The sequence below is a fragment of the Corynebacterium mucifaciens genome, assembly GCF_012396315.1.
Lineage (GTDB): Bacteria > Actinomycetota > Actinomycetes > Mycobacteriales > Mycobacteriaceae > Corynebacterium > Corynebacterium mucifaciens.
In genome coordinates this window covers 228,918-273,250 of the sequence record NZ_JAAXPF010000002.1, presented here as the reverse complement: position 1 = coordinate 273,250, position 44,333 = coordinate 228,918, and the positions used below count along the sequence as shown (strand labels likewise).

Here is a 44,333-nt window from a genome sequence, read left to right as displayed (position 1 = left end):
GCGGGGAAACGCCCGGTCCCTTTCCGAACCCGGAAGCTAAGCCCGCCCGCGCTGATGGTACTGCTCCCGGGAGGGAGTGGGAGAGTAGGTTACCGCCGACGCGTAAAACTTGATATGTTGTGGCACCCGCCACCACACCAGATGCCCCGTGGGGTTGGTGTGGTGGCGGGTGCTTTCGCGTGTGTGCGGGGTGCGGGTCGTAAGTGTTGACACCGCGCGATGCTGACCTGGGGTGATGCAGGCGGGATTGCCCGTTCACGTCAACTTTTACGCTGGAGACAAAGGATCGAACGCGACCCGGGAGAGAAGCGTGCCCGACTACTGGGCCGTGGCTGTGCTGTTCACGCGTGTTTCCTATAATGGTCGGGATTGGAAACGGAGGTCCCTGATGGCAGATGTGGACGAGGGAAGAGGGCGAGATCGCTCCTCTCGCGGGAACGCCCGTGGCGGGCGAGGTAACGGCGGCGGCCGGCAGGGTGGCGCCGGTGGCGGCCGCGGAGCTCGCGATGACCGCCGCGGCCGTGGTCATAGCGGACGCGGGAAGGGCGATGATCGTCGGCAGGGGCGCGGAGGCGTGCGGCACGACCGCTCCAATCCTCGTCGCGAAGGATTCCGCGAGGATCGCATGGCGCAGAAAGAACTCGAGCCGGATCTCCCTCAGGACGTAGAGATCTCCGATTTGGATCCCTCGGTGCTGCAGGATTTGAAGGTGCTGTCGAAGGATAATGCGGAGCGCGTCGCAAAGCATATGCTCATGGCAACTGATCTGCTGTATGACGATCCGCAGCTTGCGCTGAGGCATGCCCGCGCCGCGAAGAATCGCGCCGGCCGTGTCGGCGTCGTGCGCGAGACCAACGGTGTCGTCGCCTACCACGCTGGCGAGTGGAAGGAAGCGTTGTCTGAGCTGCGGGCGGCGCGTCGTATCTCCGGCGGGCCCGGTTTGCTCGCGGTGATGGCGGACGCTGAGCGTGGTCTCGGACGCCCTGAGAAGGCGTTGGAGCTGGGTCGAAGCCCTGAAGCCCGCGAGTTGGACAGGGACGGTCAGATCGAGCTTGCGATTGTGCTTGCGGGTGCCCGGCATGATCTGGGGCAGCACGATTCCGCGGTTGCGCAGCTGCAGCGATTGAACCCGTCGCTGAACTCGCAAGGGTTTGCTCAAGCTCGCCTGAGCTACGCGTACGCTGATGCCCTTCTTGCTACCGGGAAGAAGGATGAAGCCAAGCGCTGGTTCGAGCACGCGGCGAAGATTGATGTAGAAGGCGTGACCGATGCCGCTGACCGAGTGGCGGAGCTGGGCTAAATCTATGAAGCTCGCCGAAACCGTTGACGGCCTGCTCCTGGATTTGGATGGGACGGTCTGGTCAGGAGGAAAGGCCATCGCTTCCGCTGTGGAGGCAATCCAAGCGGCCGGGGTGCCCGCGGCGTATGTGACTAACAATGCCTCACGAAGCGCCGCCGACGTAGCGGAGATGCTGCGGGCTATCGGGCTGCCGGCTTCTGAAGACGACGTGCTGACCTCCGCTATGGTGGCGGTGCGGCTAGCCGAGCGCTACCTGTCACCCGGGGACTCGGTGTACGTGGTCGGCGCGGAATCGCTACGCGCATTAGTCGTCGCCGCGGGTTTCACTCTTGCAGGCAGCGCCGACGACAACCCGAAAGTCGTCCTTCACGGCCACAACCCTGAGACGGGGTGGCGCGAGCTTTCAGAGGCCGCGCTCAGCTTGCAACGTGGGGCGAAATACCTAGCGACCAACCTTGATTCGTCGCTGCCAATGGAACGCGGCATGATGGTTGGCAATGGCGCGATGGTTGCGGCGGTGACAGCAGCAACTGGCGTGACCCCTGAGGCGGCCGGCAAGCCGGAACCAGCGATGTTTAAGCAGGCAGCTCACGACCGCGGATGGGTACGCCCTCTCGCGGTTGGGGACCGGCTGGATACTGATATCGCTGGCGGGGTCGCCGCAGGAATACCTACCCTGCACGTGCTCACTGGCGTCTCTGGGCCGTACGCGCTCATTCAGGCGCCGCCGGCGCACCGGCCCACGTACGTCGGAGAGGACATGCGGGCGTTGCTCCAGACTGCGGAGGATCTGCGGCCAGGTGCCCAGGACGGCTTCCGCGCACGTATTGACGACTCCGCCCTGGTCATCGACGGAGGAAGACCAGGTGCGACGGGCTTAGGGGCGCTGCGCACAGCGCTCGACTTGGCGTGGCAGGCGGACGAGGCACCCGCCGACGTACGCGCCGAGTCGCCGGCGGCGGAAGCGGCAATCGCGGAGTGGTGGTGAGCCCCTTGGCACCCACACCGATTCCCCGCGATCCCCGCGCGGTGCGTATTACCGCCGAGGAAGTGTCGGGCCGAATTGCCGCCATCCTCGCTGAGCCGGCCGCTGATCTCGCCGCTGAAGCGGACGCGTTGGCACGCGCCCACGCCGTCCTGCGTGAGGCCCTGAACGACAATTAGTCGCGCCAAGAACACGAAAGGGGGCGCACCACCGTGGCACCAAAACGCACCCGGCTTGACGCCGAGCTAGTTCGCAGGAAGATCGCGCGGTCGCGCGACCAAGCGCAAACATGGATCAAGGAAGGGCGCGTCCAAGTCAGTGGCTTCACCGCCACCAAGCCTGCAACCGTGGTGGAGCCGGAGGCCTCCATCAAGGTCAATACCGAGGACGTGGACGATTGGGCCTCGCGCGGAGCCCACAAGCTGCTCGGCGCGTTGGACGTGTTCGAACGTGGCGGCCTAGTCGTGAAGGGGCGCAAAGCCCTAGACGCCGGCGCATCGACGGGAGGCTTCACCGACGTCTTGCTCCGCGCGGGCGCCAACGAGGTGGTGGCCGTCGACGTGGGCTACGGGCAGTTGGTGTGGAGGCTGCAAAACGACGATCGGGTCCGTGTTTTAGATCGCACCAACATCCGGAACCTCACGCCCGAGATGATGGGCGGCCCCGCCGAGCTCATGGTCGGTGACCTGTCGTTCATTTCCCTGGAGCTGGTTCTGCCCGCCCTGGTCGAGTGCATGGTGGATGGCGCGGACATGTTGCCCATGGTCAAACCACAGTTTGAAGTGGGCAAGGACCGTCTCGGCAGCGGCGGGGTGGTGCGCTCGTCTGCGCTGCGTGCCGAGGTGACCTTGGACGTCGCGAAGTACGCGCAATCGCTGAACTTGTCCGTGCGGGGGGTCACAGCGTCGCCTCTGCCGGGACCGAGCGGTAACGTTGAGTACTTCTTGTGGCTGGTCAAAGACGGCGGCGAGCAGCAGCTCGACGACGCGGCGCTGGCCGACCTCGTGGACCGCGCGATCAAGGAAGGACCAAAATAGATGGCCGAGGCGACGCACCGGGAGATCCTGCTGGTCCCGCACCTGTTTAGGGCGTCTAACATCCATTCCGCGGCGCGCGCGGCCGAGATGCTGCAGGACGCGGGCATCACGGTTCGGTTGCTCGAGCAGGAGCAGATGGAGGTAATCGAGACCAATCCGGTGCTGAGCGGGTTAACTCGCGCCGCAGCAGATGACGATGCTGCCGCGGGCTGCGAGTTGGTGCTGGTGCTCGGTGGCGACGGCACGTTCTTGCGCGCTGCAAGTTACGCGCACGCCCAAGACATTCCGGTGCTGGGCATCAACTTGGGGCATGTCGGATTCTTGGCGGAGGGCGAAGCCTCGAGCCTGGAGAAAGTAGTGGGCCAGGTCATCGACCGGTCCTACCGCGTGGTTGACCGCATGACGCTCGACGTAGCAGTCATCGGCGACGGCGGCGAGGTGCTCGGGCGCAGCTGGGCGCTGAATGAGTGCAGCATTGAAAATTCGGACCGCTCGCGGGTGCTGGATGCCACGCTCGAGGTGGATTTCCGCCCAGTATCCTCGTTCGGCTGCGACGGCGTGCTTATTTCCACGCCGACCGGCTCGACGGCGTACGCGTTTTCCGCTGGTGGTCCCATCATGTGGCCGCAGCTTGATGCGATCTTGGTGGTGCCTAACAACGCTCACGCGCTGTTTGCTAAGCCGCTTGTGGTGGCGCCGACGTCCACCGTGGCGGTGGAGTCCGAGCGGCAGACAACGCAGGCGACAGCGGTAATGGACGGGCAACGCCGTATGACCGTTCCCGCCGGCTCCCGCGTTGAAGTCGCGCGCGGCACTCGTCCGGTGCGCTGGGTACGCTTGGACGACAGGCCGTTCACCGACAGACTGGTGGACAAGTTCCAACTCCCGGTTTCCGGGTGGCGCGGCCCGCGTGGCGCGTAAGCGCGTGTAACTACAGGAAGGCACTTTTTGCTCGCTGAAATCGCTATTTCCAACCTGGGCGTGATTAGCCACGCATCGGCTGAATTGTCTCCGGGGTTAACGGTGCTTACCGGCGAAACCGGCGCCGGTAAGACAATGGTGGTGACGGGCCTGCGTCTGCTCACCGGTGGGCGAGCGGATGCCTCGAGGGTGCGCACCGGCTCCGACGGCGCAGTAGTGGAAGGAGCGTTTAGCACTGGGGGCCTGCCTGAGGACGCGGTGGGCGCCGTCCGCGACATCGCGACGGCCGCGGGGGCTGATGCCGACGAAAACCGCGAATACTTGGTCTCCCGCTCGGTGAAAGCGTCGGGACGATCGAGCGCGCACCTGGGCGGGCGGAAAGTCCCGGCGGCGACGCTTGGCGAGCTTGCCAGCCACCTGCTCACCATCCACGGCCAAAACGATCAGCTGCGGCTCATGGCACCGGAACAGCAGCTGGCCGCCCTCGACCGCTTCGACGCGGCCATCGCAGCCAAGCTCCGCCGCTACCGCGAGGCCTACACCGACTGGCGCGCCGCGGCGAAAGACCTGAAGGAGCGCACGGAAAAGCGCCTCGAGCTCGCGCAGGAGGTAGACCGTTTGCAGTTTGCCTTGGAAGAGATCGACGCGGTCTCGCCGCAGGCAGGCGAGGACGACGAGCTTGTGGCCACGATCAACCGCCTGCAGGACGTCGATGCGTTGCGCGAGGCGGCGGAGACGGCGCTTGTGGCCATCGACGGCGCGGACGCAGTCGGCGGCGTCGGCGGGGAGGAGGAGCCGGCCTCGGATCTGATCGGCCGGGCCCAGCAAGCGCTCGAAGCCGCGAGCGACCAGGACCTCCGGGATCTTGGCGCCCGGCTGGGCGAAGTCGCCGGGGTGCTCTCCGATGTCTCGGCGGAGCTGGGCAGCTACACGGGCAGCCTGCCCTCTGATCCTGAGGAGTTGGAGCGGCTGCTGCAGCGCCAGCAGGAAATCAAGGCGTTGACACGCAAGTATGCCCCGGATGCGGCCGGCGTGGTGGCGTGGCGCGACAAGGCGCAGGCGCGGCTGGCCAAGATTGACACGTCCGAAGGTGCCGTCGAGAAGCTCAAGGCAAAGGTGGCCGAGCTTGAGGGGGAGTTGCAGCGCCGCGCCGCGGAGTTGACAAAGGCCCGGCAGAAGGCAGCGGAAAAGTTGGGCGCGGCGGTGACCGAGGAGCTGCACGGCTTAGCAATGCCGAAGGCGCAGCTTCGGGTCCAGGTTTCGCAGGCGCCCTATGGGCGCGACGGCGCGGATGCAGTGGAGATCCTGCTCGCTCCGAACACTGCGCTGGAACCAAAGCCGTTGGCCACCAGCGCGTCCGGGGGCGAGCTTTCCCGCGTAATGCTGGCGCTCGAGGTCATTTTGTCCGAGTCCTCCAGCGGTGCGACGCTGGTGTTCGACGAGGTGGATGCGGGCGTGGGCGGGCGCGCCGCGGTTGAAATCGGGCGCCGTCTTGCGCGACTGGCTGGCGGCAACCAAGTCATTGTGGTGACGCACCTGCCACAGGTAGCGGCCTATGCCGATACGCACCTGCATGTGTCCAAAGACGTCGGAGATGAAGCGGTGACATCCGGCGTCGCGGCGCTGCAGCCGGAGGAGCGCATTGAAGAGCTCGCGCGCATGATGGCAGGCATGGACGATTCGGACACCGGCCGCGCCCACGCCGCGGAACTGTTCGAGCGAGCGCAGAGCGAGGTTGCGCAGTTGCGAGGCTGAGGCCCCGCGCGCCTCCACGGTGCGGGCCGGGCACCGTTGCACAATGGTGCGCATGAGTGTTGCACCCTCCCCTGTAGACCCGACGAAGGAACCGCCCGCGGCCGAGCTACGCGGCACTTTGCGCGACTGCACGCCGCAGGGCAGGGGGCTGGGCAAGCTCGGCGAGGGCGACATCGTGTTCGTCGATGCACCTGATATGCAGCGCCGCCTCGCTGAGCAGATCATCGCGCACCGACCGGCGGCTGTGGTTAACCTCGCGCCCTACTCGACCGGCACGTTGCCAACGTTTGGGCCGCATCTGCTTCTCGACGCCGACGTTCCGCTGTTCGAGGCCGCCGGCACCGAGATGCGCGAGAAGATTCGCGACGGCAAAAAAGTCACCGTGTCGCCGTCGGGCGAGATCACGGTCGGCCGCAAGCCTGCGGGACAAGCGCAGCCGGTGACCCGCGCAGAGGTAGATGCGACGTTCGCCCAAGCCCAGCGCGGGCTGGTGGAGAACATGGAGGCGTTTCTCGGCAACACCATCGAGTTCATCCACTCCGAGTCCGCACTGTTGATTGACGGCGTGGGTGCGCCTGAGCTGGGCGAGGTGATGACGGGCCGGAAGGTTGTGGTGGTCTCGCCGACGCCGGACCTCCGCCAGCGGCTGGATGCGCTCAAGCACTTCATGCGGGAGTACACCCCTGTCGTCATCGGTGTGGGGTCTGCCGCCGACACGCTGGCAGATATGGGGTTTGCGCCGGACATCATCGTCGGCGACCCGAAAGACGTGGCCGCGGAGAACCTGCGCTCCGATGCCCGCGTGATCTTGCCGGCGGAGCCGGACGGCTACGCGCCCGGGCTGGAGCGCATCCAGGATTTGGGTGTTGGGGCGATGACCTTCCCGGCCGCCACAGATTCCCCGACCGATCTGGCCATTTTGCTCGCCACATTCCACGACGCCGAAACGATCGTCACGGTCGGGCAACCGGTTGACCTTGACCGTATATTCGCCAATTCGGCCACTTCCGCCGGAACGGTAGGTACCCCGGCGACGGAGCCCGCTGCGCTCCTTGCGCGCTTGAAGGCAGGGCGCAAAATTGTGGATTCGACGGTAATTGCCAACCTGTACACGGCGGAGTCTGGCTCGGGGGTGGCGTGGGCCTGGGCGATCCTCGGCGTGTTGGTCGCAGTCGCAACTGCGATTCTGATCGCGGGTCTGGGCGGCAACGGCACCTTCGCTGCCAACCTCGCAGACACCTGGGATGCCATTGCGAAGACGGTGCGCGGCTGGTTCGACGGACTGGGTAGCTAGGAGGAACGGCAAATGGCAAGGACACGGGGCAGGGTCGGTCTTATCGTCGCGGGCTTGTGCTGGGGTTCGGCACTCGGCCTTGCGCTCGGTGCACTGGTGCTCGCACCAGCCATACCTGGGTCTGTGGATCTGGGCATTTCGGATTCCAAAGCTGGCACCAGCGACGATGCGCAACGCGACGGCTCCGACCGTGCAGCAGCTCAGATTGAGGCGGATGCGGCCAACACATTGCTCGCCCAGGAATCCGCCACCATCGTTTCGGGGGCGCTGCAGGATGTGCCTGTGACCATCGTGCGCACCGCAGCGGCAGACGATGAGGACGTAGGAGCCGTGCGGTGGCTACTCAACGCGGCGGGCGCAGCGGATTCCGGCACCATTACCCTGACGGAGCGCTTTACCGACCAAGCCAGCGCGGACGAGCTCTCAAGCATTGTGGCGAACACGTTGCCCGCCGGGGCGCAGCTCTCGGTGCAGGAACGGTCCCCGGGCACCCACGCGGGAGAGTCGCTCGCGGCAGTGCTGTTCAGCGGCGGTGCGGCCGAGGGGCCTCAGGCACAAGACGAAGAGCGCGCGCTGGTCTTGGAAACGCTGCGGAGCGCGCAGTTTATCGATTACGACGGCGCAATCGCCCCGGCGGGCGCGCTTGTGATCGTGGACGGGCCTTCCCGCGGCGGCGATTTTGGTGCGAACGTCTTGGGCGACTTCGCTCGAGCTCTCGCCTCCGGGGGTTCGACCGTGCTGGCTAACCAGGACGTCGATCCAGAGCCCCTCGTCGGCGTCAGTGTCGTCGGTGGGGTGGACCGCGAGGCAGGGCGCATTCAATCCGTGCTCGCGGCAGCGCGTGCCAAGTCCGCCGGCTGACACCCGTAGGGTGGGGGCCATGAGCCACGAATTCACCGTCACGGAATCTGAAGTGCTGCTCGAAGCGCCGATCATCGCGGTGCGCCGAGACCAGGTGGTTATGCCTGGGGGCGCCACCGCAGCGCGCGAGATTGTGGAGCACTTCGGTGCCGTCGCCGTCGTAGCTATCGACGACAAGGGCCGGGTCGCGTTGGTGGAGCAGTACCGCCACAGCGTCGGCCAGCGCCTGCTCGAGCTGCCCGCCGGCCTGCTGGACATCCACGCCGAAGATGAGCTGGAGTGCGCAAAGCGGGAGCTCCAAGAGGAAGCCGGTCTCGCCGCGGAGGAGTGGGGAGTGCTGGTGGATCTGGTGACATCCCCGGGCTTTGCGGAGGAAGCTGTGCGCGTGTTTATCGCCCGAGGTCTGCGCGAGGTGGATAGGCCCGAGGCTGAGGACGAAGAGGCGGACATGCGGCTTTCGTGGGTGGGTATCGACGACGCCGCTGGAAAGGCGCTCGCCGGCGAGATCACCAACTCGATCGCCGTCTCCGGCATTCTCGCCGCTGCGCGTCTCCTTGCCAGCGGGGCCTCACCGCGAAGTGTCGACGAGCCGTTCCGTTTCCGCCCTGCATCACTCGCGAACCGGAGGTCGGCCCAAGGCATCGTGCCGGATATGAAGCGGATTTAGCCCGTGGACGCACAGTCGCTTGCGCAGCGGTGGCTCACCCACCTTGCCGTGGAGCGGGGTGTCTCTCCCCACACGCTGAGCAATTACACCCGAGACGTCCGCAGGTACACCGACTGGCTCGCCGGCGCGGGCAAGACGGCTCTTACGGACGTCACAGCGACAGACATTGAGGCGTATGTGGCCGACCTGCGCCGGGGTGTCGACGGGGCGCGGCCGCTGGCGCCGTCGTCGACAGGCCGGGCGCTTACCGTCGCCCGCGGTCTGCACAAGTTCGGGGTCGAGGAAGGCGTGCTCCCGGCGGATGTGGCCGCTGACGTCTCGCCGCCGTCGACAGGCGAGCGGCTCCCCGACACGCTCAGCATCGACGAGGTGGCCGCGCTGCTCGACGCGTGCCCTACCGAAACCCCCTCCGGCCTGCGCGACAAGGCCCTCCTCGAGGCCCTGTACGCCACCGGCGCCCGTGTGTCCGAGGTGCTGGGCCTGAGCGTTGACGATGCGTCTGCGGCGCTAGATCCGGAATCCGGCGGCGTGTTGACCGTGACCGGCAAGGGCAACAAGCAGCGGCTCGTGCCGCTGGGATCCAAGGCGCGGGACGCGTTGGAAGCGTATTTGGTGCGGGGGCGCCCGGCGTTTGCCAACGGGACCTCGCACGCGCTGCTTCTGAATAAGCGCGGGGGAGCACTGTCGCGCCAGAGCGCGTGGAACGCGATCAAGCAGGCGGCTGCCCGTGCAGGCATTGACAAGGAGGTGTCTCCTCACACCTTGAGGCACTCCTTTGCCACCCACCTCTTAGAAGGCGGTGCGGACGTGAGAAGCGTACAAGAGTTGCTCGGCCACGCGTCGGTGACCACTACGCAGATCTATACCCACATCACCGCCGAAAACCTGAGGGAAGTGTGGCGTAGCACCCACCCGCGCGCTTAAGTTTGGCGGGCTGTGCAAGTGGGATAAATCAAGGGTGCTTACTTGACAAATCGGGCACCGCGCGGCGCTGGAGCGGGCTCGAAACCGCTTCGACACCGGTACCCCGCGCATACGGCGCGTACGGAATCACAACGTTGTAAGATGGCCTAAGTCAAGGGTTTGGACGTGATTGAGGGAAGGACCAGCCATGGCGGACGAGGCGCTCTTTGACGCTGCGGACCAGAAGACGTTTCTGACCGGTCGGCCGTGGCGCGAATTCGCCCAGCCGGAAGAGCTGGAAAAGCACGGGCCGGCCACGGTGATCTCAATGGTCAACCAAAAAGGCGGGGTGGGAAAGACAACCTCCACGATCAATTTAGGGGCGTGTTTGGCGGAGCAGGGTCGAAAGGTGCTCTTGGTGGACCTTGACCCGCAGGGCGCGCTCTCCGCAGGGTTGGGTGTGTCCTACGAGGATGATCAAGTCACGGTCTACGACCTACTGTTCGACAACACCGCAAGCATCCACGCGGCAATCCACACGACCAACGTTTCCGGTCTCGACGTGGTGCCAGCCAACATTGATCTTTCCGCGGCTGAGATCCAGCTGGTCAACGAGGTCGGCCGCGAACACACGCTTGCCCGCGCATTGCGCCCGGTGCGTAATGAGTACGACTTCATCTTCCTTGACTGCGGCCCTTCCCTCGGTCTTCTCACGGTCAACGCGCTGGCCTGCTCGCAGGGGGTTATCATCCCCATGGAATGCGAGTACTTCTCGCTGCGTGGTCTGGCGCTGTTGACCGACACGGTGGAGAAAGTGCGGGACCGCATCAACTTTGACCTGGACATCGTGGGCATTCTGGTCACGATGTTTGACCGGCGCACCACCCACGCACGCGAAGTGATGGATCGCGTTGTTGAAGTGTTTGGTGAGCGCGTGTTTGACACCGTGATTACCCGTACGGTCCGGTTCCCAGAGACCTCCGTGGCCGGCGAGCCGATCATTACGTGGGCGCCGAGTTCCCAGGGTGCGAAGCAGTACCGCGACTTGGCGCTCGAGGTGCTGGAGCGCACCAGCTAGTGGCTGCACCTGCGCCCGAGCAGCCCGCACAGCAGGAGACCCCAGGGTTCACCATCGCCCTGCAAAACTTCGAGGGCCCGTTCGACCTACTGCTCAGCCTGATCCAGTCGAAGCAGCTGGACGTGACCGAGGTAGCGCTCGCTGAAGTCACCGACGAATTCATCGCGTACACGCGCAAGTTGGGCGAGAGCCAGGCGCTCGACGAAGTAACGGAGTTCCTCGTCGTGGCTTCCACGCTGCTCGACCTGAAAGCCGCGCGCCTGCTCCCAGGCAACGAAGGCGACAACATCGAGGACCTAGAGCTGCTGGAAGCCCGTGACCTGCTGTTCGCTCGCCTCCTGCAGTACCGCGCCTACCAGCGCGTGGCCGACCAGTTCACGCAGTGGCAGCAGCACGCCGCGCGGCGCTATCCCCGCGCCGTTTCCATGGAGCCGAGGTTTGCGCAGCTGCTGCCTCCGGTGCAGCTGGGGCACACCCCGGCGAGCTTCGCGGAGCTGGCGGCCAGCGTCTTCCGCCCGCGGCCGCCCGAGGAGGTCCGGACCGACCACCTGCACGCGGTTGCAGTCTCCGTTCCCGAACAGGCGGGCAAGATGCTTGACACATTGAAGCTCGCAGGCGCGGGGGCTTGGCTGACGTTCCACGCGCTCACTCGCGATTGCACTCGGTCGATGGAGGTGGTGGGCCGCTTCCTCGCGCTGCTCGAGCTCTACAAAGCTCGTGCTGTGGACACGCAGCAGGAGGAAGCATTGGGGCGCCTCGACGTAGCGTGGACCGGCCTTGACGTAGACCCGGCCGTTGTCGCGGCCTCGAATTGGACGTAACCGAGGGCGAGGCCGCGGCCGATACACTGCTAGACCATGGATAGCTTGCCGATGGTCTCCCAGTTGCGCTCGCGCATTGAGTCAGTGTTGTTGGTGCTCGACGCGCCGGTGGCAACCGACCGGCTGGCCAGCGCGCTCGGTGCCACGCCGGCAGAGGTGTCCGATCAACTGCGGGACATCTCCCGCGAGCTAGATGAGCGCGGGTCCGGCATGGACCTTCGCGAAAACGCCGAGGGCTGGCGTCTGTACACCCGAACGAGCAACGCCGAAGCAGTCGAGGCGTTTCTTCTCGACGGCACCCAGAAGAAGCTGTCGCGTGCGGCGATGGAAACCCTGGCGGTGGTGGCGTATCGCCAGCCCGTGACCCGTGCGCAGGTGGCGGGTGTGCGCGGAGTCAACGTGGACGGCGTCATGCGGACGCTGATGCTTCGCGGGCTCATCGCGGAAGTCGACTCGGGCGGGGATGGCCAGGAGGTCGGCGCCGCCGGTGAGCATGGGAGCGGCGAGCACGGGGCGCACCGCTACGTCACCACCGAGCTCTTCCTCGAGCTGCTGGGCATCGACTCGCTTGAGCGCTTGCCCGAGCTCGCACCCTTGCTTCCGGACATCGATTCCATCGAGGATGCCTGGTAGGCTCCCTAACCATGACACCACCCGCTCGCCGAGATGGCACACCGGAAAAGCGTGGGAAGAACGACACGTTCTACCTTTCCTACGCCAAGCCGGCAAAGAAACAGAATGTCCGCTTGTACAAACGGCGCGAAAACGCCAAAGAAAACGAGCCCAGCCCGTTAGACGACAACTGGTGGGACGACGATCCAGCAGCAGCCAAGGCGGCCGCCGAAGGTGTGCGTTTGCAGAAGGTGCTGGCGCAGGCAGGCGTTGCATCCCGCCGCCACGCAGAGGCCATGATCGAGCAAGGCCGTGTGGAGGTCAACGGGGAAATTGTCACCCGCCAGGGCATGCGCGTGAACCCAAACGTCGACATCATCCGCGTTGACGGTGCCCGCATCAACGTCAACGAGGAGCACGAGTACTTCGCGTTCAACAAACCGCGCGGAGTGCACTCCACGATGAAAGACGAGATGGATCGTGTCTCGGTCGGCTCCTACTTGTCGGAGCGCACCGCCTCCGGGCAGCGCCTGTTCCACGTCGGCCGCCTCGACGCCGATACCGAGGGCCTGCTCTTGCTCACCAACGACGGTGAAATGGCGAACCGCTTGACGCACCCGAAGTACGAGGTTGCGAAGACCTACCTCGCCACCGTCCTGGGGGAGGCCAACAATGCGCTGGTGAAGCAGCTCAAAGATGGCATTGAGCTTGACGACGGTCCCGCCAAGGTCGACTACGCCCAGGTCGTGGACGTGCACAACGGCCAATCCATCGTCCGCGTTGAGCTGCATGAGGGGCGCAAGCACATCGTGCGCCGGATGCTGAAGCAGGCGGGCTACCCAGTGCAGCGACTGGTCCGCACGAAGTTCCATACGGTGCAGCTCGGGGATATGAAGCCTGGTTCCATGCGCGCGTTGAACTCGTCGGAGCTCGCCTCGCTGTACAAGGCGGTGGGGATGTAATGGCCGATCCGGTTGCGAACATGCCCGGCGGCGGGCTCATCGTCGCAGTTGACGGGCCGTCGGGCACTGGTAAGTCGACTATGTGCCGCGCGTTGGCGAAGCACATGGGTGCGAAGTATGTGGACACCGGCGCGATGTACCGCGTCGCTACCTTGGCGGTGCTGCGCGCTGGTGTTGACCCGGCGGACACCGCCAGTGCGATCGAGGCTACGGCTGACTTGCCCTTGGCAGTCTCGGATGATCCCGACTCCACCCAGGTGCTCCTTGGCGGCGAGGATGTTAAAGACGAGATCCGGGGGCCGGAAGTGACCCGCCACGTCTCGGCCGTCTCCGCTATCCCGGAGGTCCGGGTGAACCTGGTTGAACTGCAGCGCAAGCTCGCACGTGAAGCCGGGAGGGCAATTGTGGAGGGCCGCGACATCGGCACAGTTGTCCTTCCTGATGCGCCGTCGAAGATTTTCATGACGGCAAGCGCCGAGGTGCGCGCCCAGCGCCGCTACAACCAAGACATCGCGGCCGGGCGCGAGGCAGACTTTGACGCAGTATTGGCGGATGTTCAGCGCCGCGACGACGCCGACTCTTCCCGCGCGGCAAGCCCCCTGCGGCCGGCGGAGGACGCGGTGTTGGTGGACACCTCGGAGCTGACCCCCGATGAGGTGCTTAAGGCACTCACCGAGGTCGTGGAAAGGAGCGCGCGATGAGCGAGCAGACGAATAACGGCGGCAACCTGGAGCCGGAGACCGAGTTCATGCAACCCGGCATCGACGACTCTGGCTACACCGATTCCGACGCATACGTCGTGGGCGCGGACAGCGCGGAATACTACGAGAACTCCGACTTCGACGCCGAAGAAGACCTCCAAGACTTCGAGGACGCTGATTTTGATGCGTCAGAGTTCGGTGAGGCGGATTACGGCGAGGACTTCAGCAGCGATGACGAGCTGACCGAAGAGGAATGGGCGGCGCTTGAGGCCGAGTACGGCGTCGCGCAGCCCGACGTGGTGACTGAAGCGCTGCCCACCGTCTCTATCGTGGGTCGCCCCAACGTGGGTAAGTCGTCGTTGGTCAACCGGTTTATTGGCCGCCGCGAAGCTGTTGTGGAGGACCACCCGGGCGTTACCCGCGACCGTGTCAGCTACATCACCGACTGGGGCGGCCGCCGCTTCTGGGTGCAGGACACCGGCGGTTGGGATCCGGATGCGAAGGGTATCCACGCGGCCATCGCCCGCCAGGCCGAGGCCGCGATGGCAACGTCCGACGTCATTGTGATGGTGGTCGACGCGAAAACGAGTGTCACCGAGACAGACGCCGTCATGGCCCGCAATCTGCAGCGGTCCGAAGTCCCGGTGATCTTGGTGGCGAACAAGTTCGAATCCGAAAGCCAGTGGGGCGACGTGGCCGAGTTCTACTCGCTCGGCCTGGGCGATCCCTGGCCGGTTTCCGCCCTGCACGGCCGCGGCGGTGCAGACGTGCTGGATGAGATTCTGCGCCTGTTCCCGGACGAGCCGCGTGTGAAGGAATCCGTTACCGGCGGTCCGCGCCGCGTCGCACTTGTGGGCCGGCCGAACGTGGGGAAGTCCAGTTTGCTGAACAAGCTGACCAGGTCCGACCGCTCCGTCGTGGACAACGTTGCGGGCACGACCGTGGACCCGGTGGACGAGCTGGTCCAGCTGGATGAGAACCTCTGGACCTTTATCGACACCGCCGGCCTGCGCAAGAAGGTGAAAAACGCCCAGGGCCACGAGTACTACGCGTCACTGCGTACCCGTGGAACGATCGAGGCCGCCGAGGTGTGCGTGGTGCTCATCGACGCCTCCGAGGAGATCTCCGAGCAGGATCAGCGGGTGATCTCCATGGTGCTGGAGGCGGGTAAAGCCATGGTCATCTGCTTTAACAAGTGGGACCTCATGGACGAGGACCGCCGCTACGACTTCGACCGCGAATTCGACGAAACCATGGGCCAGTTGAAGTGGGTGACCAAGCTCAACATCTCCGCCGACACCGGCCGCGGTCTGCACCGCTTGGAGCCGGCGATGAAGGAAGCCCTGGAGAACTGGGACAAGCGCATCTCTACCGGCCAGCTGAACAACTGGCTGCGCGAGGCCATCGCCGCGAACCCGCCGCCGATGAAGAACAACCGCCTGCCCAAGCTACTGTTCGCCACCATGGCCAGCACGCGCCCGCCCACAATTGTGCTGTTCACCACCGGGTTCTTGGACGCGGGTTACCGCCGGTACTTGGAGCGCAAGTTCCGGGAGCAATTCGGCTACCACGGCACGCCCGTCCGCATCGCCGTGCGTGTGCGTGAGCGGCGAGGCAAGCGGGGCTGAGGCCACGCGGCAGCGCCGTGCCGACTTAGCGCGAGTAAACAAACGCGTCAGTGCGGTACGGCAGCGGGACGGTGTCGCCGTGGTCGAAGCCGAGGCGGTCGTAGAGGTACCAGGATAAATTTGCTTCCATTTTCGCTCGGGTTCGGGCGTTAGCTTTGAGCCAGTACGAGCGCGTGGCCATGAGGCCGAAGCAATCTTCCACGGCGGTGGGGTGGAGCCACTCGTGGCGTAGCTCCTTCTCAAGGCGCCAAGGACTGTCCACTGTGGGGTAGAAACCTTCGCGCTGCACGTCGCCAGAGTGCATGATGCGGCTGAGACGAAGCACCCAGGGGTGGTGCACAGCGAGGGTATTCCAGCACAGTACGAGGCGGCCGTCTGAGCGGATTACCCGATGTGCTTCGGCGCTGGCGGCGGCGCTGTCTACCCAGTGCCAAGATTGTGCGCACGTGACCGCGTCGACAGCATCGTCGGCGAGACCCGTGGCCTCGGCGGTTGCCCGCCACACAGGCACGGAGGGCAACACGGAACGGAAGACCCGGACCATGTCGGCGCTGGGGTCGCAGGCGTAGACGTCGCGTGAGCCGTCGATAAGCAACTGCGTGAATTTGCCCGTTCCAGCACCGACGTCGCAGACGGTGCCGTCGCCGACTAACTCGGCGAGGGCTGCGGGGTACGTCGGACGCGCTGCGTCGTAGCGGGCGGCGTCGCGGGTGAACGCTTGCGCTGCACCGCTTCGATGCGAGGGGTCTTTGAACGTTGGTTCAGCTTTCCGGCTCGGACCCGGCTGTGTTCCGCTCGCGTGCACGATAGATTAATCTACCTTCCGTGTTTTCGCGTCCCCTCATTCGCACAGCTACAGCTGCTGGGCTTGCTGCGATTGGCCTCGTCGCAGGCGGGTGCGCTGAAGGGGGCTCCGCACTGCGTCCATCGATCACTACGATGCCGGAACGAGCGGTGGACAGCGTCCGCGAGGTTGAGCCATGGGCGGATCCTGTGGTGGAACAACGCCAGATCACCTCTGCCGGCATGAAGCGCGAGTTCCTCGTGTCCGTTCCCAAGGGGGCTCACCAACGTGAGCGGCTGCCGCTCATCCTGGCGTTCCACGGCTACAAGGAGGATGCGCGGCAGTTACGGCAGCACTCGCAGCTGGAGAAGGCCGATGCCGTGGTCGCCTTCCTGGACGGGGTGGACAACGCCTGGGTGCCCGCGCCGTATGCAACCTCGACAGGGGAACAAGACCTAGCCTTTGTGGACGATGTGGTCGCGCAGCTGGAGGGCGAGTTCTCCATCGACACGGCGCGCGTATTCGCTGCCGGATTCTCCAACGGCGGCGGGTTCGCGGCGTTTGTGGGGTGCCAGCGCCCGCAGGAGTTCACCGGGGTGGCCACCGTGTCCGGGGCGTTTTACCAGCGTGTTTCTGAGGGCTGCTCGCAGATCCCCATGAAACACATTGACTTCCACGGCACGGCTGACCCGGTGATCTCCTACGACGGGGGAGAGCGGCACGAGACGGTGTACGACTCAACCCACGCCATGTTGGAGGAGGCGGCTACGCGCAACCATTGCGCGCGGGAGGAAGAAGTCAGGCTCTCGGACTCGGTCGTTGAAGCTAGGTGGGACGACTGCGACGCAGCACTGGCGCACTACCGCATCGAAGGCGGCCCGCACGTCTGGCCCGGAGGCACCGCCGATACGTCAGGGCTCGTCTCTGACGGGTTTGCCACCCGAACGCTGTTGGACTTCTTCGGCGTAGGAATCTCGTAACGCCCCACGCCTTGCCTGCAGTTACCATGAGCTGGTGAGAGTCGCCCGTTCCAAGCAGATCACGGTGGTGTATAACCCGGTAAAGGTCGACCTCGGCCGCCTGCGTCGTGCCGTCGACCGCTACGTGCGGCCCGGCGCGAAAGTCACCTGGTCTGCGACCTCTGCGGAGGACCCCGGTTACGCGCAAGCCTCGCGCGCGCTGGAAGACGGCGCCGATCTGATCGTCGCAGCCGGCGGCGACGGCACGGTACGCATGGTGGCGCTCGCGGTGTCCGGGTCGCATGTGCCAATGGCGATTGTGCCTGCGGGCACCGGCAACATGCTGGTGCGTAACCTCGGCATTCCGCTGGCGCTTGAACCTGCCGTGCGTCGCGCGTTTAGCGGGCAAGGACGCGTGATCGATCTCTGCCGCGCGGAGCTTACCTACCCGGACGGTCGCACGGAGCAGTCCGGTTTCGCGGTCATGGCCGGCGTGGGTGTGGACGCCGGCATGATCCACCGCACCCGAGAAAGCCTCAAGGCGGCGGTGGGCCCGCTTGCGTACGTTCCCGCCGTATTCCAGTCGCTGGGCGGCGGCAACAGCGTGCGCGTGAGCATCACGCTAGACGACGCCCCTCCGGTCACCACCGACCTGCACACCTGCATCGCCGGGAATTTCAGCGAGTTGGTCGGCCACATCCCGCTCCTGCCGGATGCGCTTCCCGACGACGGCCTACTCAACGCCGTAATCCTCCGCGCGCAAGATGCAGCAGACTGGGCCGGCATTGGTGGGAAACTCGCGCTGGACACCGTCAGAGGTGGTGTGCGCGCACTCGCTTCAGGCGACGTCGCGGACGGAGCGGCGCCGTCGCCACGGACCATGCAGTACATCGACGGTAGGTCCCTGGCTCTCGAGTTCGCAGAGCCGGAAGAGCTGGAACTCGACGGCGACGCCGCTGGCGCGGTCACCGCCGTGCGCTTCGAAGTCGATCCGGGTGCTCTCCGAGTGGTGTGTTAGGCCCGCGCGTCCGCGGCGGGGGACGGGGAGAACGCGCACAATGGCTGCATGATCTACAGCTTTGAAGGGCGCACACCGAAGATCCACCCCTCCGCGTTCATCTCGGACGACGCCACCATCATCGGGGATGTGACGATCGGCGAGGACGCGAATATCTGGCCCGGAGCAGTGATCCGCGGTGATATCGGCGCCATCCGCATCGGCGACCGCGCCAACGTTCAAGACGGCACCGTCATCCACGTCGACACTGACGGCCGCACTGTGCTTGAAGACGACGTCACCGTCGGCCACTTGGCCATGGTGCACGGCTGCCACATTGAACCGGGATGTTTGATCGGGATGAACGCGACGGTGCTGTCGAAATCTCGCATCGGCACCGGCAGCATTGTCGGCGGCGGGGCAGTAGTGCTGGAAGGCCAGGAGATACCCGCGTTTTCGCTGGCAGCAGGAGTGCCCGCACACGTGAAACGCACGCTGGAGCCCGAGACGTACGAGGCGCGCCTGCAGCACGCGGCCTACTACGTGGAGCTTGGCAGGCGCGCCGCCAGCGGGTTGGTGCCGGTGGATCGGGCTGAGGCGCGGTAGGCACCGGGGACGGCCCGACGCATTGCCGCTGTTTTATGTAACGTCGGCTACACGGCACACCACAACATGGCGCGCCCTACCCAGTCGGGATTACTCTCGGCCACACCCTACCTTTGAAAGGTTTTCCAATGAAAGCCCTGACCTGGCAAGCGAAACGCACCGTGACAGTCGAGGAAGTCCCCGACCCGAAGATCATCGAACCGACCGACGCCATTATCCGCGTCACTTCCTCCGCTATCTGCGGTTCCGACCTCCACCTTTACGAGGTCCTCGTGCCATTCATGGACAAGGGCGACGTTATCGGGCACGAGCCGATGGGCATCGTCGAGGAGGTGGGCTCCGCTGTCACCAACCTCAAGCCCGGCGACCGCGTCGTCATCCCCTTCACCGTCGCCTGCGGGCACTGCTACATGTGCGAACAGGGCCTGCAGTCTCAGTGTGAGACCACGCAGGTTCGTGAGTACAACAGCGGAGCCACCCTGTTCGGCTACTCGCGCCTTTACGGCTCGCTGCCCGGAGGCCAGGCCGAGTACCTGCGCGTCCCTCACGCCGATTACGGCCCCGTGAAGGTTCCCAGCGTCGGCGAGGACGAGCGCTTCCTGTTCCTCTCCGATGTCCTGCCCACCGCCTGGCAGGCCGTTAAGTACGCCAACGTCCCTGAGGGTGGCACCCTCGCGGTGCTCGGGCTCGGCCCGATTGGGCAAATGTCCGCCCGTATCGGAGCCCACCTGGGCTACCGCGTCGTCGGCGTTGACCCCGTCGCGGAGCGGCGCGCCATGGCAGCCCGCCACGGCATCGAGGTCCTCGAGGGCGGCGAAGGGGTTGTTGAGGAGCTGCGTGAGCGTACCGACGGCCGCGGTCCCGATTCCGTCGTCGACGCGGTCGGCATGGAAGCCCACGGCTCTCCTGTCGCCGGCACCGCGCAGGCTGCCGTTGGCATGCTGCCGCCTTCGATCGCCCGCACTGCCATGGAAACGGCCGGTGTGGACCGTCTCAGCGCGCTTTACACCGCGATTGATGCCGTTCGACGCGGCGGGACGATCTCCCTCAGCGGCGTCTACGGCGGCATGAAGGACCCCATGCCGATGCTGACGCTCTTTGACAAGCAGGTGCAGATGCGGATGGGCCAGTGCAACGTGCAGCACTGGACTGATGACCTCCTTCCGCTGGTCGACGATCCGTCGGATCCGCTCGGCGTGCTGGATCTGAAGACCCACACCGCGCCGCTCGCTGACGGCCCGGAAATGTACGAGAAGTTCCAGAAGAAGCAGGACGGCTGCATCAAGGTTGTCCTCAAGCCGTAACGGCAGAGCGCGGAGCGCCGCGGCGTTTCCCCAACCCCGCAAGAGCGGGATTTCTTGGCCCCAGGCGACACCACCCGCCTGGGGCCATTTTCGTATTTGGACACGTGGCCCAATGCACCCCAAGCAAAAGAAATCGGCCCTCCGACCGGCACATGCCAGCCAGAAAGCCGAAACCCTCTTAAAACGTGGTCGGACTGACAGGATTTGAACCTGCGACCCCCACACCCCCAGTGTGGTGCGCTACCAAACTGCGCCACAGCCCGATCCGCTACCGCTAGGCACAGGGCCTCATCGGTAACTCCGGAGATATTACAGCACTGTCATATGCTGCCAAAACCGGCAGGTCACCGGACGCTACCGTCGACGTAGACCCAGGAACCGGCGCGGCGCTCGAACCGGGAGCGCTCGCGCATGACGCCGCCGGGGTAGTGGGCCGCGAACTCCACTGTGCCCTCAGCGTCGAATGGCCCGCCGCCCGAGACAGACACCACTTGCAACCGTGTGAATGGCTCGCCAGCAGGGTTGACCTGTAGGTCGGTGGGGCGAGTCTCGTCGGCCCAGGTGCGCGCGACGTAGGCACCGTCGCCGAGCACGTAGGCGCTGTAGCGCGACCGCATCAGCGCCTCAGCGGTAGGGGCGGAGGAGGCGCCGCTGATGAAGCGGCCGCAGCAGGTGTCGTACGGCATGCCCAGACCGCAGGGGCAGAGACCCCGAGCAAATCTCTGTGGGATATGCGGCGCATCCGTCATTTGGCCAAACGCTCCCCGCGGCGCAGCGCGTTCTGCCGGCGGCGGCGCTCCAGCGAGGCGGTCTCCACCGTCGTGGCAATGTCGCCCTTGTCCACGTAGCCGTCCACGGTGGACGCGGCGCCGGCGGCGCGCAGAGTCCCCACCTGCGCATCTGTCAGGTCGCCGTAGAGCGTGATCAGACGGGTGAAGGTCCCGTTGCCGTTGTGGGTGACTTCCACGCGGACGTCGTCAAGCGGCATGCGCTTCGCGGCCTCGCGCACCGCTTGCGAGCAGCTGACCGCGAGGGCGGACATGTACAGGCCAGTGGACGTGACACCCTGGCCTTTGCCACCGGTGTTCTTGGAGCGGTCGGTGGTAATCGCGACGTCGGAGGTGCGCACGACGTCGCCGTACTTGGTGCCGCGCGCGGAGTAGGACACCGCGTTGGTGTCAGAGGTCTTTTCGGGAACAAATAGCGGCTGGATGTACTGCACCGCCCAGGAACCGATGATGTCCGCGGCGCGCTGCGCGGTGCCCTGACGGGTGAGCAGGTGGTCTGCCTTGTCTAGAGCCATCAGCGACTTCGGGTAACGGGTGAGGGAGAAGATGTTCTGGGCGTTGTCGATGCCGACGGTGACGTCGATAGGCGAGTGCACGAGCAGCAGCGGCTTGCGCAGCTTGGGCAGGTACTCCTCCGGGTTGGTGTCCGCGAGGTCCTCCAGAAATTCGCGGGAGATGATCAGCTCGCGCCCGCCGAGCACCACGGGAACGGAGCCGTTGGCGTCCGCCTCTCCGATAGCGTTGGCGTAGTGCAACACGGAGTGCGCCGGGTCGAACGGCGCGCCCACGGTGGCCACGGCCTTGACCATCTTCTTCAGCTCAGGCCGAGTGGCGGCCTTAAGCGCCGCGGCACCGCCGAGGGAGTGTCCCATGAGCAGCTGCGGGGCCTTGTAATTGGCCTCCAACCACTGGGCGGCCGCGACAATATCGTCCACGTTCTCGGAGAACGACGTGTCCTTGAATTCACCCTCGGACTGGCCCAGGCCCGGGAAGTCGAATCGCAGGGTGGCGATGCCGTGCTGCGTCAGCTGCTTCGAAATGCGCGATGCGCCGGGGGTGTGGCGGGATCCGGCAAAGCAATGGGCAAAGATTGCGTAGGCCTGGGCGGGGCCGTCCGGGCGGTCGATGGTGCCGGCCATCATGTAGCCCTTCGACGACGGGACTTTCACATTCGTAGACAGCATGGGTAGCCGTATCCTCCTGCGGCTGGGCGACGGGTGCGCCACGGGTACTTTCGCAGCCAGATTAATCGCCACAGCAACCGTTTGACACCTTGGCGTTATCCTTTCCCCCTATGGGCAGGTTTGACTGGTTCTGGAAGGCCATGGGCTCCACCACGGAACGCAACAACAAGAAGTCAAAGGCGGTTGTGGCGAACGCCCACGGGCTCATCGACGAGCTTTCGCTTCTCGACGACGCTTCGCTCGCCGAGACCGTCCGAGCCACCGTGCGCGACGGCGCCGTGTCGGACGCGCCCCGGTTCCTCGCCGGGTTGTCGGTGGCGTCGCAGCGAACGCTTGGCATGACCCCGTTCGAGGTGCAGAACCAGGCGGTGCTGCGTTTGCTGGAGGGCGATGTAATCCAGATGGCCACGGGCGAGGGCAAGACGCTCGTTGGCGCGATGGCAGCCACGGGGTTCGCGTTGCAGGGAAAGCGCGTGCACCTGATCACGGTGAACGATTACCTCGCCGCCCGCGATGCCGAATGGATGCGCCCGTTGGTGGAGTTTTTCGGCCTGCGTGTCGCGGCGGTGACTCAGACCTCCACCCGCGATGAGCGCGTAGCGGCCTACCGCGCCGACGTGGTGTACGCCCCCGTGACAGAGTTCGGCTTCGACCACCTCAGGGACAACCAGATCACTTCCCGCGAAGACACCGTGCAGGTGCCCGCCGACGTCGCGCTGGTGGACGAGGCCGACAGCGTGCTCGTCGACGAGGCGCTCGTGCCCCTCGTGCTCGCAGGGTCCGAGGGCTCTACGCAAGCAACCGGCCAGATCACCGAGGCGGTCTCGCATCTGGACGAAGGCCGGGACTACACCATCGACGCCGAGGGAAGGAATGCGTTTCTCACCGAGGACGGGGCGCGCCGGGTCGAGCGTTTGCTAGGCATCGATTCGTTGTACTCCGACGAGCACATCGGCTCTACCCTGGTGCGGGTGAACTTGGCGCTGCACGCCAAGGCGCTGCTGATTCGGGACGTGCACTACATCGTGAACGACGGCAAGGTCGCACTCGTCGACGCCTCCCGGGGCCGGGTGGCGGATCTACAGCGCTGGCCCGACGGGTTGCAGGCGGCCGTGGAGTCAAAGGAGGGGCTGGATGTTTCCGAGGGTGGCCGCATCCTGGATTCGATCACGCTACAGGCGCTAATGCGCCGTTACCCGCTGGTGTGCGGCATGACAGGTACCGCGGTGGAGGCGACCGACCAGCTGCGTTCCTTTTACGGGCTGCACGTCGCGGTGATCGACCGCGCTAAAGAGCTCAAGCGTTTCGACGAAGCGGACCGCATTTACGCCACGCTGGGGGAGAAGAACGAGGCGATCGTCGACGAGATTGCGCGTATTCACTCCACCGGGCAGCCCGTGCTGGTGGGAACCCACGACGTGGCGGAGTCCGAGGCGCTGGCCGATTCGTTGCGGGCGCGGGGGATCGCCGTGAACGTGCTGAACGCGAAAAACGACGCCGAGGAGGCGCGGATCATCGCCGAGGCCGGCGATATCGGGCGCGTGACCGTGTCCACCCAAATGGCGGGCCGCGGTACCGACATTCGGCTCGGGGGCGCCGATGAGCGCGACCACGATGAGGTGGCTGCCCTCGGCGGCCTCGCCGTGCTGGGCACCGCACGCCACCGCACCGCGCGCCTGGATAACCAGCTGCGCGGGCGTGCAGGCCGCCAGGGCGACCCGGGTTCGAGTGTGTTTTTCGTGTCGTTGGAAGACGACATCGTCACCACCGGCGGTGACGGCGAGCAGTTCACCGCCCGTCCAGAAGCAGACGGCCGCATCACCGGCAACCGCGCGCAAAGCTTCATCGAGCACTGCCAGCGCGTGACTGAAGGGCAGTTGCTGGAAATTCACTCCCAGACCTGGAAGTACAACAAGCTGCTCGCCGACCACCGCGATATCGTGGACGAGCGCCGCGCTACCTTGCTGGACACCGACACTGCGTGGCGCGAGTTGGCCGAACGCTGCCCGCAGCGGGCTGTTGAACTGTCCCACCTGCCGGCGGCGACGCTGGAGCAGGCGGCCCGGGACATCATGCTTTACCACCTAGACGCCGAGTGGTCCGAGTACCTAGCGCTCATGGATGACGTGCGCGAATCCATTCATCTGCGCGCCATTGCCCGGGAAACGCCGATCGACGAATACCACCGAATCGCGGTGCGCGAGTTCAAGGAGCTGGCCAACCGCGCCGTGGCGGCAGCGGCGGAGACGTTCGACGAGGTGCGCATTGACGCAGATGGAGCGCACCTTGCGGCAGCGGGGTGGAAGCGTCCCAGCGCGACGTGGACGTACATGGTTTCCGATAACCCGCTTGCAGGTTCCGGGAACTCCATCATCTCCGGCATCGGCAACATTTTCCGCTAACCACCCTCCAGTCGCCGCACCCGCTCCAAGGCCGGGCGCTATTATGGCGAGAGATCTCAACTACGACTCGAAAGTCAGGAGTTACCCATGAGCGAAAGCACGCCGCAGAACCAGGTCGAAACCACCTCGGTGTTCCGCGCTGACCTGCTCAAGGAAATGGAGTCCGGTGCCGCGTCCTCCGTGGATTCCGTCGCAGGGGCCGACCAGCTCGCGGAGGGGGAAGCACTGCTCGTGGTCAAGCGAGGGCCCAATGCCGGTGCTCGTTTCCTGCTGGACCAGGATTCCACCACCGCCGGCCGCCACCCGGAGGCAGATATCTTCCTCGACGATGTGACTGTGTCGCGCCGCCACGCAGAGTTCCGCCGCAGCGAGGGCGGCTACGAGGTTGTGGACGTCGGATCGCTTAACGGCACCTACGTCAACCGCGAGCCGCGCAACTCCCAGGAGCTGACCGACGGGGACGAAATCCAGATCGGTAAATTCCGTCTCGTCTTCATCACCGCAGGCAACTAGTTAGAGGAAAGTTCGACCCAGTGAGCGCAATCCGTCAGACGGCTACCGCTGCCAACGCCGCGAAGCCAGCGAAATCCGCCAAACCCGCCAAGACAATGTCCATCGGCGTGGTGCTTGAGCGTCTTCGCGCTGAGTTCCCGGACGTGACCGTCTCTAAGATCCGCTTCCTCGAGTCGGAGGGGCTGATCACCCCGCAGCGCACCGCCTCGGGTTATCGTCGCTTCACCGATGAGGACGTCGAGCGCCTGCGCTACATTTTGGTCACGCAGCGCGACAACTACCTGCCGCTGAAGGTCATTCGTGAGCAGCTCGAGGCGATGGACTCCGGGCATGTCACCGCGATCCTGACCGCGGGTGAGTCCGAGCCCATGATCTCCCCGGAAAACTTCCGAGCACCGGCCGCGACGCAGCTGACCGACACGGATGTGGCAGAGCAGGCGCAGACGGATGCGCAGACTGTGGCGGAATACATCAAGGTTGGCTTGATCACCCCCGATGCCGCCGGGCTGTTCACGGCGGACGACGTGCGTACCGTCACCACCGCGCTCTCGCTGGCGGAATTCGGCTTTGACGCCCGCCACCTGAAAACGCTGCGTACAGCCGCGTCCCGACAGGCCGACATGATCAACCAAGTGGCAGGTCCGGTGGCGAAGTCGGGCAAGGAAACAGCGAAGCAAAAGGCGGAGGAAATCGCCCAGCAGATGTCCGCGCTAGTGGTGTCCCTGCACGCGTCGTTAGTGAAGAACGAGCTGCGCGCGCAATTGGGGAGCTCATGGAGGGCGTAACCCTCGTCGGGGTGTTTCCCGTCGGGCCGGAGGATTTCCTCTGTGCACTGCTTCAACGCCCCTCAAACGGACGGTGCATTCCCGTCTGGCTCCCGCCTATGGAGGGTGCCGAGCTGGCCGCCCGCCTGAGCGGCTGGGCGCCCCGCCGACCCCGGCCGGTGGACGCGATGGCCGAGCTGATCCGCACTTCGGTCGACGGGGCCGCGAGCCTCGAACTCTCCAGCTACGTTGACGGCACGTTCATGTCCACGCTCACGCTTGACAGCGGAGTGGAAATTGACCTTCGCGCCTCCGACGCCCTCCTGCTTGCCCACGAGCTTGATATGGAGTTAGCGGTGGATGACACTGTCGCTGCCGAGGCGGCTGTGTTCATCTCCGAGGACGATGCCGAGCGGTACCTGCAGGCGGACATCGAGGTGGAGGGATTCAACGGCCAGTCGGTTTCCGCTAGTGGGGACGCCCAGGCCGACGCAGATTTCGAAGCGCTCATGCGAAGCCTCGGCGTGGAGGATGCCGATCTGGGGGACGATAACCCCAAGGACGGGTAAAACCCTCAAGTATTACTTGAGAGTTTCGGCGTGTTGCGCCTGTGACTATTGACCGGCTGCGTATGCTTCGCATTTAATAGCCCTTAGGCACACAGCAAACTTTCATGGGAGTAATTACATGAGCAACATCGAGGGAACCCGCGGCGGCCAGGTGGAAGCGGTCCAAGAATCGCTTTTCGACGTCGGCCCGTCCGACGAGGTGGGCTACCGTGTGCCCATCGCCTGCCAGGTCGCCGGCATTACCTACCGCCAGCTCGACTACTGGGCGCGCACCGGCCTGGTGCGCCCGTCCATCCGCGGCGCGAAGGGATCCGGTTCCCAGCGCCTGTACTCCTTCAAAGACATCTTGGTGCTTAAGATCGTGAAGGGGCTGTTGGACACCGGGATCTCGCTGCAGAACATCCGCCTCGCTGTGGACAAGCTGCGTGACCGCGGCGTCTCCGACATCGCAGAGATCACGCTCGTCTCCGACGGAGTGACCGTGTACGAGTGCCGCTCCAATGAGGAGATCATCGACCTCCTCGGCGGCGGCCAGGGCGTCTTCGGCATCGCAGTGCCGCAGATTATGAAGGAACTGACTGGCACGATCTCGGCCTTCCCCTCCGAGCGGATCATGTCGGAGGATGCCGGCAACGTCATCGGATTCGACGAGCTGGCGGATCGCCGCCGCCGCAAGACCTCGTAAGCTGCCATTGCAAAAGCCCGGGCTGGGAATTCTCCCACCAGCCCGGGCTTTAGTCTTGCCCGCTGTCCGCTACAGCCCGGCGGCCTTGTTCACGGCGCCGGCGATGTCATCCGCTTGTGCTGCGTCCACTGTTGCAGCTGCGACAGACGCGAGGGCCGCATCGGGCTCGCTGTCTCCTACGTGGACGACCGAGATTTGCACGTTGTCCCCGCTCGCTTTGCGTACGTCGTCGGCGAACGCGTCATCGTCGTCTGCATCGGCGGTACCGGTGGTTACCACCACAACGCGGACCGGAGTGTCCCAGCTGCCGTAAGTGTCTGCGGCGGCTGCTACTGCCTCACGGGTCTGAGGCGAGCCTCCTGTGAGGAAGCGACGAACCGCTACCGCGACCGAATCCGCGTCGGGGGAGACCGTGATGTTTTGGCGGTAGCCCACCGCAACCCCCGGATTCAGCGGCGATGAATAGTTCCAGAGACCAACCTGCTTGTCTTGCTCTCCGAGCTCGAGCGCCGCGCTCGCGATTGCGTCTTTCGTGGGCTGGATGTACGGGGCCATGGCGTCAGATGTGTCCAACAGGAACAGCGTGTTCTCCGGGCTGAGAGCGCGGCTTTCTGCCGCGGCATCTTCTCGCCTCGTGTCGGCGGTGAGCGCCTCCCCGCCGGAAGGCAGCGCTGCGGCCCAGACGAGGTCGGGGATGACGGGCTGGTCCTTCGCGGAGCCGTCGAATGCGTCGGCCGCGAAGCGCGCGAAGTCTTGACCCGCGCGGGCCTGATCCTCATCCACGCTGTCGTCCTGGTTCAGCGGAAAGGCGACGTAGACGGCGTCTGCACCCACCGGCGTGAACGTGAGGCCATTCGGAACCCCGTGCTCGCCGGTGGCGACGAACTGGCCGCTGCCAGTATCAACATCCGCGGCGCTTTCAACCCGCTGGGCGGTAAGCGCCTGCACGGCGTCGTTGTCATTGCCCGCCACCTGGGCTGCCACTAGGGCAGAGGCTACCGGGTCATCGCCGACTGGAAACCGCACCTTATCCACAGTGAGATCCTCGAGCGCCACCTCGACGCTACCAGCCACACCAACCGCTTGGCCGTACACAGGCTGCGGGTCGGACACAGCCTGGGTACGGCCGGCGTTGTCGAGCACCTGTCGGGTGACGCCGGTGTCCGGGGCGACGTAGACGGCAGCGCCTGCAACCTCATCCACGAGTTGCGGCTGGACGCAGAAGTCTCGGACGACGGGGTGGGTGTCACCGTAGGCGTCGATAAGCGACTGTCCCACTACCTTGTCAACGGCTGCAACGGGAAGCGCGAGATCGCCCGCGACACAGTCGCGCTGCTCAGCCTCGACGTCCCCATCGCTGCGGCTGGTCAACCACCACACGACACCGGCGATGATGAGCGCGAGCGCAACGAGCACCGCGATGGCACCTCCCGACAGCGCGTAAGTGTTCTTACCGTTTGCGTGCTTTGCCATCGGGTCTGCCGCCTTTTCAATCGATTGAGTGAAAGCCTGGTGCAGAGTCTAGCCGTGCCACGCAGCGTCAATGACCGCGACAAGCCGTCGGCGAAGCGGCTGCGCGCGACGCGTCAGTTCGCGCTGGCGGGCCACGTACTGGGCCTTGCCTTCGGGGGTTTCCACCGCCACCACGCCGAAGCCGAGTTCGCGGCAGTCGTACGGGGACGCCTCCATATCAAGCTTCCGCGCATCTGCGGCGAGCTCGAAGCAGTCCATCAGCAGCTCACCGGGCACGAGCGGGCCGAGCTTGAGCGCCCATTTGTACAGGTCCATGCTCACATGGACGCAGCCGGCTTGGTCGCTGCGCGCCTGGCCGTCGCGTGTGAGCACCGTCAGGTTGAGCGGGCGCGCGGCCGGGGTGAAAAAGCGGAACGCGTCGAAGTGCGAGCACTTGATCGTGTGCGATTCCACCACCGCGTTCGTGCCTTCGGCGCCGAGGCGCAGCGGGAGGCTGTGGCGCGGGGAATCCGTGCGGTAGACCATGGCCCACTCGTGCATTCCGAAGCAGTCGAAGTGGGCATCCCGCTTCTCGACGGACCGAAGGATCGCCGCCGCTTCTTCCGCATCGCCTCGACGGTGGGCGAGGAAGATTCGGGGGTCTACCTCGACAGTGCCGTTACCGTCGACGGTGTAATCGCGCCACTGCGCGTGCGGAAGCTCAGCTGCGTCTGCAAGCGCGACCCCCACCCCTGGGTGCCAGCGCTTCAAGTGCGATGGCCGCAGGGGGTAGTAGTCGAAGAGGAAATCCCACACGGGGTGATACTCGCCCCGGGCTCGACGCGCCACGCGGGGGCCGGTCCAGTATTCGGCGCGGGCTTCGTGCGCAGCAATTCGGGGCAGGTACTCATCGGGGGCGAGTACCTGCATTAATCCGCCTCGTGCGTCCAGTCGGAGACGGTGCCGACGTATTCCTCAATCAGGTCTTCGAGCGCTACGACGCCCACCAGCCGGCCATTGTCGTGGACCTCAGCCATGTGCGCTGAGCGACGGTGCAGCTGGGCGAGGGCATCGTCCATGGACTGGGTGGCCTCGATTGTGGTCAGGGGCCGGATGCGTTTAAGGGAGACCCGGGGATCGCCCTGCGGGTGTTCCATGAGATCCAGAATGTCTTTGACGTGAACGTATCCGGCGAGGGAGCTCGCGTCGATGCGCACAGGGAAACGCGAATACCCCGTTTCCTGCACCGCCTCCTCGATTACGGACAAGCGGATGCCGCGGGGATCGTAGGGGATGGTTTTCAACCCGGCGAGCGGAATCATCGCTTCCTTCAACTGGCGCGATTCCTGGCGCAAGGCCTTGGCAAGACGCACCGTCTCCTCCGCGTCCAGCAGACCTTCCTCACGGGACTCCTGGATCATGCTGGCCAGTTGCTCCTGGTCCACGGTGGATTCCAACTCGTCGCGCTGCTCGATGCCGAACAGCAGCAGCGTCTTCCGCGCAACCCAGTTCAGCAGCTCGATGACGGGGCGGGTGAGCTTCATCCACACTGTCATCGCGGGAGTCAGCCACATCGCCATCTGCTCGGGGCCCGCGATGGCAAGGTTCTTCGGCACCATCTCTCCGAACAGAATGTGCAGGAACGAGATGATCAACAACGCGATGACGAAGGAAACGGGGTGCAGAAGCCCCGGAGGCAGCCCGAGCGACTCGAACGGCGCTTCGATGTACGCAGCGATGGCGGGCTCCGCCACCTTGCCCAGCACCAGCGACGCGATTGTGATGCCGAACTGTGCGCCCGCGAGGTAGATGGAAAGGTGCTCCGTCGCGTACAGCACTCCCTCCGCCTTGGTCTTGCCCTGGGCCAGCAGGGATTCCAAGCGGTCTCTGCGCGAGGAGACGAGCGCGAACTCGACAGCGACGAAAAACGCGTTCACCGCCAACAGAGCGACGATGAGAAGCACGGCTACCCAGATACTCATTGCGCTTCCTCCTCAGGGACCGGCCGCAACATGGCCCGGTCAATGCGGCGGCCGTCCATCTCGGTGACCTGGGCGAGCCAGCTCCCGGCGCCGGCGGATTGGAATTCTTCCTGCAGGCTCCCCGTGGCGGCGCGAAGGGTAACTTCGTCACCCAGTTCCGGGATCCGCCCGAGCGTGCCCATGATGAGGCCGCCGAGTGTTTCGTACGGGCCATCCGCAGCTGCAAAACCGGTGCGTTCCTCAAGCTCGTCAAGACGCACAAGCCCCGCAACCTCCCACGAGGTGCCAAATCGGGTGATGTCCTTCTCGCTCTCGCGGTCGTCGTACTCGTCGTAGACCTCGCCGAGGATTTCTTCAACTAGGTCCTCGATAGTGACCAATCCCTGCGTCCCGCCGTATTCGTCAGCCACCAGCACGACCTGGGAACCCGCGGAACGCACGCGGTTAAGTACCGAGTCTCCGTCGAGCGTGCCCGGCACGAACGGCACCTGGCGGGCGAGGCCGGCGAGCTCGGTGGTCTGGCGATCCTCGTGCGGCACGGAAAACGCGTCCTTGATGTGGACAACCCCGAGAGTGTCGTCCAAGTCCCCGCGGCGCACCGGGAAGCGCGAGTGCCCCGTCTCACGCGCGAGGGAGATCAGGTCCGCAACCGTGTCGTCGGCGTCCAACGAGTCGATGGTGGAGCGCGGCGTCATCACCTCCTCCGCGGTGGTCTCCCCGAAGCGGAGGGAGCGGTCGATCACCGCTGCCGTGGCGGCGTCGAGGCCACCGGCTTCCGCGGAGCTGCGCACCATCGCGCCCAGCTCCTGGGAGGAGCGTGCAGACGCCAGCTCGTCCGCAGGCTCAATGCCCATTTTGCGCACGACCCAGTTAGCCGAGGAGTTGAGGAAGTTGATAAACGGCTTGGCCACGGTGTTGAAGTAGTGGACAGGCTGAACGACTGCCCGCGCCGTCTTCAGCGGATCCGTGATAGCCACGTTTTTCGGCACGAGCTCGCCGAACACCATGGACAAAAACGTCGCCACGACAAGGGCCAAGATGAGGGCCACGGTGGATGACGCGCTGGCCGGCAGCCCGACAACCTCTAGCAGGGGAGTGAAGAACTTGCCCAGCACGGGCTCGGCGAGGAAGCCGGCGGCAAGTGTGGTCAACGTGATGCCCAGCTGTGCGCCGGAGAGCACGAACGAGAGGTTGGCGTGGTCGCGAGCCACCGCGCGGGCGGTGCTGTCGCCTTTGTCCCGCACATGCGCGTCAATGGTGGAGCGCTCCATGCCGGTCATGGAGAACTCGATAGCCACAAACAACCCTGTTGAGGCAGTGAGCACCACGAACGCCAGCAGGGCGAGAATGGAAAGCAGTAGGTCCATGAGTGATGGTCTGTGCCTTAGCGGCCGTTACTCCTTCGGCTTCGATCTGAGCGGCGGGCTCGATTATTGCCGCGACTGCGGTTGCCGCCCGTCTTGCGGTTGCCGGAACCCGTGGCCCGCTTCTGCTGCTGGGACTGGCCCGGCGGGGGGAGCGGCGCACCTTCCGGCTGACGTGCACCGGTGATTGTAACCAAGGACTCCGACAAAGGAGCTACCTTGATCTCCGGGGCGTCCACCCCTGCCTTGCGCAGCAGCTGCGAGACCTCCTTGGATTGGTCGTCCATCACCAGCGTCACCACGGTGCCGGACGTCCCAGCGCGGGCGGTGCGGCCGGCGCGGTGCAGGTACGCCTTGTGCTCGGCGGGCGGATCCACGTGGACCACAAGGGAAACGTCGTCGACGTCAATGCCGCGCGCTGCGATGTCGGTGGCCACGAGCACCGGGGTTTCCCCGGAGGCAAACCCCTCGAGCGCTCGGGTGCGCGCACCCTGGCCTTTATCGCCGTGCAGGCCTTGGGCGTGGATGCCTGCGCGTCGCAGCTTCTTCACCTGGCGGTCCACGCCGTGCTTGGTGCGCATGAACATAATGGTCTTTCCCTCGCGCGCGGCAATTTGCATCGCGATGTCGTTGCGCTGCTCGCGCCCGCCGACCATCAGGCGGTAGTGGTCCATCGTGTCCACCGCAGCCTCCACCGGGGCGGTGGAGTGCGTGACGGGATCGTGCATGTAACGGCCGATGAGCTTTTCCACGTCGCCGTCCAAGGTCGCGGAAAACAGAAGGCGCTGGCCGTCCTTGGGCGTACGGTCCAGCAGTTTGCGAACCTGCGGCAGAAAACCCATGTCCGCCATCTGGTCCGCCTCGTCCAGCGCACTTATCTCTACCGAATCCAGCGACAGCTTCTTCTGGTTGATCAGGTCTTCTGCGCGTCCAGGGGTGGCCACCAGCAGATCGACCGGAGACGCGAGCGCGCGAATGTGGTGGTTGATGTTCACCCCGCCCACAACGTCGAGCACACGCAATCCGAGCGCGGCCGCTGGCTCATCCAAGCGTTCGCGTATCTGTGTCGCCAGCTCACGCGTCGGCGCCAGCACCAGTGCGCGTGGGTGGCCGGGCTTGCTCGGGGCGCCCTCGAGGCGCGCCAAGATGGGTAGCCCGAACGTGAATGTCTTGCCGGAGCCTGTGGGCCCGCGTCCGAGGACGTCTTTACCCGCCAGCGCGTCCGGGATCGCTGCCTCCTGGATGGGGAAGGGCTCCGTGATGCCCTGCTTGTTCAGGACGTTGACGATGCCGCGGGGCAAACCGAGGCCAGCGAAAGTAGTCATTTGGTGCAGTTTACGCGTACACGCGCGAGGGGAGTAGCCGAGCTAGTAGCTCAGCTCCTCGCGCTCGCCGGACCACGTGGTGTGGAACGTTCCCTCCATGTCGACGCGCCGATAGGTGTGCGCGCCGAAGAAATCGCGCTGGCCCTGAATCAAGGCGGCCGGCAGACGCGTGGCGCGCAGCGAGTCGTAGTAAGACAATGACGTCGCAAACACCGGCACCGGCAGACCTAGCTGTGTCGCAGTGACGACGACACGGCGCCACGAGTCCACCAGCCCCTTTTCCAGCTCGCCCTTGAAGTACGGGTCCAAGAGCAGGGAGGGCAGTTGCGGATCGTTCTCGTACGCCTCCGTGATCCGGTCCAGGAACTTCGCCCGGATGATGCAGCCGCCGCGCCAAATACGCGCCAAATCGCCCGGCTTGATGTCCCAGTTGTGTTCCTGCGAGCCAGCGTTGATCTCGTCGAATCCCTGGGCGTAGGCGACGAGCTTGGAGGCGTAGAGGGCGCGGCGAACGTCTTCAATGAACGACTGCTTATCGACGCCTACGGTCTCCAACGTCTCAGTCTCACCCGCGGGCAGACCAATCTCCTGCGCGGCCTCACGCTGCGCTAGGGCAGAGGACAGTGCGCGGGCGAAGACCGCCTCGCCGATGCCGGTGGTGGGCACACCGAGGTCGAGGGCTTCCTTCACCGTCCAACGGCCGGTGCCTTTCTGCCCGGCGGCGTCGACGATGACGTCGATAAACGGCTTCCCGGTTTTCGCGTCCACCTGGCGCAGCACTTCTGCGGTGATCTCGATGAGGTAAGAATCCAGGTCGCCCTTATTCCACTCCGTGAAAATGTCGGCGATCTCCGACGGTTCCAGGCCCGCCGCGTAGCGCAGGAGGTGGTAGGCCTCGCCGATGACCTGCATGTCGGCGTACTCGATGCCGTTGTGCACCATCTTGACAAAGTGGCCCGCGCCGTCCGGTCCGATGTGGGTGACGCACGGCGTGCCGTCGACCTTCGCCGAAATGTCTTCCAGCAGCGGGCCCAGCGTCTCCCAGGATTCCACCGGGCCACCGGGCATGATCGACGGACCGCGAAGCGCGCCCTCCTCGCCGCCCGAGATGCCCGCGCCCACGAAGTGGCGGCCCGTGGCGGCGACCTCTCGTTCGCGGCGGATGGTGTCGGTGAAGAGGGAGTTGCCGCCGTCGATGATGATGTCGCCCTCGTCCATGGCCTCAACAAGCTGCGAGATCACAGCGTCGGTCGCTGCGCCAGCCTGAACCATGATCACTGCCTTGCGGGGGCGCTCCAAGGACGCAACGAACTCCTCGATCGTCTCCGCGGGGAGGAACGTCCCTTCGCGGCCGAACTCCTCCGCGACCGCGCGTGTCTTTTCCGGTGAGCGGTTGTAAATCGCCACGGTGTGGCCTTTGGAGGCGAAGTTGCGGGCCAAGTTGGAACCCATCACCGCCATGCCGACGACACCGATTTGAGCAAGCTGGTCACCATTGCGTTCTGCAGTCATAGGGCGGATTCTACGCGGGGTTCTTCAGCTCGCGCCCGTATCATCGGCGGGCATGAATCTGGAGAAGCAATCGCGTCTGTACCGCGAGGTCATCGAAGCGCCGCTGAGCGAAGAAGAACTCGCAACCGTGAACTCAACCGCGTTCGATTTCGCCCAAACCCTCGGCTTGCAACTGACGTACTGCGCGCAGGATCGTCTCGAAGGCGAGCTTGCGGTAGATCAGCGCCTCCTGCAACCCACCGGCATCGCCAACGGCGGCTTGTACTGCGTCATCGGCGAAACACTCGCGTCAATTGGGGCAGTCGCCGCGTGCGCCAAACCCGCGGTCGGCATGAGCAACTACACCGACCTCCTGGGCAGCGTCCGGGACGGGGAGACGATCCGTGCGGTGGCCCGGCCGGTGCACGTCGGCAAGCGCACGCACCTGTGGCGCGTGGAGATGCGCTCCGGCGACAAGCTTGTCGCCGTGACCAACCTCAAGCTGATGGTTCTAGACAACTAGAGCCAGTGGTTCTTCCGGAACCACCACCACATTGCGGAGATGGCGGCAAGCATGACTAACAACGCCGCCGGGTAACCGTAGCGCCACCCCAGTTCGGGCATGTTTTCGAAGTTCATGCCGTAGATGCCCGCCACCAGCGTGGGCACAGCGGCCATTCCGACGACGGCGGAAATGGTGCGCATGTCGGAGTTTTGCTGCATGGTCACCTTGGCGACGGAGGCGTCGAGCAGCGAGGTCAGGCGCTCGTCGAAGCCCGAGAGGCGATCACTCACGATCGTGGCGTTGTCCTGCACATCCCGGAAGTAGGTGCGCAGCGCCTTGCGCAGCACGTCCTTGTTGTTGTTCAACCCGTTTCGCAGAGCCGGCGCGAGCGGATCGATGGCGTGGCGCATCTCCAAGATCTCGCGCTTGTAGGTGTAAATCTTGTCGATGTTGATGGTGCGGCGCGGTGTGAAGACCTCGTTTTCCAGATCGTCCACGTCGTCTTCGAGTAAGTCAGTGACCTTCAGGTAGTTGTCCACCAGATAGTCGGACACCGCCCAAGCCACGGCAGTGGGGCCGAGCACCGCGAGTTCTTCCTCGTCCTCCAATTTGGCCGTCAGATCCGGCAATTGGGCCCCGTGACGAATGGTGATGGCGAACTTCTCGCCGACGATCATCTGCACCTCGCCGGTGGAAATGATCTCGCGGGCGTCCGCAACTTCCTCGTCGTCCCGGTACGACACGGAGCGGACGACCATGAACAGCTGCTCGTCATGGCGCTCGATCTTCGGCCGCTGGTGGGCGTCCACCACGTCGTCGACCACCAGATCCTCGATGTCGAAGATCTCCGCCACCCGTTCCATCTGCGCGGTGGAGGGCTCTTTCAGGCTCAGCCACACGAACGCGTTCTCGTAGCGCTCCACCACCTCAAGCGCGTGCCCCATGCGGACGTTCCCAGGCTGACGTTTACCGTCCACAAACACGCGGCAGAAATCAATTTGCCGCTCAAGGGGGACCGGAATAGAGCCGGTGGGAGGCTGTACCTTCCTCGGTCGTTGACCCGGCATCGGAATTCGCGGCGGCATAGTTGCAAGCCCCCTTTCACTCATGCGAGGGCCCCAGCGGTGCGGCGGTGCGTTCAATCAGTTTGCAACACTGCACTCTCGCTGGGGTCCTGTGCGGCGGAGAGCGCACCCGGGGGCACGCTGAACAACTCAGGTGATATTACGCCCTGTCGGCTGGTTGTCGAACGGGGGTGTGGGGCGGGACAGCCCCGAAACCCGGGGCCTGCAACACCGCCTCGATACCGCCTAAAACACCGTCAGGCCGCGACTACGGAAAATCTCACGGGCGTGCTCCACAGCTTCAGCACTCGGGGGAGCGACGTCCTTGAGCTCGTAATCCAGCCCGATCTTGTCCCACTTGTCGGCTCCCATGTTGTGGAAGGGCAGCACCTCAACGCGTTCCACGGTGCCCTCCCACCGAGCGACGATGTCGGCGACGTTCTGGATGTTTTCCTCGCTGTCAGTGAGACCGGGCACGAGCACGAAGCGGATCCACACGGCCTTCCCTTTTGCGTGCAGGCGATCGCCGAAGTCGATGGTCGGCTGCAGTTGACGGGCGGTGACGTGCTCGTAGGTTTCTGGGTCGCCGGATTTGACATCCAAAAGAAACAGGTCGATGTTGTCCAGGTCCTCGTCCGTGAGGCGGGCGCCGAGGAACCCGGAGGTGTCGACTGTGGTGTGCACACCTGCGTCGTGCACCGCTTTAAGGAGTCGCCTTGTAAACGCGATCTGGAACAGCGGCTCGCCGCCGGAGAGTGTGAGCCCCCCGCCGGAGGCGCGAAATACCTGCTTGTAACGCAGCACGCGGCGCACAACGTCGTCAATGCGCTCAAGCGTGCCTTCTTTCATTTCCATCGTGTCCGGATTGTGGCAGAACTTGCACCGCAGCGGGCAACCGGAAAGAAAGATGGTCATCCGGGTGCCGGGGCCGTCGACAGCCGTCACCAGCTCCCATGAGTGAATGAGGCCGATCTCGCCGGTGCGGCGGGCCTCGAACAACTCAGGCCGGTTGATTTCTAGGTCGTCGGTGGACAGTCCGCCTAAACCGGCGGCGACGCCGCGCACGCGCTCGCCTTGCTCAGGCGAGAGCGTGACGACGCCGCTCGTTCCGTCTTGGGCCATCGACTACGCACCCTGGTGGAAGGTACGGGAAATGACGTCGCGCTGCTGCTCCTTTGTCAGCTTGACAAAGTTCACGGCGTAGCCGGAGACGCGGACAGTCAGGTTCGGGTAGTTTTCCGGGTGCTCCATCGCGTCCTCGAGGGTGGACTCATCCAGGACGTTGATGTTGGCGTGGTACAGGCCCGACTCCATGTTGTGTGCTGACCGAGATGCCTTCATAGAGGCGAGGCGCTCGTCAAAAGTGGGGGTGGACATTGTGGTGACTCCTTCGAATCGATTGTGGGTGGGTGTGGGTTAGGCGGGGTGGACCGCCACGTCGGCGTTGTCCATGATGAAGCCGGCGTCGAGTACACCGACTAAGTTGGTGACCTGCTCTTCCTTGTTGCGGCCCAGGCCGGACGGCGTGATCGTGTTGGTCAGCGAAATGCCGTCCAGCGCGTCGTTGTAGTCGAGCTTGCCCACGGACAGCATCGAGGCGACCATGCCGTGGTTGTCGGCGCCGTTTTCCGGGTTCGCGCCTGGCGCGAATGGGGTGCCTGCCTTGTGGCCCGAGGGGAAGGAACCGGTGGCTTTTCCGTAGACCACGTTCGAGGTGATAGTCAGCACCGATTGCGTTGGGATGGCGTCGCGGTAGAGCGGGATCGCCTTGATCTTCTGCATCACCGTGTGCACCACCGTCGCCGCGATGTCGTCCGCGCGGTCGTCGTCGTTGCCGTACACCGGGAACTCGCCCTCGGTGACGTAATCGACGATCAAGCCGGTTTCGTCGCGCACCGGCGTGACCTTCGCGTACTTAATGGCGGACAACGAGTCGGCCACGATGGACAGGCCTGCGATGCCGCAGCCCATGGTGCGGACGATGTCGGAATCGTGCAGCGCCATCTCGATGGACTCGTAGGCGTAGCGGTCGTGGCAGTAGTGGATGATGTTCAGGGCTTCGACGTAGGTGCCGATGACCCAGTCGAGCATCTCTTCGTACTTCTGCCAGACTTCGTCGAAGTCGAGCGGGCCGTCGCCCTCGATGGGGGTGTGGTCGCCGTCGGTGACCTGCTTGCCGCTGACTTCATCGCGGCCGCCGTTCATGGCGTAGAGCAATGCCTTCGCCGCGTTCACGCGTGCACCGAAGAACTGCATCTGCTTGCCCACTTGCATGGGGGACACGCAGCAGGCGATCGCGGCGTCGTCGCCCCACTTATCGCGGATCTGCTTGTCGGACTCGTACTGCAGCGACGACGTCTCAATGGAGATCGCGGCGCAGAACTCCTTGTATCCCGCGGGAAGGGAAGGATCCCAGAAGATGGTGATGTTGGGCTCCGGCGCAGGCCCGAGGTTGCGCAGCGTCTGCAGCAGACGGAACGCCGTCTTGGTCACCTGGTGGCGGCCGTCGGACGAAAAGCCCGCGTCGGTCCAGGTGGCCCAGTAGGGGTCGCCGGAGAAGATCTGGTCGTAATCCTCAGTGCGGAGGAAGCGCACGATGCGCAGCTTGATCACCAGCGCATCGATGATCTCTTGGGCTTCAACCTCGGTGAGCGTGCCGTTGGCCAGATCGCGCTCAAAGTACACGTCCAAGAAAGGGGAGAGGCGTCCGATGGACATTGCGGCACCGTCTTGGCTCTTGACGGACGCGAGGTAGCCGAAGTAGGTCCACTGCACCGCTTCTTTCGCGTTCGTGGCCGGCCCAGAGATGTCGAAGCCGTAGTCGGCAGCCATCTTCTTCAGCTTCTTCAGCGCCTTAATCTGCTCGGCGTGCTCTTCGCGGTAGCGGGCCCAGTGCTCCGAGAACCCTTGCTCCAACGAGGCGTCCTTGGCATGCTGCTTTTCCTCGATGAGGAAGTCCACACCGTACAGGGCGACCCGGCGGTAGTCGCCGATGATGCGGCCGCGGCCATAGGCGTCTGGCAAACCCGTCACGATGTGCGACGAGCGGGCGGCACGGATGCGCGGGGTGTAGATGTCAAAGACGGCGTCGTTGTGCGTCTTCCGGTACTCGGTGAAGATTTTCTTCACCTCCGGGTTCACCTCTTTGCCGGCTTCCTTGATGGCCTGCTCAACCATGCGCCAGCCGCCGTTCGGCATCATGGCGCGTTTGGTCGGGGTGTCCGTCTGCAAACCCACGATGACGTCGTCGTCCTCGGAGATGTACCCCGGCTTGAACGCGTCGATGTCGGCGGGGGTTTCGGTGTCGACGTCGTAGACGCGGCGGTCGCGCTCGACGGCGAGGTAGTTCTTATCCAAGTGGTCCCAGAGGCGAAGCGTTTTGTCGGTTGCACCCTCTAGGAACGATGCATCCCCGTCGTAAGGGGCGTAGTTGCGCTGGACGAAATCGCGGACGTCGATGCGTTCCATCCACGGTCCCGGCGCGAAGCCGTCCCATGCGCGGTTTTCAAGTTGCGGCTCTGTAGAAACAGTCACAGTTGCACAGTCCTTCTTCAGTGAAACGATAAGGAACTCTGGCGGCTGCGCTTGCCCAATCTCATGCCCATGTACTTTCAAAGCGCTTGCCGCTTACCACTCAGTGTAGGCCGTTGTTAGCTCGAATAGGTAGTACGATTGGAGTGATTTGCGGCACGTTTTACGCAGAGAAAAATCCCCGGTACCAGTTCTCGGTTGTGCCTGGTACCGGGGAGCCTGAGGGGCGTGGTCTACTCCTCGTCCTCCTGTACGGGACGCTCGAGCTGGCCTTCCGTCACCGCCAAGTTGTGGCGGGTGCGGGAGAAGGCGTTGATGGTCCACTCGTTGGCAGCCACGATCCTGTTGCGGGTGCCGGTAAGGAAGGAGAGGTGCACGCCGAGCCACATGAGCCAGCCGATGAAACCGGTGATTTCGACCTTGCCCATCTTCACTACCGCGTTGAAGCGGTTGATGATGGCCATCGAGCCCTTGTCAAAGTAGTCGAACGGGTCGCGGTTCTCCGGAGCGACGTCGTGTTCGACCTGCTCCTTGATAATCTTGCCCACGTACTCACCGGACTGGATAGCCACCTGCGCAACACCAGGGAGGCGGTCGCGGTTCATCATGTCGCCGATGACGAAGACGTTCGGATCGTCGCCCACAGAGAGGTCGGCGTTGACCGCCACCTTGCCGGCGCGATCAGCTTCGGCGCCGAGCTGCTCCGCAACCTGCTTGCCCAGCGGGGAAGCGGCCACACCGGCGGACCAGATCTTCGTCGGGGTGTCGATGGTGGTTTCTTGCTCCGTCTTCATGTCCTTGTAGGTCACGGAGTCCGCGTCCACGTTGGTCACCATGGCGTTGAGAATGACGGTCACGCCGGACTTTTCCAGCTCACGCTGCGCCTTCTTACCCAGGCGCTTGCCGAAAGGAGGCAGGACCTGCGGCGCACCGTCGAGCAGGTAGATCTTGGCCTGCTCGGTGCTAAAGGAGTACCGGCCCGATGTGAACGCGCGGTGTGCCATCTCCGCCACCTGGCCAGCTAGCTCCACGCCGGTTGGGCCTGCGCCGACGATCACGAACGTCAGCTCACGCTCGCGCTCTTCAGGGGTCTCTGCAAGCTCCGCACGCTCAAAGGCGGCGATCAGACGGGCCCTGATCTCAAACGCGTGATCCAGGGTCTTCAGGCCCGGCGCAAACTGGGCGAAGTGGTCGTTGCCGAAGTAGGACTGTCCAGCGCCGGCAGCCACGATGAGGGAGTCGTAGCCGAAGACGGACTCCTTTCCGCCTTCGACGGAGGTGACGGTCTTCGCGTCGGTATCGACGGTTTCGACGGTGCCGCGCACCACACGCACGTTCTGCTGGTTGGCGAACATTTGGCGGATGTCGCCGGTGATCTCACCCGAGGACATCAGGCCCGTCGCCACCTGGTACAGCAGCGGCGGGAAAAGGTGGTGGTTGGTGTTGTTGATCAACGTGATGTCGACATCAGCGTCCGCGAGCTCCTTCACGGCGTTGACGCCGCCGAAACCCGCGCCGACAATCACAACGTGGTGGCGGCTGCCAGCGGGGCGGTTCACCTGTGAGGCCATGAGCATTCTCCTCGGGTCAATGACTTTCGTTACTGGAACGGCCTACATAGTACGCGCTTACAGATGATCCGGGAGCGCTGCCTCCGCCGTGGCATCCCGTCTTCAACAGCGCGACAACTAGCATGCAAAGAATGTCCGAGTTCACCCGCGAGAGCCGCCCAGCCCACCTGAAGCCCATTGACGCGGACGTGTGGCCGGGAATCGCTGCAGTTCCGCAACCGGGCAGGTTACGTACCAAACGTGCGGAGGCTGGTTTTGCGCGAGCGTGTGCGGCGGCGGGGCTGAGCCTTTCTGGCGACGAGGCAGACATTACCGTCGAGCGGGCGGAAGTCTTCCCGCGCATTGCGGCGGGGGGCTGGGTAGGGCTCGCTGAGGGATACATGGCAGGCGAGTGGTCGACCACAAGCTCTGAGCAGCTTGTCGACGCCCTGACGGCCCTCTTGCGCGCCGGATACCGTCCGCGCACGCCTCGAGTGGATGCCCCGCGGCCGGCGATGGCGGGTGATGTGCCGCCTGACCTAGTCGCGCATTTTTCCGGTGACGGCATGAGTGCGTTTCAAGGGCATTTCGCCACCGGTGTGGCAACCACTGAACGCGCTCGGGTGAAATCGCATGTGCGAGGTGCCGGGCGGGGATCCGAACCTGCTCATCATTTCGTATCAGTGACGGAAATCGGCACACCCATGGAGTCGGAGCGCGCTGACCTTCAAGACGCGCAAAACCGCAGCGTCACGATGCTTCTAGACGCAGTCGGCGTCGCCGCGGGCACCCACATGTTGGAGTATCCCTCCGGAGGTGGGACGCTGGCGCTTGCTGCTGCTACACGCGGCGCCACCGTCGACGCTGTTGCCCGAGACGCGCGGCTCTACGCCGCATTGCGGGAGCGGTTGATCTTTGCCGGCTCGGACGGGTCGGTTGCCCCGGAGAGAGTCGCTGAGGGGCCGGGGGCGCTCGCGCGCCAGCGGCGGGGATCCTACGACGCTGTAGTGAACACAGAATCGCTGGAGACGTGGCCGCGGCGCCAGCAGGTGCGTTACCTGCGGTCCGTCGATGCGATGCTGGCGCCGAGTGGACGAGTGGCTCTGCAGACGATTGTGCGTACCTCCGTGTACAGCGGCCTGGCAGATCTGGCTGCCGAATCCATGCGGGCGTACATTTGGCCCGGGCTGCGGTATGCAAGCGCGGACGAGATAGCAAAGGACATCGACAGGAACACCGATCTGCACGTGGTGGCGCGAACGTCTGCGCCTGAGCACCTCGCGGCGTCGCTCCGCCTGCAGCGCATCACGTTTGACGGCAAAGTCCGCGGCGCCGCCGCCGACGGCTACGACGCGGTCTTCCGGAGGATGTGGGTATGGCAGTTCGCGCTGCGCGAGGCAATGGCGCGGCTGGGAATGATCGATCTCGCGCAAATCACCTTGGCACGTCGTAACAGGAGCGGGCGCCGCTAAGGCGGGCTTAGCCCCTCCCACGTTACTTGACATAATATACATTATCGGACAGTTCTGGAGGGATAAGAAAAGGCCCAGTGCGCCTTGCACTAAGCCTCCCCGTGTTTTTAATTACGTCATGTTACGTAATTAAGGCGACTACTTAGTCAGGTTCACGCGGACATTCACTTCGCCGTCTTCGGCAATTTTCGCTGCAACGAGCTCCGGTGTTTCCACACCGTAGTCCAGCCGGTTGATCGGGATGTCGCCCGCTACGATGAGACGGTCTCCGGACCGCGCTACATCAAAACGTTGCGTGACGGGTTGCGTCGTTCCGTGAATGGTCAGGTCTCCGGTTAGCTCCACAGAGCCGACGGAGCCGTCGTCTGGCACCGCCGACACATCCGCAGGCTCAGTCACCCTAAACGTCGCCTCCGGATACTCCGCAGTGTGGAAAATACGTTGCCGGACGGACTCATCCCGCACATCGCTGTCCGACGTGAGATGCTGCATGTCTACCGTGATCTCGCCGGCAGTCAACGTGCCGTCAACAATCGTCGCAAAACCGGTCACACCCTGAGTGGACGCCGACGTGGTGCGCCGTTCACCGGGCAACACCTCGTCGAACGTAAACCCTGCTGAGGTGGAATTGCTGCCTGGTCGGTTGGTCACCTGCCACTCGCCGTCGGTCTCTGTGGACGCCGCCGACACTTGCTCGGATTCGATGCCCTCAGTTTTCACTCCGTTGCCCATGAATAGATTCATCAACAACGGAACCATGGCCACCACCACCGCGACGACGATAAAGATGGACACGGCAATAATGAGAATTCTGCGCTTTTTCGCGTTCGCCTCCGCGCTCGTCACCACGTGGACATCACCTCAGCCTTTCAAGTTGCCGGGCCAAGTCTACTAATTCGTCACATAGCGGAGCCAAATCGTCAGGGCCCGCACCCTCGGCGTTTGCGGTGCGAATGTCCTCCGCCGCGCACCGCAGCGCGTACAGCCGATCACGAATCTCGGCGACCCGGCTGCGGTTGAGGATCACGGCGTCCTCCTCCACTGCAGTTCCAGCAAGCATGGTGCGCTGTTCGTACGCGCGTTGCTTACAGGAAGGGCCGCAATACTTCCGTTTCCTGCCGCGACCGTGGTTCACGGGAATGTCTTTACCGCACCACGCGCACACGGGAGCCTTCTTGGTAAAGGAACGTAGGTTATCCGTCACAACGAAATACTCTATTACAACTGTCCTTCTACGGGAAGTGGCGGGGAACAATCCGCGCGAAGCCACCGTTATACTGGAGCGACTGAAAACAAACGGGTTGAAAAGGATGGTGAGTGCCATGGCTGATCGGGTTCTCCGCGGTAGCCGCATGGGCGCAGTCAGCTACGAAACGGACCGCGACCATGATCTCGCGCCGCGCCAGATGGCGAAGTACCGCACCCCGAACGGCGAGGTGTTTGAGGTGCCGTTCGCAGACGACGCCGAGATCCCTGAAGAGTGGATGTGCAAGAACGGCCAGGTAGGCACCCTTATG

Annotated in this window: 44 protein-coding genes, 1 tRNA gene and 1 rRNA gene (1 of these 46 only partly in view); 29 read left to right on the top strand and 17 right to left on the bottom strand. The window is 64.5% G+C overall.

Translation table 11 applies throughout. From position 1 onward, the window contains the following. The 17 genes from rrf to der all read left to right on the top strand — a co-directional run. A 5S ribosomal RNA gene (gene rrf, locus HF989_RS03320) occupies positions 1-101 on the top strand; the annotation flags it as partial. Positions 102-625: 524 nt separating this feature from the next. Continuing rightward, positions 626-1,300, top strand: coding sequence for a tetratricopeptide repeat protein (locus HF989_RS03315; protein WP_246233770.1), 675 nt, complete (start codon positions 626-628; stop codon positions 1,298-1,300). Between the two features lie 4 nt (positions 1,301-1,304). After that, positions 1,305-2,288, top strand: a complete 984-nt coding sequence (locus HF989_RS03310; RefSeq protein WP_168683910.1) for an HAD-IIA family hydrolase — start codon at positions 1,305-1,307, stop codon at positions 2,286-2,288. A 5-nt stretch (positions 2,289-2,293) separates the two neighbouring features. Then, positions 2,294-2,464: a hypothetical protein gene (locus tag HF989_RS03305; protein ID WP_168683909.1), complete on the top strand. Its 171-nt coding sequence runs from the start codon at positions 2,294-2,296 to the stop codon at positions 2,462-2,464. A 33-nt stretch (positions 2,465-2,497) separates the two neighbouring features. Further along, positions 2,498-3,322, top strand: coding sequence for a TlyA family rRNA (cytidine-2'-O)-methyltransferase (locus HF989_RS03300; protein ID WP_168683908.1), 825 nt, complete (start codon positions 2,498-2,500; stop codon positions 3,320-3,322). Continuing rightward, complete coding sequence (locus tag HF989_RS03295; RefSeq protein ID WP_168683907.1) at positions 3,323-4,243, top strand: NAD kinase; 921 nt, start codon at positions 3,323-3,325, stop codon at positions 4,241-4,243. Between the two features lie 27 nt (positions 4,244-4,270). After that, positions 4,271-5,998: a DNA repair protein RecN gene (gene recN, locus HF989_RS03290; protein ID WP_168683906.1), complete on the top strand. Its 1,728-nt coding sequence runs from the start codon at positions 4,271-4,273 to the stop codon at positions 5,996-5,998. Between the two features lie 52 nt (positions 5,999-6,050). Then, the gene (gene steA / locus HF989_RS03285; RefSeq protein ID WP_168683905.1) at positions 6,051-7,292 is read left to right on the top strand and encodes a putative cytokinetic ring protein SteA; all 1,242 of its coding nucleotides are present in this window, start codon (positions 6,051-6,053) and stop codon (positions 7,290-7,292) included. Positions 7,293-7,304: 12 nt separating this feature from the next. Beyond that, a complete protein-coding gene (locus tag HF989_RS03280; protein WP_168683904.1) occupies positions 7,305-8,153 on the top strand; it encodes a copper transporter in 849 nt (282 codons plus the stop codon). Positions 8,154-8,172: 19 nt separating this feature from the next. Continuing rightward, positions 8,173-8,820: an NUDIX domain-containing protein gene (locus tag HF989_RS03275; protein WP_168683903.1), complete on the top strand. Its 648-nt coding sequence runs from the start codon at positions 8,173-8,175 to the stop codon at positions 8,818-8,820. Between the two features lie 3 nt (positions 8,821-8,823). Next, positions 8,824-9,744 (top strand): site-specific tyrosine recombinase XerD, encoded by a 921-nt coding sequence (xerD, locus tag HF989_RS03270; RefSeq protein ID WP_168683902.1) that lies wholly within the window; start codon positions 8,824-8,826, stop codon positions 9,742-9,744. A gap of 187 nt (positions 9,745-9,931) precedes the next feature. Next, positions 9,932-10,801, top strand: coding sequence for a ParA family protein (locus HF989_RS03265; protein ID WP_168683934.1), 870 nt, complete (start codon positions 9,932-9,934; stop codon positions 10,799-10,801). Next, on the top strand, positions 10,801-11,622 hold the full coding sequence (locus HF989_RS03260) for a segregation/condensation protein A (RefSeq protein WP_168683901.1): 822 nt from the start codon (positions 10,801-10,803) through the stop codon (positions 11,620-11,622). The genes HF989_RS03265 and HF989_RS03260 overlap by 1 nt, the downstream gene beginning before the upstream one ends. Positions 11,623-11,658: 36 nt before the next feature. After that, positions 11,659-12,255, top strand: coding sequence for an SMC-Scp complex subunit ScpB (gene scpB, locus HF989_RS03255; protein ID WP_168683900.1), 597 nt, complete (start codon positions 11,659-11,661; stop codon positions 12,253-12,255). Between the two features lie 11 nt (positions 12,256-12,266). Further along, positions 12,267-13,196, top strand: a complete 930-nt coding sequence (locus HF989_RS03250) for a pseudouridine synthase (RefSeq protein ID WP_168683899.1) — start codon at positions 12,267-12,269, stop codon at positions 13,194-13,196. Beyond that, a complete protein-coding gene (gene cmk / locus HF989_RS03245) occupies positions 13,196-13,897 on the top strand; it encodes a (d)CMP kinase (RefSeq protein WP_168683898.1) in 702 nt (233 codons plus the stop codon). The genes HF989_RS03250 and cmk overlap by 1 nt, the downstream gene beginning before the upstream one ends. Next, complete coding sequence (gene der / locus HF989_RS03240) at positions 13,894-15,525, top strand: ribosome biogenesis GTPase Der (protein WP_168683897.1); 1,632 nt, start codon at positions 13,894-13,896, stop codon at positions 15,523-15,525. Before cmk ends, der begins: the two co-directional genes overlap by 4 nt. 25 nt (positions 15,526-15,550) lie before the next feature. Here der and HF989_RS03235 read toward each other — a convergent pair whose 3' ends face one another. After that, positions 15,551-16,330 carry a methyltransferase domain-containing protein gene (locus HF989_RS03235; protein WP_168683896.1) on the bottom strand — a complete coding sequence of 260 codons (780 nt, stop codon included), beginning with the start codon at positions 16,328-16,330 and terminating at the stop codon, positions 15,551-15,553. Positions 16,331-16,464: 134 nt separating this feature from the next. Between HF989_RS03235 and HF989_RS03230 the strand changes: the two genes are divergently transcribed. The 4 genes from HF989_RS03230 (at position 16,465) to HF989_RS03215 (ending at position 20,175) form a co-directional block, all read left to right on the top strand. Continuing rightward, positions 16,465-17,289 (top strand): CE1 family esterase, encoded by an 825-nt coding sequence (locus HF989_RS03230; protein ID WP_168683895.1) that lies wholly within the window; start codon positions 16,465-16,467, stop codon positions 17,287-17,289. Positions 17,290-17,323: 34 nt separating this feature from the next. Then, positions 17,324-18,286: a diacylglycerol kinase family protein gene (locus HF989_RS03225; protein ID WP_168683894.1), complete on the top strand. Its 963-nt coding sequence runs from the start codon at positions 17,324-17,326 to the stop codon at positions 18,284-18,286. A 48-nt stretch (positions 18,287-18,334) separates the two neighbouring features. Then, positions 18,335-18,871, top strand: coding sequence for a gamma carbonic anhydrase family protein (locus tag HF989_RS03220; RefSeq protein WP_168683893.1), 537 nt, complete (start codon positions 18,335-18,337; stop codon positions 18,869-18,871). Between the two features lie 128 nt (positions 18,872-18,999). After that, positions 19,000-20,175, top strand: a complete 1,176-nt coding sequence (locus HF989_RS03215; RefSeq protein WP_168683892.1) for a zinc-dependent alcohol dehydrogenase — start codon at positions 19,000-19,002, stop codon at positions 20,173-20,175. A 186-nt stretch (positions 20,176-20,361) separates the two neighbouring features. On the opposite strand, the gene HF989_RS03210 is transcribed toward HF989_RS03215, so the two are convergent. The 3 genes from HF989_RS03210 to HF989_RS03200 all read right to left on the bottom strand — a co-directional run bounded on the left by HF989_RS03210 (position 20,362) and on the right by HF989_RS03200 (position 22,147). Next, positions 20,362-20,438, bottom strand: a tRNA-Pro gene (locus HF989_RS03210). A gap of 81 nt (positions 20,439-20,519) precedes the next feature. Next, the gene (locus tag HF989_RS03205) at positions 20,520-20,861 is read right to left on the bottom strand and encodes a YchJ family protein (protein ID WP_246233769.1); all 342 of its coding nucleotides are present in this window, start codon (positions 20,859-20,861) and stop codon (positions 20,520-20,522) included. A 59-nt stretch (positions 20,862-20,920) separates the two neighbouring features. Next, positions 20,921-22,147, bottom strand: a complete 1,227-nt coding sequence (locus tag HF989_RS03200; protein WP_168683890.1) for a bifunctional alpha/beta hydrolase/OsmC family protein — start codon at positions 22,145-22,147, stop codon at positions 20,921-20,923. Positions 22,148-22,257: 110 nt separating this feature from the next. Here HF989_RS03200 and secA2 point away from each other — a divergent pair, with 110 nt between their 5' ends. The 5 genes from secA2 (at position 22,258) to HF989_RS03175 (ending at position 27,080) form a co-directional block, all read left to right on the top strand. Then, positions 22,258-24,549, top strand: a complete 2,292-nt coding sequence (gene secA2 / locus HF989_RS03195) for an accessory Sec system translocase SecA2 (protein WP_168683889.1) — start codon at positions 22,258-22,260, stop codon at positions 24,547-24,549. Positions 24,550-24,636: 87 nt separating this feature from the next. Further along, positions 24,637-25,062 carry an oxoglutarate dehydrogenase inhibitor Odhl gene (odhI, locus tag HF989_RS03190; protein WP_038611479.1) on the top strand — a complete coding sequence of 142 codons (426 nt, stop codon included), beginning with the start codon at positions 24,637-24,639 and terminating at the stop codon, positions 25,060-25,062. A gap of 20 nt (positions 25,063-25,082) precedes the next feature. Continuing rightward, positions 25,083-25,847, top strand: coding sequence for a transcriptional regulator FtsR (gene ftsR, locus HF989_RS03185; RefSeq protein WP_168683888.1), 765 nt, complete (start codon positions 25,083-25,085; stop codon positions 25,845-25,847). Further along, the gene (locus HF989_RS03180; protein WP_168683887.1) at positions 25,835-26,395 is read left to right on the top strand and encodes a bifunctional nuclease domain-containing protein; all 561 of its coding nucleotides are present in this window, start codon (positions 25,835-25,837) and stop codon (positions 26,393-26,395) included. Before ftsR ends, HF989_RS03180 begins: the two co-directional genes overlap by 13 nt. A gap of 118 nt (positions 26,396-26,513) precedes the next feature. Further along, on the top strand, positions 26,514-27,080 hold the full coding sequence (locus HF989_RS03175) for a MerR family transcriptional regulator (protein ID WP_168683886.1): 567 nt from the start codon (positions 26,514-26,516) through the stop codon (positions 27,078-27,080). Positions 27,081-27,149: 69 nt separating this feature from the next. On the opposite strand, the gene HF989_RS03170 is transcribed toward HF989_RS03175, so the two are convergent. The 6 genes from HF989_RS03170 to gndA are packed head-to-tail and all read right to left on the bottom strand — an operon-like array spanning position 27,150 to position 34,715. Further along, positions 27,150-28,553: a VWA domain-containing protein gene (locus tag HF989_RS03170; RefSeq protein WP_168683885.1), complete on the bottom strand. Its 1,404-nt coding sequence runs from the start codon at positions 28,551-28,553 to the stop codon at positions 27,150-27,152. A 48-nt stretch (positions 28,554-28,601) separates the two neighbouring features. Beyond that, positions 28,602-29,462: a 3-methyladenine DNA glycosylase gene (locus HF989_RS03165; protein ID WP_168683884.1), complete on the bottom strand. Its 861-nt coding sequence runs from the start codon at positions 29,460-29,462 to the stop codon at positions 28,602-28,604. Next, positions 29,462-30,514 (bottom strand): hemolysin family protein, encoded by a 1,053-nt coding sequence (locus HF989_RS03160; protein ID WP_168683883.1) that lies wholly within the window; start codon positions 30,512-30,514, stop codon positions 29,462-29,464. The genes HF989_RS03165 and HF989_RS03160 overlap by 1 nt, the downstream gene beginning before the upstream one ends. Then, positions 30,511-31,881, bottom strand: a complete 1,371-nt coding sequence (locus HF989_RS03155) for a hemolysin family protein (RefSeq protein WP_168683882.1) — start codon at positions 31,879-31,881, stop codon at positions 30,511-30,513. Before HF989_RS03155 ends, HF989_RS03160 begins: the two co-directional genes overlap by 4 nt. A 17-nt stretch (positions 31,882-31,898) precedes the next feature. Next, on the bottom strand, positions 31,899-33,203 hold the full coding sequence (locus HF989_RS03150; protein ID WP_168683881.1) for a DEAD/DEAH box helicase: 1,305 nt from the start codon (positions 33,201-33,203) through the stop codon (positions 31,899-31,901). Between the two features lie 42 nt (positions 33,204-33,245). Further along, positions 33,246-34,715: an NADP-dependent phosphogluconate dehydrogenase gene (gene gndA, locus HF989_RS03145; protein WP_168683880.1), complete on the bottom strand. Its 1,470-nt coding sequence runs from the start codon at positions 34,713-34,715 to the stop codon at positions 33,246-33,248. A gap of 52 nt (positions 34,716-34,767) precedes the next feature. Here gndA and HF989_RS03140 point away from each other — a divergent pair, with 52 nt between their 5' ends. Further along, complete coding sequence (locus HF989_RS03140) at positions 34,768-35,217, top strand: PaaI family thioesterase (RefSeq protein ID WP_168683879.1); 450 nt, start codon at positions 34,768-34,770, stop codon at positions 35,215-35,217. Here the strand turns inward: HF989_RS03140 and HF989_RS03135 are convergent. The 5 genes from HF989_RS03135 to HF989_RS03115 form a co-directional block, all read right to left on the bottom strand. Further along, positions 35,214-36,284, bottom strand: coding sequence for a magnesium and cobalt transport protein CorA (locus HF989_RS03135; RefSeq protein WP_168683878.1), 1,071 nt, complete (start codon positions 36,282-36,284; stop codon positions 35,214-35,216). The two genes, HF989_RS03140 and HF989_RS03135, sit on opposite strands and share 4 nt — an antisense overlap. 225 nt (positions 36,285-36,509) lie before the next feature. Beyond that, the gene (pflA, locus tag HF989_RS03130; protein ID WP_168683877.1) at positions 36,510-37,385 is read right to left on the bottom strand and encodes a pyruvate formate-lyase-activating protein; all 876 of its coding nucleotides are present in this window, start codon (positions 37,383-37,385) and stop codon (positions 36,510-36,512) included. Positions 37,386-37,388: 3 nt separating this feature from the next. Continuing rightward, positions 37,389-37,640: an autonomous glycyl radical cofactor GrcA2 gene (grcA2, locus tag HF989_RS10885; protein WP_038611508.1), complete on the bottom strand. Its 252-nt coding sequence runs from the start codon at positions 37,638-37,640 to the stop codon at positions 37,389-37,391. Positions 37,641-37,679: 39 nt separating this feature from the next. Continuing rightward, complete coding sequence (locus tag HF989_RS03120; RefSeq protein ID WP_343033534.1) at positions 37,680-39,731, bottom strand: pyruvate formate lyase family protein; 2,052 nt, start codon at positions 39,729-39,731, stop codon at positions 37,680-37,682. A 296-nt stretch (positions 39,732-40,027) separates the two neighbouring features. Beyond that, positions 40,028-41,365 (bottom strand): NAD(P)/FAD-dependent oxidoreductase, encoded by a 1,338-nt coding sequence (locus tag HF989_RS03115; protein ID WP_168683875.1) that lies wholly within the window; start codon positions 41,363-41,365, stop codon positions 40,028-40,030. A gap of 683 nt (positions 41,366-42,048) precedes the next feature. Between HF989_RS03115 and HF989_RS10880 the strand changes: the two genes are divergently transcribed. After that, the gene (locus tag HF989_RS10880; RefSeq protein WP_343033531.1) at positions 42,049-42,816 is read left to right on the top strand and encodes an SAM-dependent methyltransferase; all 768 of its coding nucleotides are present in this window, start codon (positions 42,049-42,051) and stop codon (positions 42,814-42,816) included. A 138-nt stretch (positions 42,817-42,954) separates the two neighbouring features. Here HF989_RS10880 and HF989_RS03105 read toward each other — a convergent pair whose 3' ends face one another. Together HF989_RS03105 and HF989_RS10750 are read right to left on the bottom strand one after the other, a co-directional pair. Further along, positions 42,955-43,665: a YceI family protein gene (locus HF989_RS03105; RefSeq protein ID WP_343033529.1), complete on the bottom strand. Its 711-nt coding sequence runs from the start codon at positions 43,663-43,665 to the stop codon at positions 42,955-42,957. Positions 43,666-43,672: 7 nt separating this feature from the next. Further along, positions 43,673-44,020 (bottom strand): hypothetical protein, encoded by a 348-nt coding sequence (locus HF989_RS10750; protein WP_288865937.1) that lies wholly within the window; start codon positions 44,018-44,020, stop codon positions 43,673-43,675. A gap of 118 nt (positions 44,021-44,138) precedes the next feature. Between HF989_RS10750 and HF989_RS03100 the strand changes: the two genes are divergently transcribed. Then, positions 44,139-44,333, top strand: the 5' portion of a protein-coding gene (locus HF989_RS03100; protein ID WP_168683873.1) for an RNA polymerase-binding protein RbpA. Its footprint extends 183 nt past the window's final position; the window shows 195 of its 378 coding nt (coding positions 1-195); its start codon is at positions 44,139-44,141; its stop codon lies off the right edge, out of view.

What these genes read in the sequence shown, in the direction of transcription:
- HF989_RS03175 (WP_168683886.1), top strand. Translation starts at nt 26,514, where the DNA reads ATGAGCAACATCGAGGGAACCCGCGGCGGCCAGGTGGAAGCGGTCCAA.
- HF989_RS03295 (WP_168683907.1), top strand. Translation starts at nt 3,323, where the DNA reads ATGGCCGAGGCGACGCACCGGGAGATCCTGCTGGTCCCGCACCTGTTT.
- HF989_RS03230 (WP_168683895.1), top strand. Translation starts at nt 16,465, where the DNA reads ATGCCGGAACGAGCGGTGGACAGCGTCCGCGAGGTTGAGCCATGGGCG.
- scpB (WP_168683900.1), top strand. Translation starts at nt 11,659, where the DNA reads ATGGATAGCTTGCCGATGGTCTCCCAGTTGCGCTCGCGCATTGAGTCA.
- HF989_RS03205 (WP_246233769.1), bottom strand. Translation starts at nt 20,861, where the DNA reads ATGCCGTACGACACCTGCTGCGGCCGCTTCATCAGCGGCGCCTCCTCC.
- pflA (WP_168683877.1), bottom strand. Translation starts at nt 37,385, where the DNA reads ATGGCCCAAGACGGAACGAGCGGCGTCGTCACGCTCTCGCCTGAGCAA.
- der (WP_168683897.1), top strand. Translation starts at nt 13,894, where the DNA reads ATGAGCGAGCAGACGAATAACGGCGGCAACCTGGAGCCGGAGACCGAG.
- HF989_RS03200 (WP_168683890.1), bottom strand. Translation starts at nt 22,147, where the DNA reads ATGCTGTCTACGAATGTGAAAGTCCCGTCGTCGAAGGGCTACATGATG.
- secA2 (WP_168683889.1), top strand. Translation starts at nt 22,258, where the DNA reads ATGGGCAGGTTTGACTGGTTCTGGAAGGCCATGGGCTCCACCACGGAA.
- HF989_RS03215 (WP_168683892.1), top strand. Translation starts at nt 19,000, where the DNA reads ATGAAAGCCCTGACCTGGCAAGCGAAACGCACCGTGACAGTCGAGGAA.
- HF989_RS03115 (WP_168683875.1), bottom strand. Translation starts at nt 41,365, where the DNA reads ATGGCCTCACAGGTGAACCGCCCCGCTGGCAGCCGCCACCACGTTGTG.
- HF989_RS03165 (WP_168683884.1), bottom strand. Translation starts at nt 29,462, where the DNA reads ATGCAGGTACTCGCCCCCGATGAGTACCTGCCCCGAATTGCTGCGCAC.
- HF989_RS03150 (WP_168683881.1), bottom strand. Translation starts at nt 33,203, where the DNA reads ATGACTACTTTCGCTGGCCTCGGTTTGCCCCGCGGCATCGTCAACGTC.
- HF989_RS03220 (WP_168683893.1), top strand. Translation starts at nt 18,335, where the DNA reads ATGATCTACAGCTTTGAAGGGCGCACACCGAAGATCCACCCCTCCGCG.
- odhI (WP_038611479.1), top strand. Translation starts at nt 24,637, where the DNA reads ATGAGCGAAAGCACGCCGCAGAACCAGGTCGAAACCACCTCGGTGTTC.
- HF989_RS03155 (WP_168683882.1), bottom strand. Translation starts at nt 31,881, where the DNA reads ATGGACCTACTGCTTTCCATTCTCGCCCTGCTGGCGTTCGTGGTGCTC.
- HF989_RS03265 (WP_168683934.1), top strand. Translation starts at nt 9,932, where the DNA reads ATGGCGGACGAGGCGCTCTTTGACGCTGCGGACCAGAAGACGTTTCTG.
- HF989_RS03140 (WP_168683879.1), top strand. Translation starts at nt 34,768, where the DNA reads ATGAATCTGGAGAAGCAATCGCGTCTGTACCGCGAGGTCATCGAAGCG.
- steA (WP_168683905.1), top strand. Translation starts at nt 6,051, where the DNA reads ATGAGTGTTGCACCCTCCCCTGTAGACCCGACGAAGGAACCGCCCGCG.
- HF989_RS03160 (WP_168683883.1), bottom strand. Translation starts at nt 30,514, where the DNA reads ATGAGTATCTGGGTAGCCGTGCTTCTCATCGTCGCTCTGTTGGCGGTG.
- cmk (WP_168683898.1), top strand. Translation starts at nt 13,196, where the DNA reads ATGGCCGATCCGGTTGCGAACATGCCCGGCGGCGGGCTCATCGTCGCA.
- gndA (WP_168683880.1), bottom strand. Translation starts at nt 34,715, where the DNA reads ATGACTGCAGAACGCAATGGTGACCAGCTTGCTCAAATCGGTGTCGTC.
- HF989_RS10880 (WP_343033531.1), top strand. Translation starts at nt 42,049, where the DNA reads ATGGAGTCGGAGCGCGCTGACCTTCAAGACGCGCAAAACCGCAGCGTC.
- HF989_RS03310 (WP_168683910.1), top strand. Translation starts at nt 1,305, where the DNA reads ATGAAGCTCGCCGAAACCGTTGACGGCCTGCTCCTGGATTTGGATGGG.
- HF989_RS03120 (WP_343033534.1), bottom strand. Translation starts at nt 39,731, where the DNA reads ATGGAACGCATCGACGTCCGCGATTTCGTCCAGCGCAACTACGCCCCT.
- HF989_RS03315 (WP_246233770.1), top strand. Translation starts at nt 626, where the DNA reads ATGGCGCAGAAAGAACTCGAGCCGGATCTCCCTCAGGACGTAGAGATC.
- HF989_RS03180 (WP_168683887.1), top strand. Translation starts at nt 25,835, where the DNA reads ATGGAGGGCGTAACCCTCGTCGGGGTGTTTCCCGTCGGGCCGGAGGAT.
- HF989_RS03250 (WP_168683899.1), top strand. Translation starts at nt 12,267, where the DNA reads ATGACACCACCCGCTCGCCGAGATGGCACACCGGAAAAGCGTGGGAAG.
- grcA2 (WP_038611508.1), bottom strand. Translation starts at nt 37,640, where the DNA reads ATGTCCACCCCCACTTTTGACGAGCGCCTCGCCTCTATGAAGGCATCT.
- HF989_RS03135 (WP_168683878.1), bottom strand. Translation starts at nt 36,284, where the DNA reads ATGCCGCCGCGAATTCCGATGCCGGGTCAACGACCGAGGAAGGTACAG.
- HF989_RS03280 (WP_168683904.1), top strand. Translation starts at nt 7,305, where the DNA reads ATGGCAAGGACACGGGGCAGGGTCGGTCTTATCGTCGCGGGCTTGTGC.
- HF989_RS03170 (WP_168683885.1), bottom strand. Translation starts at nt 28,553, where the DNA reads ATGGCAAAGCACGCAAACGGTAAGAACACTTACGCGCTGTCGGGAGGT.
- HF989_RS03275 (WP_168683903.1), top strand. Translation starts at nt 8,173, where the DNA reads ATGAGCCACGAATTCACCGTCACGGAATCTGAAGTGCTGCTCGAAGCG.